A 57,062-nucleotide genomic window follows, 5' to 3' on the forward strand; every position below is an offset into this window, starting at 1 on the left:
CACCCTCAACGAGGAACTCATCCTCAAGGGCGAGGACCCCGTCGCCTTCGACCACGACTGCCGCGAGGGCATCTGCGGCGCCTGCAGCCTGGTCATCAACGGCGACGCCCACGGACCCGAGCGCACCACCACCTGCCAGCTGCACATGCGGTCCTTCCAGGACGGCGACACCATCGACGTCGAGCCCTGGCGCGCCTCCGCCTTCCCGGTCGTCAAGGACCTCGTGGTGGACCGCTCGGCCTTCGACCGGATCATCCAGGCCGGCGGGTACATCACCGCCCCCACCGGAGCCGCGCCCGAGGCCCACGCGACGCCCGTGCCGAAACCGGACGCCGACTTCGCGTTCGAGCACGCTGAGTGCATCGGCTGCGGCGCGTGTGTGGCCGCCTGCCCCAACGGGGCCGCGATGCTCTTCACCTCGGCCAAGATCAACCATCTGAACGTGCTGCCCCAGGGGGCGCCCGAGCGGGAGACGCGGGTGCTGGACATGGTGGCGCAGATGGACGAGGAGGGGTTCGGGGGGTGCACGCTGGCCGGGGAGTGCGCCACCGCTTGCCCGAAGGGGATTCCGTTGGTCTCGATCACCGGGATGAACAAGGAGTGGCTGCGGGCTGCGCGTAAAGCGGGGAAGCGGTAAGGCAGGGTTTCGGCTGCGGGCCGTGGGGGCTGGGCGCGCAGTTCCCCGCGCCCCTTGAGGGGCGCTCTTGCCGGCCCCGATTGTTAGGTAGACGTTCGCCGGATCTGTGCGGACGGGCGGGGCCGGGAGTGGTGCTCATCCCCGGTCCCGTCTCGCATTCGGGGAAATCTCCTGGCATTCAACATCCCCACATCCTGGCTCCTGGCACAGGTCACGCGCAGGCCAACCGGCATCGGAAGAACAGGAGCGCGCGGGCCGTACCGAACCGGTCTGCCGCCGCTGTGCCGAACCGGCCCGTGACCAGGAGAGTGCCATGACCGGCGTTTCCACCCTCGACAGCCCCCCGCAGCCCCTGGCCCCCACCCGTTACACCGTCTCCCTCGCCCGTTCCGAGGCCGACGTCCGGGCCGCGCAGCAGCTGCGGCACGACGTCTTCGCCGGGGAGATGGGCGCCCTGCTGACCACGCCGCAGCCGGGCCTCGACATCGACGCCTTCGACGCCTACTGCGATCACCTGCTGGTCCGTGACACGCTGACCGACCAGGTCGTCGGCACCTACCGCCTGCTGCCCCCGGAGCGCGCCGCGATCGCCGGCCGGCTCTACTCGGAGGGCGAGTTCGACGTGACCCCGCTCGACGCGATCCGCCCGGGACTCGTCGAGGTCGGGCGCTCCTGCGTGCACCCCGACCACCGCGACGGCGCCGTCATCGGCCTCATCTGGGCCGGGATAGCGCGTTACATGGTCGAGGGCGGCCACGAGTGGCTCGCGGGCTGCTGCTCGATCCCGCTCGCCGACGGCGGCGAGCTCGCGGCCGGAACCTGGGACCGGGTGCAGGCCAAGCACCTGGCACCCGAGGAGTACCGGGTACGACCGCTGCTGCCCTGGACCGCGGAGGGTGTCACCCCTCTGCCCCGCACCGAACTGCCCCCGCTCCTGCGCGGCTATCTCCGGCTCGGCGCCTGGGTCTGCGCCGCACCCGCGCACGACCCGGACTTCGGGGTCGCGGACCTGTTCGTGCTGCTGTCGATGCGCCGGGTCAACCCGCGCTATCTGCGGCACTTCCTCTCGCTCGTCCCGGCGTGATGAGCGTCTGGCTGCCCAGCGCGCCCTGCACCCCCAGGGCGTGCGTCGAGGCGACGGGGTCCGCCACGGCCGTACCGCGTGCCGTGCTGCGACTCGCGGCGGTCCTGGTCGTGGTCGCCACCGGGGTCGTGCTGTTGCCGCTCGGCGGGCGGATCCCCGCCGAGCCGGTACGGCGCTGGTGCCGGGCGATCGTGCGGGCCGCGGGCGTCCGCGTCCGGATCACCGGCCCCGCCGTCCCCACCGGCGGGCTGCTGATCGTCGCCAACCACATCTCGTGGCTGGACATCCCGCTCCTCGCCGCCGTCCGGCCGGCCAGGATGCTCGCCAAGTCCGAGATCCGGCAGTGGCCGGTGGCGGGACCACTGGCCGCGCGCGGCGGCGTCCTGTTCATCGAACGCGACCGGCTGCGCGCGCTGCCGGACACGGTGGCGCGGATCGCCGGGCTGCTGCGCGACGGGGCGGCCGTCGTGGCCTTCCCGGAGGGCAGCACCTGGTGCGGCAGGGCGCAGGGCCACTTCCGGCGGGCCGTCTTCCAGGCCGCCCTCGACGCGGGGGTGCCGGTCCAGCCGGTGCACATCCACTACCGGCTCGCCGGGGGAGTGGCGAGCACCGCGCCCGCCTTCGTCGGGAACGACTCGCTGCTCGCCTCCCTGTGGCGGGTGGCCTCGGCCCGCGGGCTGGTGGCGGAGGTCGAGGTACGGCCCACGCTCGCGCCGGGCAGTCACCCGGATCGACGGGAGCTGGCCCGCGCGGCGCAAGGGGGGTTGCACTCCCAGGGCGCACGCGCGTCGGCCCTCGCCCATCGCTGACGTGTCAGGACGAGGCGACCCGAAAGGACAGGGGCCGGTGGCCGGCGGTCGGGGGCTACCGGCCCCGAGCGAGTGCCCGGGTGAGGTACGGAGCCGTCGTGCTGCCCTCCGCCCGCGCCACCTCGGCCGGGGGACCCGCGGCCACGATCCGGCCGCCCGCGTCCCCGCCGCCAGGACCCAGGTCGATCACCCAGTCCGCGCCCGCGACCACCGCCATGTCGTGCTCGACGACCACGACGGTGTGTCCCGCGTCGACCAGGCCGTGCAACTGGCGCATCAGCACCTCGACATCGGCGGGGTGCAGCCCGGTCGTCGGCTCGTCGAGGACGTAGAGGGTGTGCCCCCGGCGGACCCGCTGCAACTCGCCCGCCAGCTTGATGCGTTGGGCCTCGCCGCCGGACAACTCCGTGGCGGGCTGGCCGAGTCGCAGATAGCCCAGACCCACGTCGAGGAGCGTGGCGAGGCTGCGGGCGACGGGCGCGGTATCGGCGAAGAACTCCGCCGCGGCCTCCACCGTCATGTCCAGGACCTGCGCGATGTTCCGACCGCGGTACGTCACCTCGAGCGTCTCGGGGTTGTAGCGCGCCCCATCGCAGTCCGGACAGGGAGCGTAGGTGCTCGGCAGGAACAGCAGCTCCACGCTCACGAACCCCTCGCCCTGACAGGTCTCGCAGCGCCCGCCCGCGACGTTGAAGGAGAAGCGCCCCACCCCGTAGCCGCGCCTTCGCGCCTCCTCCGCCCCGGCGAAGACCTTGCGCACCACATCGAAGAGGCCCGTGTATGTGGCGAGATTCGAGCGCGGGGTACGGCCGATGGGCCTCTGGTCGACGGAGACGAGCCGTCCCACCCCCTCCAGCTCCTCGGTCACCTCGCCGATGAGGGTGGACTTGCCCGAGCCGGAGACACCCGTGACGGCGGTGAGCACACCGAGAGGGAACGCGGCGCGCACCCCGCGCAGGTTGTGGCGGCTCACCGGCCCCACCTTCAACTGCCCTTGTGGAGTACGGACTTCACGTGCCGGCGCGGGGGAGCGGTCGAAGAGGAAGCGGGCCGTCGCCGACTCCGCCACCCCGGCCAGCTGGGCCACCGGACCGCTGTGCAGCACCCGCCCGCCGTGCTCACCCGCCCGCGGACCGACGTCGACGAGCCAGTCGGCACCCCGCACGACATCCAGATGGTGCTCGACCACGAACACCGAGTTGCCCGCCGCCTTCAGTCGGTCCAGGACCGTGAGCAGGGCCTCCGTGTCCGCCGGGTGCAGACCCGCGGACGGTTCGTCGAGGACGTACACGACACCGAACAGACCGGAGCGCAACTGCGTGGCCAGCCGCAGTCGTTGCAGCTCGCCCGCGGAGAGGGTCGGGGTGGCCCGGTCGAGGCTGAGGTAACCGAGGCCGAGTTCGACGGCGGGGGCGATCCGTGCCCTCAGATCGTCGGTGAGGACGCGGGCCGCCTCTCCCCGGGGCTCCAGGGTCCCGGCCAGCACGGACAGCGGCAGCGCCGCCAGTTCGGCGATCGTGCGGCCCGCGAAGGTCACCGCCAGCGCCTCGGGACGCAGCCGGCTGCCGCCGCACACCGGGCACGGGGCGCTGGTCAGGAACCGCTCGGCCCTGGCCCGCAGCGTCGGGCTCTTCGAATCGGAGAACGTCTTCATGACATAGCGCCGGGCGCTCATGTACGTGCCCTGGTAGGGGCGTTGGATCCGGTCCGCGTCCCGCACCGGATGCACGGTGACGACCGGCTGCTCGTCCGTGAACAGGATCCACTCCCGCTGCTCGGCCGGCAGCTCGCGCCACGGCCGGTCCACGTCGTACCCCAGCGCGTCGAGGACGTCGCGCAGGTTCTTGCCCTGCCAGGCGCCGGGCCACGCGGCGATCGCGCCCGCGCGGATCGACAGCGACGGGTCCGGGACCAGCGACTCCTCGGTCGTACGGTGGACCTGGCCGAGACCGTGACACTCCGGGCAGGCCCCGGCGGCCGTGTTCGGCGAGAAGGCGTCCGAGTCGAGGCGTTCGGCGCCCCGCGGATAGTCGCCCGCGCGGGAGAACAGCATCCGCAGGGAGTTGGAGAGGTTGGTGACCGTGCCCACGGACGAGCGCGAGGTGGGCGCCGAGCGGCGCTGCTGGAGCGAGACCGCGGGCGGCAGCCCGGTGATGTCCCCGACCTTCGGCGCCCCGACCTGGTGGATCAGCCGTCGCGCGTACGGCGCCACCGACTCGAAGTAGCGGCGCTGGGCCTCCGCGTAGATCGTGCCGAACGCCAGCGAGGACTTGCCCGAGCCCGAGACCCCGGTGAAGACCACCAGGACATCGCGCGGGATGTCGACGTCCACACCCTGGAGATTGTGCTCGCGGGCGCCCCGCACACGGACGTACGCGTCGTGGCGGCGGTGCGGGTCGGACATCGACGGGACTCCTGGCGGGGGGCTCGGGGCAAACCCCACGATTCTAGGCCGCGGTCAGTCCCGCGACCCGGGCGAGCCTCCGGAAGGAGTCCAGCAGGGCCCCGCGGTCGTACGTACTGGTCGTGACCAGCACCTCCTGCGCGCCGGTCTCCTCGACCAACATCTCCAGCTCGTGCTCGACCTGTTTCTCGGTGCCCGCGATCTGCCCCGCGAGCGCCGACTCGTAGAAATGCCGCTCCTTGCCGTTCATCGGGAGATCCTCGACCCGCTCGGCGGGCGGCAGCGGCGGGAAGGTGCCGTGCGTGCGGGCGTACGCCATCGACCAGGCCTCGGGGAGGAGCAGCCGCATCGCCTCGTCCGGGGTCTCGGCGACCGCGACGGCGCCGGAGACGACGACGTACGGCTCCGCCGCCCACACGGACGGGCGGAACGTCGCGCGGTAGTGGTCGATCCCGCGCCGCATCTTCTCCCGGTTCCGGATGTCCCCGATGACCAGGGGCAGGCCCGCGCGCGCCGCGATCGTGGCGCCCTCGTTCAGGGCGAGTACGAAGGGCGGCACGGTCAGCCCCTCCGAGGGGCGCGCGTGCACCCCCGCCGACGACGGGCCGTGGAACCAGCCGAGCAGCTCGTCGAGCTGCCCCGCGAAGTCGTCGGCGACGTCCTTGTCCCGCCCCAGCGCCCTGCGGACCCCGTCCGTGAAGCCGACCGAACGCCCGAGCCCCATGTCGATCCGCCCGGGGAACAGGGACTCGAGCACACCGAACTGCTCGGCCACGACCAGGGGCTGGTGGTTGGGCAGCATCACCCCGCCGGTACCGACCCGGATCGTCCGGGTGGCGGCGGCGACCGCGGCGGCCAGCACGGTGGGCGCGGACCCGGCGACCCCGGGCACGCCATGGTGCTCCGAGACCCAGATCCGGTGGTATCCGAGCCCTTCCAGCTCCTGGGCCAGACGCACGGTGTCGCGCAGGGCCTCGGCGGCGTCGTGCCCCTCGCGGGTGCGCGAGCGGTCAAGGACGGAGAAACGCGTCACTCTTCGGATGATACGGACCTCGCCGCACCTGCGGTCACAGGGCCTCGTGGGAAACGGTCAGCAGATAGGTGCCGTAGAAGAGGGAGAAACCGGCCAGGCCGATGAGCAGGACGACGACCGTGCGCCGCTGGGCGCGGGCCAGGGAGAGGGCGAACGGCAGCAACAGGGGGAAGGCGGGCAGCAGCAGTCGGGGTCGGCTCGTGAAGAAGTGGGCGTCGCCGAGGGCGATGACGAGGAGAATCCCCGAGTACACGAGAAGCGGCAGCGGCTGTCGGTCCAGGACGCCGAGGACGAACAGCAGGACGCAGCCGAGGACGATTCCGGCGGAGAGATAGACGACCAGGGTGTCGTGCCCGACGATCAGGTGCTTGAACATGTGCGCGGTGTAGTGACCGAAGTCGAACTGTGAGCCCCACAGACTCTGCACCCGGAAGTATCCGGTCAGGTCGTGAGTGCGCAGCCCCACCCAGGCGACGTACCCGAGCCACCCGACGGGCGCCAGGAGCATGGCCACCCAGGCGCGCGGGACGGTGGGTCTCCCTTCGCGGCGGCGCTGCCAGAGGTGGGCGGCGGCGGCCGTGACGACGGCGGCGGCCACGGTGAAACCGTTGGGGCGGCACAGCCCGGCCAGCGCGGCCAGTGTCCCGGCGGTCAGCCAGCGGTGGGTCAGCGCCGCGTAGAGCGCCCAGGCGGCGAAGGCCGTCATGAGGGACTCGGTGTACGCCATGGTCAGCACGACGGCATGCGGCAGCAGCGCCCACAGTGCCGCGAGCGCCAGCCCGACCCGCCGTCCGTGCAGCAGCTCGCCGACCGCGTACACGCCCCAGGCGGCCACGGCGGCGGCGATCCAGGAGATGACGAGCGCCGCGTTGACCGGGCCGATCGGCAGGACCGTGTTCAGGCCACGGATCAGTCCGGGAAAGAGCGGGAAGAACGCCAGGTCGTTGTAGATGACCCCGTGGCCGGACTTGGCGGCGACGATCGTGCCGTAGCCGTACCGGGCGATGTGCCAGTACCAGCCGCCGTCCCATTCCAGACCGAGCACATTGCGCGGGTGCCGGCCCAGGTGCAGCGACCAGGCGGTCACCATGACCACGCCCGTCAGCCGCGCGGCGGCGAACAGCCACAGCGCCGGCAGCGCCCGCTTCAGTTCGCCCCGCCATCGCCACACCTCGGGCGAGGTGGCAGGCGACGCGGGCACGAACTGCCGCGTGGGTCTGCCGCTCACCGTCTGGGGGCCGTCTTCCATGCCGACCTCCTCGTCGCCCTGCTAGAGGGAATGGCCGGGGACGGGGTTCCACCGGTGGGTGGGAAGATCCTGACTTCATGGGACACGACGGTCCCGGGCGGCGCATCCCGGCCCGGCACGGAAGGGTGATGAGATCGCCGGGTTCGAACCGCTCGAGCGGCTCGCTCAGTCTTTGAAGTAGTGGCCTGCTTCGAGATCCGGGACGAGTGCGGGGTGCTCGGGGCGCCAGCCGAGCAGCTTCCGGGTCAGGACGCTCGAGGTCGGGTTGTCGAGGGGCACGGCGGCGGCGAGAAAGCCGAAGTGCCGGCTCGCGTCCTCGGTGGTGATCCCGGCGACCGGCAGCTTCAACCGGCGGCCGATGAGCTCGGCGACGTCACGCAAGGGCACGCCCTCTTCGGCGGCCCCGTGCAGGATCGAGCCGGCCGGGGCGGCTTCCACCGCCAGCCGGAACAGGTGCGCCGCATCGAGCCGGTGCACGGCGGGCCAGCGGTTCGATCCGTCGCCGACGAAGGCCGACACGCCGGTCTCGCGGGCGATGTCGATCAGGCTCGGGACGAAGCCCTTGTCGCCCTCGCCGTGCACGGTCGGTGAAAGCCGCACGACGGAAGCGCGCACCCCGCGCGCGGCCAGCGCCATGGCCGCGCTCTCCGATGCGATCCGGGGTGCCTCCGACCCGGGATCGGGCGCGATCTCCTCGGTCCCGAGGCGACCCGGCGCCATCATGGTGAGCATCAAGGTCCCCGAGGTCACCACGAGGGGCTTGCCGGTTCCTTCGAGCGCCGCTCCCAGAGCCTCGACGGCACGCAGGTCCAGCTTGCCGGAGGCGACGTAGTCCGAGAAGTCGTGGTTGAAGGCCAGATGGATGACGCCGTCCGCCGCCGCGGCACCCTCGTGCAGGCTGTCCGGATCGTCGAGGGAGCCGCGGTGCGCCTCGGCGCCGACGGCCGTCAGCGCCGCGGCGGCGGTGTCCGAGCGGGCGAGGCCGACGACCTGGTGCCCCGCTTCGAGGAGTTCACGGACGACGGCGGAACCGATGAATCCGGTCGCGCCGGTGACGAATACGCGCATGGTGCATTCCTTCGACAGGACGAACAGGGTCCACCCCGGTGCGGCACCGGGGCGGTGATTCCACCCTGCGCGCGGGAGGTGTTCCGGGTCCAAGACCTGTTTCGCATCCGGCGATACGCCTGAGGCATCACCACAGCTCAGATCGTGGCACGCACCCCTGCCGCCGCGCAGTCCACCCGCGCCCGCCGGCCGTCGTACGAACTCCTCGGCGGCAAGTACTGCGCCGCGCCCTCGCGACTAAGCGAACGGCGATCGGGAATGGCTTTCCCGGAGCTCTTGTCGGCGGCTCGCCGCGGCCGGGTCGGCGGGAGCCCTTCCACCCCCACGGAAAGCAGGAGTGAACATGCAGTACGTGAAGCTCGGTTCGACGGGCCTGGACGTGTCCCGGATCTGCCTGGGCTGCATGAGTTTCGGGCTGCCTGACCGAGGGCCCCACGAGTGGACGCTCGACGACGAGGGTGCCCGCCCCCTGATCCGCCGCGCGCTGGACGCCGGGATCACCTTCTTCGACACGGCGAACGTGTACTCCGACGGCACGAGCGAGGAGATCGTCGGCCGCGCGCTGGCGGAGCTCGCGCGCCGCGACGAGATCGTCATCGCCACCAAGGTGAACGGCGCGATGCACGACGGCCCCAATGGGCGTGGCCTGTCCCGCAAGGCCGTCATGACGGAGATCGACAACAGCCTGCGCCGCCTGGGCACCGACTACGTGGACCTGTACCAGATCCACCGCTTCGACCCCGCCACTCCTGTCGAGGAGACGATGGAGGCCCTCCACGACGTGGTGAAGGCGGGCAAGGCCCGTTACATCGGGGCGAGTTCGATGTACGCGTGGCAGTTCTCCAAGGCCCAGTACACGGCCCGGCTGAACGGCTGGACGCGGTTCGTGTCCATGCAGAACCACTACAACCTCCTCTATCGCGAGGAGGAGCGCGAGATGCTGCCGCTCTGCGCGGACCAGGGCGTCGGCGTACTGCCCTGGAGCCCGCTCGCCCGCGGTCGGCTCACCCGTGACTGGGACGTCAGCACCGAGCGCAGCCGCACCGACGAGTACGGCAAGAGGCTCTACCAGCCGGGCGACCGCGAGATCGTCGACGCCGTCGCCCGGATCGCCGCCGAGCGTGACATCCCGCGTGCCCGGATCGCCCTCGCCTGGCTGCTGCGCCGGAGCACCGTGACCGCGCCCATCATCGGTGCCACCAAGGTGGGGCACGTCGACGACGCGGTGGCCGCCCTCGACGTGGAGCTCTCGGAGAAGGAGATCGAGCAGCTGGAGGAGCCGTACACGCCTCGCGCGATCAGCGGGCACTGACGCGCGGCGCGCGGCCCACCGGACCCGTGGTCAGCGCCTGTACGTCCGGCACGTCCGAGCCGAAGAAGGCGTCCGACTCGGCTTCCGCGTCGGCCAGTGGCGGGCGGGGAGCGTGCTCAGCCGAGGCGCTCCGGGAGGCCGCCCGCGCAGTCGTCCTCGGCGGCGTAGGCGGCCAGCCATGCCAGCGGCGCGTTCCAGTTGATGGCCACCTCGTTCGTCGAGTACGAGCCGATGTCGTCGATGTAGCAGGCCTGGGGCGCGCAGCCGGGCAGGTGCTCCTGCGCGACCGGGTCCTGCAGCCCGCTGTTGGGCCCGCCCGCGAGGGAGCCCGCCGGCGGGTGCGGCAGCGAGGGGTCGTACTGGTGCGCCCAGAAGCGGTGGTGCTGGTTGTCGGAGTACCGCTCCCCGTATCCGGTCACGTACGACTGGCCCAGGGCGTTGCGGCCCAGCAGGTAGTCCATCGACTCCAGCACTCCGGCGCGGTAGCGCGGGTCCCCGGTCAGTTCCTGGGCCGTGGCCATGACGATCGCGTTGTCGGTGACCGCGCTGTTGGAGCCCCAGACGTACCCGGTGGCGGGGATCGGGACGGCGTATCCCTGCCCGGCCATGGTGGACAGATAGCCGTCCGCGGCGACGGTCACAGAGGCGCGCACCCGCCGGAGGTCGGCCGAGGGCAGCGCGGTGCGTACGGTCGCCAGCGTCAGCCTGCCCAGCGCGGCGGTGTCGGCCCAGCTGAAGCCGCCGGACGTGAAGGCGTTCGCGGCGGTGTGCCAGGGCGAGGAGGTCACCGCGTCCCGGTAGACGCGCTCGCCGGTCGTGGCGTACAACTCGGCGGCCGCCCAGTAGAACTCGTCGGTGACCTGGGTGTCGCCATAGGCCCCACCGCCGGTGCTGTCCGAATCCGGCGCGTACATCGCCGGGTTGGCCCGCGCCGCCGTCCAGGCCTTGCGGGCGGCGGTCAGGCAACGGTTCGCGAACGCGGTGTCGTAGGGCCGGAAGACACGGGCGCACTGGGCCGCCGTCGCCGCCAGGTTGAGGGTGGCGGCGGTGGACGGCGGGTGGAGCTCACGCGGCTGGGCGTCCTGCTCGGGCCGGGTCGGCAGCCCGGTCCAGGCGGCGTCGTGGACTTTGTGGAACGCCATTCCCGCGTACGGTCTGCCGTCCGGCACCTGCATCCGCATCAGGAAGTCGAGCTCCCAGCGCGCCTCGTCCAGGATGTCGGGGACGCCGTTGCCGCGCTCGGGAACGCGCAGCGTCGAGTCGCCGAGCGCGGACGCGGTGCCCGCTCTCTTCGCCCGTTCGAAGGAATTGACGAGCAGCCAGGTGGAAATGCCGCCGTTCACGACGTATTTGCCCTGGTCGCCCGCGTCGTACCAACCGCCCCTGACGTCCTGCGTGTAGTCGCACACCCCGGACTGACAGGGCACGTTCGTGTCGCCCTGATTGGGTGCGACTCCGAGATGCCCGGCGGGCCGCGCATAGGCGGAACCCACCAGGGCGGCTTCGATCGGTATACCGCTGCGCTGGTGATAGAAGAAGGCCAGCGCGTCGGAGCGCAGCCCGTCGTAGAGATCCGCGCGAATGTCGAAGGGATCACTGACCGTTCCGTCGACCGTCAGGACGTAACCCGAACCGGTCCGTCCGTACGAGGAGAAGTCGGCGACCTGGGTCGGCTGCCCGGAGGCCGCGTCCGTGCCCCGGCCGACGGTCGGCCCCGAGGCGACCACCCTGCCCGAGGCGGTGCGCAGCCGCCAGGTGAGCGGCCCCGCGGCGGAGGTGACCACGGTCGCGCGCTTGGGACCGTCCGGCAGATAGCCGACTTGGTTGACCCGTACGGCGGTTGTCGCCGTGGCGGCGGTGGCAAGCCCCGTCGCGGAGGGGGCGGTGGCGAGGCCGCCGACGAGTAATGACCCCGCCAGCAAGGCGGCCGCCAGGTGTCTTTGGCGGCGGCGGGGCAACGGGAAAGCGGACATGAGCGCTCCCAGCGGTGAGGTGAATCCTGTGCCGCGGCCACGCGAGGTGGACGACGGAGAATGGGAGCGCTCCCAAAAGGGAGCATTGCATGGGCATGCCAGGCCGTCAACGGGTCGGTGAAGGCCTTTCCACTCTTCGGAGGCCTGGTCGGGGGCTTGCGTATGACCGCTCGCCGATGGTTGTGGGGGATTCCGAATTTCTTTTGTGGAGACGTCGGCTGACGTTCGGTCAATCCGGCCGCGGGCGACGGAAAGGGGAAGGTGACGAGATCTCTTGTTTCGGCTCGGCGCACTGTGCAAAGGTGTGCCTTGTTGGCGTGCAGACAATTCGCTTCCTTCTGTACGCGCACGGTGTGCCCGCGCGCCCCTCGCTTCAAAAGAGCTGTCGGAGAGGGCGATTGCGGTAACAACCCCCCATGGGTAGTCCCTCCGCTTCGGCGGGCGGGCTACATACCCATTGGTATGGACTAATTCCTGCGTTACCTTTGGGAGGAAAGCGGACGTGAATGACGCAGCGGTGTCTCATTCCCCCACGCCCGGTCGCTTGTTCGAGGTTTCGGATGAGCGGCTCGCGGCGGACCTGAAGAAGAGCTCGGGGAACACGCCCGCGCACCATCCCGTCGGGGAACTCCTCGACCGCCACTGGGAAGCGGTCTTCGCCTACGCGCGCCTGTGCACCAACGGTGTGCGTCCCGCCGGAATGCTCACCACGGCCGCTTTCACCCGGCTCTTCGGTGAATCGCTGCGGCAGACCGGGCCGACGGCCGCCTGGCGGCCGCAGTTGCTGGTCACCGTACGGCGTATGACCGCCGAATGGCTCGGAGACCAACGGCGGGAGACGCTTCATCCCGAATTGCTGGCCGATTCCGACAGCCGTGACCGGGTCATGGCGCGGCTTCTGCCGCCGGAGAACAGACGGCAGTTGTCCCGCGCGTTCCAGCGGCTTCCCGAGCCCGCCCGCTGTCTGCTGTGGCACACCGAGGTCGAGGCCGAGCAACTCACCGTACCCGCAGGGCTGTTGGGCATCGGCGACGACGACGCCCTGGTGGAACTGCGGCGGGCCCGGGAACGCCTGCGCGAGGGCTGCCTGGAAATCCACCGCGAACTGGCCCCGGAGGAGGAGTGCCGCCGCTTCCACCGGATGCTCGATGTGTCCCTGCGCCGCGGCGGCCTCGACCTCGACGCCGATCTGAGCAGGCACATGGGCCGGTGCCGGCACTGCCGTCACACCGCCGACCAGTTGAGCCGGTTCAACGGCGACCTCGCGCTGCCCCTGGCCGAGGCCCTGCTCGGCTGGGGCGCCGCGGCCTACCTCGACTCCCGCCCCGGACGCGTCGACGCGATCGTGGAAGTGACGGAAGTCCCGGACACCGTCCCGGCCGCGCACAGAATCCCTCCCCTTCCCAGCCACGCGCCCCTCGTTCCGGGCGAGCCCCCGCGCCCCGCGCCGCGCAGCCGCGCTTCCGGTGACTCCCGCCCGCCGACGCACAAGGCGCCCCGGCGCTCCTCCCGCCGCGCCCCGCGTCGCAACAACATCGCGCTGGCCGCGCTGACCGTGAGCGGAATGATCCTGGTCCCGCTGGTCCTGTGGGTCACCCAGAGCTCGGACGGCGCGCCCGGCATGGCCGACGGCGCCGGACCCTCGGGCACGCCCAGTTCGGGCCCGGCCAAGGCGCCCGGATCGAACCCGTCCTGGATAGGCACGGGCGACACGTCGAAGGGCGGCGTGCGCGGCCGGCTGCGCAACACCGAGACCGGGCTGTGCATCGGCATCGTGGGCAAGAAGCCGGCGAAGGGCGTGGAGACCGCGCTCACGCCGTGCTCCTCGGCGGCGAGCCAGGAATGGTCGTACGAGGACGACGGGCTGCTGCGCGACCTGGCCGCCCCCGACCTCTGCCTCGACTCCCACCTCGGCTACTCGGTCCAACTCGCGCCCTGTACCGGTGAGTCGCAACCGGGCACCAAGAACGTGCGCTACGACTTCACCCTCCAGGGCACGGTGGTGCCCCGCTGGAACCAGGACCTGGCCCTCACCCCCGCCTCCACCAAGGGCGAGGCGTCCGTGGTCCTCAAGGTCCGGGAGGAGGAGTCCGACCAGCACTGGACGATGGACACCTCGTCGCCCTCGCTCCAGATGGAGGCTGTCAACTGGGACTCCGCCGGGCAGACGAAGACGTCGGGGCAGGCCTCTCCCCAGCCGTCGAAGTCACCGTCGCCGACCGTGCCCAAGTCGTCGCCCCGGCCCTCGGCCGAGTCCTCGACACCCGCGCCCTCGTCACCCGCCCACAGCTGCTCCCCGTACTACTACTGCGCGCCACCGAGCGGACAGTACGGCGCACCCGGGTACGGCTACGGAGATGGCTACGGCGGCTACGGCGGTTATGGGTACGGCGGTTACGGCGGTTACGGCGGTTACGGGGGTTACGGGGGTTACGGACACGGCGACAGCCAGGGTGGCCATCGCTGACCCGTCCTGTACGTCACACCGACCGCGGCCGGGCCACGCGCGCCTGGGCCGCGGTCGTGTTCGTAGTGGTGGTCGGCGTCGGAGTCGTCAGGAACTCGCCGTGGCCGACTGCGAGGCCGCCGTACCCAGGAACTCCGACCAGCCGCCGAGGGGCGACTGTCCCGGGTTGAGGGTGCGCAGCTTGCGCAGTACGGCCGGGTCCTGGGCCTCCAGCCACTGGACGAGCTGGCGGAAGGAGACCAGGCGCACGTCGTCGTGCCCGGCGATCTGCTCGATGGCCTGCTCGACCGCGTCCATGTATATCCCCCCGTTCCAGCGTTCGAAGTGGTTGCCGATGAAGAAGGGGGCTCGGTTGCTCTCGTAGGCGCGGCGGAAGCCGGCGAGGTAGCTGTCGCGGGCCTGGGCGCGCCAGGCGTCGTACATGGACTTGTCCCCGAGCGGGTTGGCGTGGGACTGGTTGGCCATCAGGTTGTAGTCCATCGACAGGACCTGGAAGGAGTGGCCGGGGAAGGGTATGGACTGCAGCGGGAAGTCCCAGATCTTGCCGCCCTGGACCTTGCCGGGCCACATCTGCAGGCCGCCGGGGCTGCTGGCGTCGTACTTCCAGCCGAGCGCGGCGGCGGTCGGCAGCAGGTTGGACTGGCCCTCAAGACACGGGGCTCGGCCGCCGATCAGCTCCTTCTCGTAGTCGAAGGGGAACGGTTCGAGGTCCGTGAAGCCGGTGTTGGTCTTCCACTCGGTGACGAACTTCTTCGCCTGCGCGATCTCGCTGCGCCACTCGGCGGGGGACCAGCGGCGTACCCCGTCCGCGCCGCAGAAGTGGCCGTTGAAGTGGGTGCCGATCTCGTGGCCCTCCAGCCAGGCGGACCGGATCTGCTGGATCGTGGAGTGGATGTGCCGGTCGGAGAGGTAGCCGATCGCGGAGGCGCCCACGGGGTGCTGCGGCGGGCTGTACAGGTGCTTCTTCGACTCGGGCAGTGTGTAGATGCCGCTGAGGAAGAACGTCATCGAGGCGCCGTGGTCGGCGGCGACCTTGCGGAAGCGGGAGAACAGCTTGTTGCTGAGCTCGCCCGCGCCGTCCCAGGAGAAGACCACGAACTGCGGCGGGCGCTCGCCCGACTTCAGCCGTTCGGCCTTCGGCTGCTTGGGCTGGGCCCCGGTGTCGGCGGTGGAGCCGTCGCCGATCAGCTTCGGCTTGGGGGACTTGCCGCTCGTGTCCCCCTCGGCGCCGCTGCCCACGGACCAGTCGTTCGCCGAGCAGGCGGTGAGCGCGCCCAGGCCGCCCAGCGCGCCCGCCGATGCCGTCGCGGTCAGCAGACGCCTGCGTGAGATGCCGGTCATGATGAACCCCCGAAGTTTCTCGATCCGGCTCCCGCCCGCGGGCGGGAGCTTCCGTTCCTGTGACGCGCCGCTCTGCGGGGTGCGTCAAACGGTGTGATGCGTGGATCGTCGGGAAAGGTCGCCGGGATCGGCACGTGTTGCTGTTCCGTGACAAACCCCGCCGATTCGCGGGGCGGACGGCGGGGCGGGGGAGCGGGGTCGGTGACGCCGGCCGAGGTCAGGCGCCGTTGCCGGCGCGGACGACGGTCAGGGATACGGAAGAGGCGTTCCCCGACACGGGTACCTCGCCCCCCTTCCACGCCACCTTGAGCGGGTCCCGCTCGTCGGGCGGCGTGACGATCAGCGAGGCGGGCGTCGCCGTCTTCGCCCCGCTGATGCCGGGATTGGAGAACGTCAGCCCCGCCCACGCGCTCCGCCCCGGCGTCAGCGTGACCGTCGTCGGTGTATCGGGGGAGCGCCTCGGGTCGGGCCCGAGCTGCTTGCCCGACGCGTCGACGAACGCCGCCCCGGGGAAGCCGCGCAGGGTGCAGGTGCGGTGGGAGATGTTGGTGAGGACGACGGGGAAGTTCTCCTGACCGGCGCCCGGATCGTTGGCGCCGACCGTCGCGCGCAGCTCCGAGGTGTGGCATCGGGTACCGCCGGACGAGCCGCTCCCGGTCGAGGACGAGTTCGAGCTCGACGACGAGTTCGAGGCCGCTGCCGATGGTGCGAGGGAACCGGTCGGGGCGGCGCCCGTACCGGTGGTGTCCGTGGTCTTGTCGCCGGAGGCCGGCTCGGCCGTGCCGGAGAGCTTCTGCGGAGGACTGGCGGCGCCGTGGTCGGTGCCGCAGGCCGTGAGCAGGCCGAGCAGCGCGACACCCGCGACCAGCGCTGCCCTGTGCGTGGGGGAGGACGGGCGGCGGACGGGAACCGCGTCGCCGGGCCGGAAGGTCGCCATGTCAACACTCCTTGGAATTCACCGCACGCGCCCTGACTCGGCGTGCGAACGGCGCTCTGTGCTCCGTCACCAGTGTCCGATGCTCGGGCACGCGAAAAGGTTCGCGGACCGGACGCGCGATTTCCGCGATTCCCGGAACGGGGACCGTGATCCGAGCCTCGCGGGCCTCGGCGCCGCTCGTCAGCCTCCGGCTCGTCAGTCTCTCGCTGGTCGGCTTCCGGATCGTCAGTCTCCGGCCCGTATGGAGCCGAGTACGCGGTCGGTCGTCGCGGAGCTGCCGGAGGCCTGGCGGATCTGGACGTACAGCTGTGGCTGCTGGTTCCCGCCCGCCGAGGTGAGCCCCGCCTCCGTGAGTGAGCCATGGCTGCCCGGACAGGCGTTCCAGGTGCGGATCAGCCCGTGCCAGCGCGTGCCCGCATAGGTGCGGCTGCCCTCGTAGTGGCAGTCGGTGTGGGCGATCGCCCCGACCCTGCCGCGCACGTCGCCGTGTTCGCTCAGGCCGACGAAGACCCCGTCCACGCCCGAGCGCAGGTTCTGCCACTTCGCCAGGTCGTCCGCGACGGCGAGACCCGGTTCGTGCGTGTCCGACAGGCCCACGGTCCGCGGATTCCACCCGGAGTCGCGCAGTTGGCGCCCCCACCCGTCCGGAACCTCGACCGAGACCTGTCCGGAGGCGTCCTCGACCGTCACGGACGGGGCGTCGGACCCTCGGGTCACGAGCGCGGTGGTCACACCGGCCGCGCCGATCACGACCGCGGCGGCCACGGCCACCAGCACGGTCCGCCGACGGCGCCGGGGCACGCGGACCGCCCCCATCGACACCTGTTCGGCCAGCCGTTCCAACTCCACGGCCAGGCTCAGCGCCGTGGGCCAGCGCCGGTCGCGATCGGGTTCCATGGCGCGCAGCAGCGCCCGCTGCACGTCCGGGGCCAGATCCGTACGCAGCCGTTCGGGTCGTACGACCTTGCCGGGCGGCCCGGGGACCGACCCCGTGACCAGGTGGTAGCCCAGAGCGCCGAGGCTGTACACGTCGGCCCGCGCGTCGATGCCCGAACCGGGCTGGGCCTGCTCGGGCGGGGTGTAGCCCGCGGAACCGGCCGCCATCGTCAGTCCGGAGGCCTGCGCCAGGCTCTTCGCGAGCCCGAGGTCGGCGAGCAGGACGCGGTCGGCGCCGCCGGAGGAGGTGCGCAGCAGTACGTTGGACGGCTTGATGTCGCGGTGCACGATCCCGGCCTCGTGCAGCGCGGCCGCGGCCCGTGCCGCGAGGGCCGTCAGGCGCAGTGCCTCGGCGATGGGCAGCGGCCCGGCCTCGATCCGGTCGTCGAGGGTGCCTCCGTCGGCGTACTCCATGACGAAGTAGGGCCTGCCGTCGGGTAGTTCACCGATGTCGTAGACCTGGACGACCCGGTTCGAGTCGGCCTTGCGCAGTAGCCGGGCCTCGGAGAGGAAACGTTCGCGGACGTCGAAGTGGTCGGCCCAGTTGTCGGACAGTACCTTCAGGGCGACGACGGCTTCGAGTACCTCGTCGTGGGCCAGCCACACCACGCCGAAGCCACCCGCGCCGAGACGCCGGTCCAGACGGTAGCGACCGATCCGATCGAGGGGACCCCTCAACATGGACAACCCGTCGCAAAGCCCGTGAGCCGGTGGGTTCGACCACGGTCGAGACGGCCTGGCATCTGTTCACCAGCGGGCATTTGCTCTCCAGGGCGGGGCGGATGCCACGAGCGCGGCGCTGTGTCCGCTGTCCCTAGAGGGGTTGCTGCTCCTGGCAACGGTCGGGCTGTTGAAGCCTACCGGTCACGTCGGCCGCCGAGCACGCGGCACCATGTGGAGGGCGTTCTTCCTCGGTATCCCATGTGTCGTCGCAGATGGAGGCTCTATGACGGACTTCGTAAGCACCCGGCGCAGGCTCCCAGGAGGAGACCTGTCCCCGGCGACCGCGCTGACGCTCGACCGGGTGCGGCTCGGCGCGGGTGGACCGCTCGTCCGCCTGCGGGTGGCTGGCGGCAGAGTCACCCATGTCGTCGCGGAGGAGGGCACCGGCGGGCGGGTGAGGCCGGCAGGTGGTGAGCGTGCCCTCGATCTGGACCCAGGAGGCGATCGTGGTCAACCTCCCGCGGCTGTACGCGCTGCAGCCCGGGGAGTCCGAACCGCCCCGGGGCTGACGCAGAACGCCCAGGCCCCGAAGGAGCAGCCCGCGTTCGACGAACCGGCGATGGGCGTGTGGGGCGGCGCGACCAGGACCGCGTCCGGGCCCATCGTCTCCACGGTGATCCCGTGACCACCGGCAGAAGACGCTGTCGGCCTTCCGGAGCGAGCTAGCTCGCCGTCCGTTCCGGTACCACCGGCGCCAGCACGTCCGGCCACGCGCGGTCCTCCAGCGGAGTACGGCGGTGGCGGACCGCCGCGTCGCGCAGCCCGGCCATGGCCTCCTCCCGGTAGCGGCTGCCGGCGAGGAGCCGTTCCGCGTCGGCGCGCACGTCCTCGTCGCGTCGACGGGCAGCCGCGATGTCGAGCGTCTTCTGCAGCATCGACAGCGGACCTTCCGACAGACCGGAGACGAGAGTCTGCCACTGCGCGCGGTCGGCGGTGAGCGACAGGCGGACGAGCGGCTTCTGCCAGAGCCAGCCGAGCCTGGTGACGTGATGGGGGTCGGCGGCGTCGGGACGGGCCGCGTGGCGGGCGACGTGCAGGACCAGCTCGACGGCCTGGGCAGGGTCGACCCCGCAGAGGCGTTCGGCCAGGAAGCCCACCCCGGAGTCGTGGATGCCGGCGGAGTCGGGAGCGGAGTCGATCCGTGCCTGGGCGGCGGCCAGGGCGCTCTGGACGTACGCGGTGGAGGTCAGGGGAGCGAAGCGGCAGTGCAGAAAGCACCGGAGCAGGCCGACGGACGTCTCGCCCCGAGCGGACTTTTCCACGGACGCGAGGACGGTGTCCATGTCCTCCCACGCGGCCTCCCCGGCGGGCCCGGGAAGGGACGCGACCTCTGGGCTGTTCCAATGCCGCAGGACCGAGAGGGCCCCAGCCCACTGAGGCGCGCCGAACGACGCCGCCAGGCCGGCCTGCTCGGCGAGGGATGGACGCTCGGCCGCACCCAGCCGCACGAGATCGCCCCACAGCCTGAGTGCCGCCAGTTTCACGTCCGGGTCCGGGCACGGCGCGCCCGCCCACAACTCCGCACACCACCGGGCGAGTTCCGAACCGTACCGGGCCAACGTGGCACGTGCCGCGTCGTTGGTGACGGACGCCGGCTGTTCGGCCGTCTGCTTCGCCAGCGCGGCGATCCAGGGAACGTCCGCGCTCGGGATCCGTTCGCTCACCGCGGCGGCCAGCAGCTGATGCCGGTGCGGTGCGTGGTCCACCAGACTCCGCTGGATCAGCTCGTTCAGCTTGTTGCGGCGCGCCTTGTGCCAACGCTCGCCGTCGCAGAAGGTGGGCCAGTCGTTCGAGCCCTTCGCGGCCTGGTGAAACCTCCCGCCCTCCAGCTCTACGCGCCATCGCCTGAGCGTGGACACACCCCTGCTGTGGCCGGCCGCCGCCAGGGGCACGAGAAGCGCCGAGGCACTGTCGGAGGTGAAGAAGACCGTGTCCTTCTTCCGCTCCGGCCACGCTCCCTTCACGGGCCAGGGCACGATCTGCGTGATCCGCTCCAGGGGCAGCCGGCTGACACCGGCGGCGGCGAATCGCGCGCCGCGAGCGGTCCCGGCCGGGACCGGGGTCCGCGCGCCGAGCGCGCCGAGGCGATCGGTGCACCACCGCGCCGCGGCATCCGTGCCCGGTTCGTCGTACGGCGGGGCCAGCAGCGGCGCGAGGAGGTGGCGGGCCACCTGATCGATCTTGTCGCTGCGCGAACAGAGCCGTACGGTCTCCTCCAGGAGCTCCGCGACTCCCGCGGCGCGAGTTCTCAGCTTCCGGCCGACCTGGGCGAGGACGGCGTGCAGCCGCTGCGGCGGCACGTCGAAGAACGTGGGGCCCTCACCGGCGAGTTCGCGGATGATCTCGTCGGGCGGCGTGCCGCTGGACGTCGAGAACCAGTGCGCCTCGAGTACCTGTTGCGCCTGCTCTGCCTCCTCGGCGAGCGAGACGGCCTCCCACTGCCTCTGGGGGAATCCCGCCGTCGGCTCGCGCCGGGCGGCACGGGCCGGATTGCCGCCCAGCCGCTCCGCCACCCGGGCCGCCGCGTCGAGCAGTCCCGCCCAGTCCGCCTGGTCGGCGCGGCGGTGGATCGGCAGTACGCACTGCCACACCTGACGCCTTGCCCCGTGCTGCTCGGCGAGCGCGATGAGCTCGGCCATACGGTCGGCGGCCCAGCGCCCGTGATGTTCGGCCAGGGCGTCGACCAGTCGTACGGCGTGGTTGCCGTGGCTGCCCGCGTCTTTGGAGTCCAGACGGACGAGCCACGACCACAGACAGTGCGATGTCCCGCACCCGGCGGCACCGTCGTCGTCGGCGTCCCTCCGGCGCAGGAAGCACCGGTCACGGTTGCCGCACAGCTCGTAGAGCATCGACCAGACGGCATCGGCCGCTGACCGGTCGACCCGCCCGAAGCGGCACAGCAGGTCGAGTGCGCGCCTCTGCATGCCGTCGTGGTGGCGCAGTACCACCTTCAGGTCGCGTGCGACCCTGACGGGCTGACGGTGCTTCACGGACGGCAGGATGGCGAGCAGTTCCTCCACCATGGACTGCGGCGCGTTCGGCAGATACGTGTGCATGCACTGCTGGGCGTAGTCGTAGAGTTCGGGCAGCAGTGCGTACGCGCGCACCGCGATGACCTGCAGGTCGACGTCTTCGCTGTCCAGCAGGCGCACGAGCAGGTCGGTGGCGTTGTTCTTCGCCGGACCCCCGGAGCGCACACCCTGGACCAGTGCCTGCTCGGCCACCACGGCCCGCAGGAAGTCATCGGGGTGGGCCTGTAGATGGTCGCCCAGCTTCTCGTAGTACGAGTGCCGGTGGTCGGCGAGGTCGCGCAGGCAGCGCCCCGCCGCGTACTCGTACAGCGTCTGGTGGAAGAACTGCGTGGAGCGGTGCCCGAGCGCGTCGATTCCGTGGACCACGCCGCGCCGCTCCAACGCGGCCAACTGGCTCATCGCCAGGTCGGCCTCGGTGGGCGGGAGAACCGCGTGCGGAAGCCGGTCGGGCAGGCCCGCGCCCGGCAGCGAGACGACTCCGTCGGCCAGCATCAACCGTGCCAGGCCCTGTGCGGGCCAGGACAGGTCGGGAGAGCCCTCAGAGCTGTGGGAGGGCGAGCCCTGGCGTGCGTCGGTGATGACCTTCTTGGCCCAGTACGCGTCATACAGGCCGCCCGCATCGATCTCGGGCTTGGGGGAGTCGGGCGCGTACACCTCGAAGAGCATGCGCAGGGTCAGCGGACGGGCGACGACCTCGCGGACGGGCAGGCCGCGCACCGCCGCGCGCATCAGGGCCCCGGCTGTCTCCGCCCGGTTCCGGGGCGACTGCTCAGACAGATAGTGCGCGCAGTAGGCGGCGATGGCGCGCTCGAGTTCACCGGCCCTGAACCCCTCGATCTGCGTTCCCACGTTGCACGGTGTGGTGCCCAGCAGATCCTTCAGCGCGCCCCTGTCCCGGGTCCTGCACGTGACGACCAGGGGCAGCTGCCGCTTCTGGCACACGTCGACGACGCGGCTGAGCGTCCGGCGACCGTCGGCGGAGTGCAGCAGAACGTCGGCACTGTCCATCAGCACCACGCGTCCGTGACCCGTGGTGCTCTTGCTGGTGGTGTCGAGCAGCGTCACCAGGTCCTGCTCCTCCGTGCGCGTGAGGAGTTCCTCGCTCCGCAGCAGGACCGGCCGCAGGACTGTCCCCTTGACCGGTTCCGGCGAGGTCGCGCGGCCTTCGAGGAGTCCGGCGAGGTACCACAGCATGCTCGTCTTGCCGGTTCCCGCGTCCCCCAGGACGACGTGCACGGGTTGCCCCGGCCGCCGGTCGCGGATCTGCCGGCCCAGTGTGCGGGCCAGAGGTTCCTCGTGTCCCCGGGCGATGTAGAGATCGGAGAGGGAGATCCCCTGGTCCAGCAGCGCGATCTCGTCGAGCGCCCGCTCGCTGACAGCGTGCAGGAATTCGTTCTTCGACTTCCCGCCGTCGCCGCTCGCCCTGCTGACCCGCCACAGGTCGCGTACGACCACGCGTAGCTGTCCCACGAGCTCGGGGGGCAGTCGGTGGGGGAGCGCAAGATGGATCGTGGCTTCCACGATCCGCTGCTGGTCGAAGCCGATGCCCTTGCCCGCCCGAAGGCCGGCGAGGAGCGAGACGAAGGTGTCCCGGTGGAACTGAGGAACGCGGTCCGGCGCCCTGCTCAGTCCCTTGTCCCGGTCCATGACCATCTGACGGCGCACCAGCCGGTGCACCTCGCTCCACACCGCCTCGTCCGTGCGGCTTGCCTCACCGCCCCGGCGCCCCGCCGTCTGCCGTCGCAGTTGCTCAAGGCAACGGTCATAGAGCAGTTCCAGGGCCGTCAGCAGGAGCTGTGCCGCCGTGCGGGCCACCTCGGAGTCCAGTCCCAGCCGGTCCCCTCCCGGCCCTGACGTTTCCGCTCCTGCCACCGCCCCAACTCCCCGTCGAGATTGCTGGATTGCCGGTCGCCCAGAGTAAGGGACAGGTCGGGCCCTTCCGGGCCGGCACCGCGAACGAGACCTCGCGGCAAATACCACCCCAACGGGATCCGACCTGCGGATTCGCAACGGCGAAAGTCCATGACCTCGCCGTAGTTCGTGCCCCGATCAGGTACGCGGGACCTTGAGAACTCACGCCGGCACAGTCCGGGGTGCGGGCCCGCACCTCACCACTTCGAACTGGTGAGGTCCACATGAATCGTACCTTCAACTCCCTTTTCCCCGCCGTCCCTTCCTGCCTCAACACTGTCCACACGCAAGTGACCGCGCTTGCCGAGACGACGGCGCACTTCGCCGAGCGCACACTTGCATGGCATCCGGACCCCGCGGTGGGCCTGGTCGCTCACGTCCTGGGAGACCTGGTACGCGACGAGGGCGTCCGACTGTACTTCCGGATCACACTCCGTGTGGCATGGGCACGGACGACTGCCCTGCTGAACCGGGGCAGTCAGGGCTGAACTCCCGGTCTGCCCGCTCTCAGGGCCGTTGGGCAAGGAAGCCTCCCGTGCCGCCCAAGAGCAGGCCGAGGCAGTCCACGCAGCTATGATGCCTGGCCTCTGATCGACACCGAGGGGAGCACCCAGTGCAGGACGCGGCGGCGACCGAGGAGCTCGCGCTGCGCGCGGCCTCGGGTGATCCGGCAGCCCTTGACCTGCTGCTCCAGGGGATCCGCCCGGAGGTCGTGCGGCGCTGCGGGCGCTTCCTGCCCTGCCGCGAGGACGCCGAGGAGGCTGCGCAGGACGTCCTCCTCCAGGTGGCGCGGAAGATCACCTCATTCGAGGGGCGCAGCCGGTTCAGCACCTGGCTCTACACGGTCGTCGCCAACTGCGCCCGGCAGAAGTACCGCGAGCTGAAGCGGAGGGCCGCCGAGCAGCCGGACGTCATCGACGCCTCGCAGCACGTCGACCCGCGCACCACGAGCGTGATCGCCGGTTCCCGCATCGACCTCCTGGAGGCGCTGGAACGCCTGGAGCGCGAACACCCTCATCTGGTCGCGCCGTTGGTCTACCGGGACATCTGCCAGCTGGAGTACGCCGAGGTCGCCGAGCGCGTCGGCATTCCGCTCGGCACGCTCAAGTCCCGGCTGCACGAGGCGCGCAGGCAGGTCAGGCCCTGGCTGGTCGACGCGTCCTGACGGATCGACGGCCGCCTGTCGCGGTCAATCATCGCGCGAGCCGTCAACTGGCGTGAATCCCGCGCCGGTTGTGGCGCAAGGTAAGAGGTTGATGATAAGTCGCGGCAGGGTCTCCCGGCGGCCTTGATCATGTCTGTACTGTCCACCGTTGTGTCGAACGGCAGTCGTTCAACGGCCGTTCTACGCGCGCAGATCGGCGCCCCGCACCGCCTCTTCCCCCGCCCCCACCCATGGAGGAATGCCGGATGCTCACCCCCACAAGGCCCCGCCACAGACTCGCCGTCGCCCTCACCGCGCTCGGCGTGCTGCTCACGGGAGCCGCGCTCCAGACGACCACCGCCGCCCCCGCGCACGCGGCCACCACCCATCGCGTCCTGTTCGACAACGGCCACGCGGAGACGGCGGGCAATGCCGACTGGATCATCTCCACCAGTCAGCCGAACCCGCTGAGCGAGGACTCCTCGCCGTCCTCCGAGACCGACTGGACCGGCGCGCTCTCCTCGTGGGGCGTGGCCCTGCAGAAGACCGGCGACTACAGCCTGGACACGCTGCCTTCGGGCTCCAAGCTGACGTACGGCGGTACCTCGGCCACCGACCTGTCGAACTTCGACACGCTGGTGCTGCCCGAGCCCAACACGCTCTTCACCACGGCCGAGAAGACCGCGATCATGACGTTCGTGAAGAACGGCGGCGGTCTGTTCATGATCTCCGACCACACCGGGGCCGACCGCAACAGCGACGGCTACGACGCGGTGAAGATCCTGAACGACCTGATGACCAACAACAGCGTCGACTCCACAGACCCGTTCGGCTTCTCCATCGACTCGCTGAACATCAGCTCGGGCTACCCCGCGGCGATCAGTGACAGCACCAACGCCGTCCTGCACGGCTCGTTCGGCACCGTCACCAAGAGCCTCATCGCCAACGGTACGACGGCCACGCTGAAGCCCGCCGACAACTCGGCAGTCAAGGGCCTGCTCTACCGCTCCGGCTACTCGGGCAATACAGGGGCCTTCTTCGCCACCAGCACCTTCGGCAGCGGCAAGGTCGCCTTCTGGGGCGACAGTTCGCCGATCGACGACGGCACCGGTCAGTCCGGCAACACGCTCTACGACGGCTGGAACGACACCGGCGCCACGAACGCCGCCCTCGCCCTGAACGCCACCGAGTGGCTTTCCTCGTGAGTGAGCCGAGCCTCGTGACTGAGCAAGTGAGCAAGTGAGCCCGTGGCCCCTGGTGTGCGCACACCAGGGGCCACGGGCTCGGTCGTGTCCGGTCAGCGCTGGGTGTAGATGAAGCCGATCTTGTCGACCTCGTCGCCCGTGCGGCCGTGGAACCCGGCGATCTGCCAGCCCGACGGCGCCGTGCGGGTCACGCAGTCCGAGGTCGTCGTACCGCCGGCCAGGCTGTTGCCGAGGTTGGTGGTGAACTTGGCGTAGAAGATCCGGGTGTTGCCGTCCTTCACGCCCTGGCACAGCTGCGCCGAGGTGACGTACTCGCCGCTGCCGAGCGTGAGCGACGAGGCGGTGCCGCCCGTGCCGCCGTGGGTCAGCGTCGTGCCGTTGCTCAGCGTCAGGCCCATCTGGTCGACGCGCGAGCCGCTGCGCAGGGTGAGGGTGGTCGCCCTGGCCCCGGCCGGCACGCTGTCGATGTCGTTGAAGTAGTCCCCGTGCGGGCCGCCGAACTGGTCGCTCAGCTGGAAGGAGGGGTTGCGCGACCAGGTGAACTTGGCGGTGATCGGGTCGTGGTCGGAGAGCATCAGCCCGTCCGAGGTCAGGAAGCTCGCGTGCTCGTTGTTGTAGCTCGTGGCGTTGAGCGTGACCAGCTTGCTGCCGCGGTAGAGGATCTTGTCTACGACCTCGCAGGTGTTGGGCACGGTGGCACCGGTCTGGTCGCAGACCAGCGCGTCGCTGCCCTTGGCGGGCGGGGTGCCGCCGCGGATGAGCTTGACCCAGGCGTCGGTCAGGCCGTTGGCCGCGCCGAACTCGGCGATCGTGTCACCGGTGCGCGTGTAGCGGGTGTTGGTGTCACCCATGACCACCACGGCGTTGCCCTTGGAGTGGCTCTGGATGAAGGCCGTGAGCTGGTTGAGGTTGTCCGCCCGCGAGGCCAGGTCGCCGTCGTTCGTGCCCGCGTTGGTGTGCAGGTTGTAGAAGTCGACGTAGACGCCCTCGGCCAGCCGTTCCCGCATGAACGTGAAGCCCTTGGGGGTCAGGCAGTCGCCCGAGTCGATCTGGCAGGAGTTCCAGTGCACCCGCTCGAAGTCGTCGGTGTCGTAGGAGATCTTCGACAGGGTGTTGAGCCCGCTGCCGATCCCGGCGCCACCGCTGGTGGGTGTGCGGTAGGCATGTGTGGTGTCGCCCGCGTAGAGATAGGCGTGGTAGTTGAAGTCCTCCTCCACGTGGACGATGTCGTACGGGCCGAGCCGCTGGCCTATCGCCGTGGTGCTGGTGTCGCGCGGGGTCGAGGCGCTGGAGAGGGCCTCGGGGAGTCCGGCGACGTTGTAGCTGAGCACGTTGAAGGTGCCCGAGTCGGCGGCCGCCGCGGCGGGGGCGGTCGCCGTGAGTCCGCCGAGGGCCGCGGCTGCCGCGGCCAGTGTGGCGAGGACTCTTCGGAGAGGTGACATGGGGGTGTCTCCTGGGGACTGGGTACTGAGTGATGACGGGGCGTCAGTAGCCGACCGAGAACGTGGCGTCGGCCTTTTCGGTGCTGGTGGAGATGGGATCGATGCGCAGGACGTAGTTTGCGTGGCGGATGTGACGGTCCGGATAGTTGAAGGAGCGGAAAGATGACCAGGAGGTGTCGGCCAGGCCCGCGGTCCGGTAGAACGTGGCGTCCTGCGCGAACGTCGTCGTGCTGTCGTTGACGTCCAGTTGTAGCTGGTAGTTGTAGTGCCTCAGATAGCGCGTGGGATAGCTGACGGACTGGAAGGACACCCCGGAGCTGTCGGCGAGCCCCGGCACGAGCTTCCACTCCGCGTCGGTGTACGGGTCGAACGGGTAGGCGTCGATACGGCCGACGTAGTTGGCGTGACGGACGTAACGGTCCGGGTAGTTGTAGGACTTGATGCGACTCCAGCCAGGCTTGCCGTACGCCGCCACGAGGTTGTCGTACTCGGTGGTGGTGATCGGCTGGATGGTGCCGTGCTTGGAGTTGACCGGCTGGGTGTAGAGCCGCTGGTCGACCGCGGTCCAGGTGCCGGCGGCGAGGTCGGTGGACTGCCAGGCGTAGAAAACGCCGTTCGGGGTGTAGGTGTCTCCCCAGAGGTACCAGGTGCTCGACGTCTGGGACTTGACGAGGATCGGGGCCTCGGTGCCGCCGTGCGCGACGGGTGTGCTGAACACGGTGAAGCTGCCCGGGTCCAGGGAGGTCGACTTGGCGCCGACCAGCGTCTGGTCCTTCTTGAAGTAGAGGTAGTTGACCCCGCCGACGCCCACGGCCAGGTCGCCGTCGATGATGTCGTAGCCGGGGTCGAAGAAGACCTGCGCCGTCGACGCGGTCACGAAATCAGTGGTGTAGTTCACCATGATGACGTTGTGGCCCGTGGAGTTGACGGCCGAGTAGATGATCCCGTACTGGCCGCGTCCCGCGTCCCAGTACGCCTCCGGAGCCCAGCTGTGGGTGGCCATGTCGTGCAGCTTCAGCCGCCGGTAGCCGGTGAAGGAGCGCAGGTCGGCGGAGTCCCAGACATGGATGTACTGGCTCTGCAGGCTCCAGTCGGTGCCCTTGAGGTCAGTGGCGAGCACGACGAACGTGCCGTCCTGCTTGCAGAGGATGAACGGGTCGCGCAGGCCGCCGGTGCCCCCGGTCGGGGTCACGACCGGGTTGTTCTGGTTCAGCGGCATCCACTGGAGCGAGTCGGTGCTGACGGCGAGGTGAAGGCCGTAGTCGTCACCGAGGCCGTTCGGGGACTCGGTGAAGTAGCCCATCACGTAGGCGGATCCGGTCGCGGCGCGGGCGGACGGGGCGCCGATCGCGAAAGAGGTGGTGAGGGCGGCCATCGCCCCCAGCACGGTGCGGCGGGACGGCTGAAGGGGGCTGGGGCTGTCGCTCATCAGGTTCATCTCCCTCTCTTCCTCGGCTGAGACTGAAGCCGTGGATGTGACTGTGGAAGTTGATGCGGCTGCGGCTGCGGCGCTCATGCCCAGGCCGTCACGGGTACGAAGGAGCTGTCCTGGCGGAAGAGATCGGTGCCGTCCGACACGTCCACACGGAGCTGGTAGTTGTAGTGGCGCAGGTAGTAGCCCGGGTAGTTGTACGACTCGAAGCGGACGGCGCCGTCGGGGGTGCCGGTGCGGATGACGAACGTGGCGTCCTTGGCGAACGTCGACGTACCGTCGTTGGCGTCGAAGCGGCCCCGGAAGTCCCAGTGGCGCAGGTAGTTGCCGGCCGCGTCCCGGAAGGAGTAGGCGTTCGCGTCGGCGAGGCCCGGCACCACGGTGAAGGTGGACGCCTGCTTCTCGGCGGTGGTGCTGGAGCTGCTGACCACGGGCAGGTTGAGCAGCGCGGACTGCTCCTGCCAGTAGCGGGTGGAGTAGTTGCCCGACCGGAAGGAACGGGTCACGCCCGTGGCCAGGTCGACACCGCCGGACACCGTCTCCTTGATCACGGTGAAGTGGCGGGCCGTTCCGGAGATGCCCGGCAGCTTCTTCGGGGCGGTCCAGGTCGCGAAGGTGTCGTAGCTGTCGCTGTAGTAGTAACTGCCGTCGCCGTAGCCGTCGAAGAAGATCCGCCAGGCGCCGTTGTCGAGCTGGATCACCGAGGGACCCTCACGGGTGCCGCCCCAGCCGGCCCAGTCGCCGGTGCGGGTGATGGTGTACGGCCCGGTCAGGCTGGAGGCGGTGGCGTACTCGATGTACTTCGTCGTCTCGTTCTTCGGGAACGCGTGGTACGTGGAGCCGATCTTCACGATGAACGTGTCGATGTGGTTGGCGCCGATGCCGGACAGAGCCACAGGTGAACTCCACGCGGTGAGCGCGGAGTTGGTGGCCTTCATGACATATGGCGTGAAGATCCACTCGTCGTCGGTCGTCGAGCAGGACACGATGACGCTCACGCTGCCGTCGCTGTCGACGAACCACTCGGGCGCCCACGCGCGGGACAGACCGGTGATCGGGACCGTGTAGTCGTACAGGAAGGTCCAGTTGGCCCGGTCGGAGCTGCGGGCGAAGCCGATGGTGGTGCTGACGTCCTGCCAGGTGTGTGTGGTGTAGGTGATGTAGTAGTAGCCGTCGGTGTGCTTGAACACGCTGGCGTCGCGGATGCGGTTGCTGGGCGGGGTGTAGGCGGAGGACTTGACGAGCCGGAAGTCGGTGGCGTCGTCGGACTGGTACACGTTCACGGTGCCGTCGTCGCTGTTGAGGAACGGCACGATGGTGTAGCGGGTGGCCGAGCCGTGGGCGGGGGCCGCCGCGGTGGCCGAGCCGAGCAGGCCGGGCAGTTCGCCCAGCACGAGTGCGGTGGCGGGTATCGCGACCATCGCGCGCAGCAGACTGCGGCGGGACGGGTCGAGCGGCGTCGAGGACGCGTTCCGGTCGGGGATGATCATTTTTGCGGCTCTCCTTGTTTCTGTTGATCCGGGTGAGGGCGCGGCGGCTCCGCGTCCCCACCCGTCCTGCGCACACGTCGAGGTGGCGTCGCCTAGGCCTGGGCCAGGGCGGCGACTTCCTCGGCCGTGAGGGTCTTGCCGTACACACGGAAGTCGTCGACCGCACCCCTCAAGAAGGGGTCGGCGTACTGCGACCTGCCGAGGTACCCGGCACGGATGTGATTGCCGAAGTAGCGCGGATCCACCGTGACCTGGGTGTTCCGTCCGACCTCCTGTCCGTCCACGTAGAGGACGGCGGTCCCGCCGCCGTACGTCACCGCCACATGCACCCAGCGGTCGGTGGGCAGAGGCGCGGCGTCGATGCGTTGCTCGGCGCCCGCGCCCGCGGCGGTGATGGCGTAGCGGAGGGTGCCGTCGCCGCTGAGCGGGGTGAGGAACATGTTGGCCGTGACGCCGGTGCCGAGGTCGAACACCCGGCTCCAGACGCCGGGTTGGCCGTCCAGCCGCACCCAGGTGGCCAGCGTGTAGAGGGCGGCGCCCGCGAGGAGGTCGTCGGCCAGGCGTACGTATCCGTCCGTGCCGTCGAGCGCCACCGCGCCACCGTCGGCGGCGGCCGCCGTCCAGGCGGCACCGCCGACGAGCTGGGCCGCCTTCCCGTTCCCGGTGGCGTCGGCGGCCGTGCTCCCGGAGGTCTCGTCGAAACGGTGCCAGGCGGCGAACTCCGGTGGCGGGGGCGGCGGTTCACCGGTCTGCCAGTACACGGAGTAGTGCTGGTGGTGCACCCGGGAGATCGGCATCAGTGAGACGTCCTCGCCGTCGGCGCGGGCGGTGAACCGCAGTGGCTCCTGCGACTCCTGCCGCACGGATCCGGTGTCCAGGCGCGGCAGCCACGGCGTCGCCCGGTCCCCGTACGCCCCTGCCAGGACCACAGGGCCGTGCAGTACCGCCTGTACGTCGGGGTCGTCGGGCGTGGGCTCGATGACCGTGCGCATGGGCAGCGACACCTCGACCCGGTCCCCGGCTCGCCACTCCCGGTCGAGGGTCAGCCGGCTGCCGGGCTCCGGACGGTCGGGCAGGGCGCGGCCGTTGAGTGTCGCGCGGGCGTCCGCGGCCCAGGACGGGATGCGGACGAGCAGCTGGTGCGCGGCCCGTCCGGCGGTGACGGTCAGCACGGTCGACGACCGGTCGGGGAAGGAGGTGGTCTGCCGCCAAGTGATATTCCTGTCACGCCAGTTGACCTGCGACGGGATGAACAGGTTCACCAGCAGCCGGTGCCGGTCGTGCGAGTAGACCGTGTCGGCGAACTTCGCCTGTGTCTCCATGCCGGTGCCGTGGTCGCAGGAGAAGTTGTCGTAGTCGGTCGAGTAGGCGTCCGGGTCGGTGCCCATGAAGGACGGCTGCTGCTTGAAGGCGCCGGGGCCCAGACCCGTGTAGTAGATGTTGAAGCCGTGCGCCGAGTCCGGGTCCTGCTCACCGAGCATCTGGTTGAACAGGGTGCGCTCGTAGTAGTCGAGCAGATCGGTGCGCCGGGGTGTGCGGAAGTGCAGCAGCCGGGTCAGCTTCAGCATGTTGTAGCTGTTGCAGTTCTCGCAGGTGTTGTTGGACAACTGGCCCGCGATGGCGTCCGGTTCGTGAAAACCCTCGCCGTTGCTGTTCCCGCCGATCACGTAGGTGTGGTGGTCGGTGACGATCTGCCAGAAGTTCTCGGCGATCGTGCGGTAGCGGTCGGGCAGACCCTCCTCCCACAGGCGCAGGGCGCCGACCATCTTGGGGATCTGGGTGTTGGCGTGCAGCCCCGCGAGCTTGTCCTCGTTCCTGGCCAGCGGGTCGAAGACGCGGGCGTGCGTGAAGCGTTCGGCGACGGCGAGCCACTTGGCGTCGCCGGTGAGGGCGTGCAGATCGGCGAACACGTCGTTCATGCCGCCGAACTCCGTCTCCAGCACCCGCTGCATCTGCTCGTACGACAACGGCTCGGTGCGCCGGTCGACCCACTCGGCCTGGCGCAGCACGACGTCGAGGGCCTGACCGCTGCCGGTCAGCCGGTGCTGCTCGACCAGCCCGGCCATGATCTTGTGGATCGTGTAGTACGGCGCCCATACGCCGGTCCCGGCTTCGAGGCGGTCGAAGAAGCTCTCGGGGAACGCGGACAGATAGCCCGCGCCGAAGCCCGCGGAGGGGGAGGCGGCCTGGCACTCGGCGAGCGCCGCGACGAGCCGGTGGCCCTTGTCGCGCAGGGCCCGCTCCCCGGTGTTGGCGTAGGCGAGGGCGAGCCCGGAGAGCAGATGGCCGGTCGAATGGCCGCGCAACTCGACGCTCGGGCCCTCCCAGCCACCGCACGGCTGGGCGCTGCTGGGCAGGCCGACGTTCCTACGGAAGGTGTGGAGCAGCCGGTCGATGTCCACGAAGCGCAGATAGGCGGAGTTGCGCTGCTGGTTGGCCCGGAAGGCGCTGTCGAGGAGGGTCACCGAGCCGAGGGGGAACGGCTGGACGGGTGTGGCGGCGTCGTGGGCGACCGGGGCGCCCGAGGTGTTGGCCCCGGTCGAGGCGTGGGCCGTGCCGCCGTCGGCCGTGGCCAGGGTCATGGCGGCCGTGGACGTGCCGGTGACGGCGAGGAAGTGACGTCTGTCGAGTGGGGGGTTCACGAAGACCTCCGCATGCCGAAGAACCGGGCGGCGGCGTCCCTTCACCGCCCTGCTCTCGTTCGAAATACCGAATGTTGTGCGACATGCTGTGCAACATGCAGTGCGAGGCATCACGGTAAGGGCTTGCTGGGTGATGTGAATAGTGCTTGTGGTGAAGGAAGTTGGCGCGAGAGGGCCGCGGGTTCACAGGGGCGGCCGGCGGCTGTGGTGTGCCGGGTGTCGGCGGCGCTGTTTAGGGTGGTCCGCGTGACGGAGAAGACCAGCAGACCACTCGCCGTGTTCGACCTCGACGGCACGCTCGCGGACAGCGCGCACCGGCAGCGGTTCCTGGAGCGCAAGCCGCGGGACTGGGACGCGTTCTTCGCGGCCGCGCCGCAGGATCCGCCGCTCGCGGAGGGGGTGGCCCTGGCGTTGCGCAGCACGGAGGAGTGCGAGGTGGTCTATCTGACCGGCCGTCCCGAGCGCTGCCGCCGCGACACCGTCGAGTGGCTGGCCGCGCAGGGGTTGCCCGCAGGGCGCGTCTGGATGCGACGCAACGACGACCGCAGGCCCGCCCGTCACACCAAACTGGACGTCCTGCGCCGGCTCGCGCGCGACCGCGAGATCCACGTCCTGGTCGACGACGACGAACTCGTCTGCGACGAGGCGGAACGGGCCGGCTTCAGGGTCGTCCGAGCCCGCTGGGCCACGGCGTCCGCGGCACTGAAGGACGCACAGGAGCGGGAGGGACGGACCTAGGGGTCCGTCGGGGGAGTTGAGGGGGCGCTCAGGAGTTGCCCCACGGTGGGCGGGCCGGGCCCGGTCCTCCTCCTCGGAGAGGAGAGGGAGCGGTTGACACGGCTCGGCGAAGCCGAGGGCTCCCGGTCCGGGCCGCGCACGGCTTGGCCGACTACTCCGGCCGAGGCTTCGGCGTGCGGTGGCGCCGCCGTTGGGGGGCATCGAATGCCGGCCAGGTTCGGCCCGTCCGGTGACGCAGACTGGTCGGCCCGAGACACCGCTTCCCCAACGGGCCGCCCTGCCCAGGCCCTGTCGTCACATTCCCGTCTGCCCCGCGACGCCAATGTGACGACAGGACCCAGGGCCCCGCTTTCGAGGGGCCCTGGGTGAGGTGGCCACGGGCCTCCCGGACTTCAGAAGGCTCCGGGGCTCAGGCGCCGTCCTCCAGGCGGAAGCCGACCTTCAGGCCGACCTGGTAGTGCTCGACCTCCCCGTCCACGATCTGCCCCCTGACCTGGGTGATCTCGAACCAGTCCAGGTTGCGCAGGGTCTGCGAGGCCCGGGAGATCCCGTTGCGGATGGCCTGGTCGACGCCCTCGTGGGAGGTGCCGACGATCTCGGTGACCCGATACGTGTGGTCGGACATGCGGGTGCTCCTCTCCGCCGTGGCGGGTGCGCCACGCGTCACTCCACGGTGCCTCACGGAGCGGCGGTGCGCGAGATGTCGGGGCACCGTGGGTGAACCCAGGGCCTGTCGACCTGATCCGAACGACAGGCCCTCACCCGGGTGGCCCGCCGTCGAGGTCGGCCACCCGGGCCGGTGTCAGCGGACCACGCTCAGCGACAGGGCGAAACGGCCCTCCCGATCCGTCCACCAGTGGGCCAGGTCGAGCCCGGCGGTGGCGAGTTCGCGACGTACCCCCTCCTCGCGGAACTTCGCCGAGATCTCGGTGCGCAGTTCCTCGCCGTCGGCGAATTCGACCGCGAGGTCGAGCGCGGGGATCTTCACCGTCTGGTCGGTCAGCGACCGCAGCCGCATCTCGATCCACTCGTGCTCGTCGTCCCAGAGGGCGACATGGGCGAACGCGTCGGGGTCGAAATCGGCGCCGAGCTCGCGGTTGACGACGTGCAGCACGTTCTTGTTGAACTCCGCCGTCACCCCCGCCGCGTCGTCGTACGCGGCGACCAGCACCGACTCGTCCTTGACGAGGTCCGTACCGAGCAGCAGCGTGTCGCCGGGGGAGAGGAGCGCCCGTACGGACGCCAGGAACGTCGCCCGCTCGGCGGGCAGCAGATTGCCGATGGTGCCGCCGAGGAACGCCACCAGTCGCGGCCCCGGCGTTCCCGGCAGCGCGAGGCCGCCCGTGAAGTCGGCGATCAACGCGTGCACGCCGAGCCCCGGATGCTCGGCGATCAGCCCCTGCCCGGCCTGGGTGAGGGCACTCTCGCTGACGTCGACCGGCACGTACGTGTGCAGCCCCGGCAGCGCGTCGAGCAGATGGCGGGTCTTCTCGGACGAACCGGACCCCAGCTCGACGAGGGTGCGCGCACCGGTCGTCGCGGCGATCTCGGGGGCCCGGGCGATGAGGATCTCGCGCTCCGCCCGGGTGGGGTAGTACTCGGGCAGCTCGGTGATCTGGTCGAACAGCTCGCTGCCGTGGGCGTCGTAGAACCACTTCGGCGGCAGCGTCTTGGGGGTGTGGGTGAGGCCGTGCAGGACGTCGGCGCGCAGCGCGGCGTCCGTGGCGTCCTCGGGCAGGGTGCGGGTGAGAAGGAACGGGCTCACGTGCTGGGCTCCTTGGTGCGTGCGGATGCCAAGGGGTCGTGCGCGCCTTCCTGCGCGTGCGGGTCCTTGAGCGGGGTGAGCAGGACGTCGGTGCGGCTCGCCGCGAGCAGCGTGCGGTCCGGCACCTCCTGCCAGTGGGGGTCGTCGTCGTACGGCTCGGACGCCACGACGGTGCGGCGGCCGGGCTCGGCGAGGTACCAGAGGGTGTCGCCCCAGGCCGTCGCGGTGATCGTGTCGCCGTTCGTGAGAAGTAGGTTCAGCCGGGACCCGGGGGCCGCCTCGGCGACCTCCAGGACGGTGTCGGCCAGCGCCTGGCCCTCGTTGTCACCGGCGCGCAGCCGGTGCAGGAGCAGCGCCCAGACGAGCGCGGAGTCGCAGCGGGCCTCCAGGGACAGCAGTTCGGCCGGGGGCAGGCTTGTCACCAGCGGGGCGAGGGAGCCCGGCCAGCCCCGTACGGCGCCGTTGTGGCTGAACAGCCAGCGGTCCGCGGCGAACGGCGCCGCCGCGGCCTCCCCGTCCGCTCCCGCCACGGTGGCGTCCCGTACGGCGCCGAGCAGCGCCGTGCTCCTGACGACCCGGGCCAGATCCGCGAACGACTGGTCGCCCCAGATCGGCCCGGGGCGCCGGTACCGCGCGGGCACCGGATCCCCTTCGGCGTACCAACCCACCCCGAAACCATCGGCGTTGACCGTCCCGTGCCGCTGCCGGCGCGGCGCCCACGACTGCCGGAACAGACTGTGCGGCGGTTCCACGAGGAGTCGCCCGAGCGGCTCCGGCGGTCCCAGGTAGGCCAGGTGACGGCACATCAGGCGGTCCCGTCGCGGGCCGTGCGGAACCCGGAGAAGATCTGCCGCCGGATCGGATAGTCCCAGTTGCGGAACGTCCCCCGGCAGGCCACCTGGTCCACGGCGAACGAACCGCCGCGCAGCACCTTGTACTCCGGACCGAAGAACACCTCCGAGTACTCCTTGTACGGGAACGCCGCGAACCCGGGATAGGGGTGCAGGTCGCTCGACGTCCATTCCCACACGTCACCGATCAACTGCCGTACGCCGAGCGGTGACGCCCCCGCCGGATAGCTGCCCGCCGGGGCCGGACGCAGATGGCGTTGGCCGAGGTTGGCGTGCTCGGAGGTGGGGTCGGCGTCGCCCCACGGGTAGCGCGTGGAGCGGTCGGCCGCCGGGTCGTGGCGGGCCGCCTTCTCCCACTCGGCCTCGGTGGGCAGCCGACGCCCCGCCCAGCGGGCGTACGCGTCGGCCTCGTACCAGCTGACGTGCAGCACGGGTTCGTCGGGCGGTACGACCTCGGTGACGCCGAAGTGACGCCGCAGCCACTGTCCGCCCTCGCGGCGCCAGAACAGCGGCGCCTCGATGCCGTGCGAGCGGACGTGGGACCAGCCCTCCGGGCTCCACCAGCGTTCGGTGTCGTAGCCGCCGTCCTCGATGAAGGCCTGGTAGGCGGCGTTCGTCACCGGAGTGGTGTCGATGAAGTAGGGCGGGACCTCGCGTCGGTGGGCGGGGCGCTCGTTGTCCAGGGCCCACGGTTCGGTGGACGTGCCCATCGTGAACGGGCCGCCGGGGACCAGGACTTCGGCGGGTCCCGTGAACGGCGGCGCGGGAGCGGGGTCCGGCGCCGTGAGGGCGGCGGGCCCCTGGCGGAGCTGATGGGTGATCAGCATAGTCTCGTCGTGCTGCTGTTCATGCTGAGCGATCATCCCGAACGCGAAGCCGGCCTCGGTCAGCGGCGTGCCCCGGAACGCGGTGCTCTCCAGGACGTCCAGCGCCCGTCCGCGTACCTCGGCGGCGTACTGACGGGCCTCGGCGGGCGGCAGCAGCGGCAACGAGGGCCGCTCGGCCCGCGGATGCTCGAACGCGTCGTACAGCCCGTCTATCTCGGGCCGCATCGCGTCCCGCCCGGCGACCGCGCGCAGCAGCCACAGCTCCTCCTGGTTGCCGATGTGTGCCAGGTCCCAGACCAGAGGGGACATCAACGGCGAGTGCTGCGCGGTCAGTTCGGGCTCCTCCACGCAGGAGGTCAGGAGCGCCGTGCGGTCGCGGGCCGTGGTCAGCGCGTCGAGCGCGCGCTCCCGGAGCGACTCCGGGTCCGTGGGTGATGCGGGGGCGGTCATGTGCGGATGTCCTTCCCGTCGAGCTGACCGTGGGACCGGCCGTGGTGACCATCGGCCTGCTCATGGCCCTGATCGTCATCGGCCTGATCATGGGTCTGACCATGGAATCGGCTGTGGAAGCGGCTCAGCAGATCGTCGGCGGGGCAGCGGCCCCGGGCCACATAGCGGTCCGTGAACTCCGCGACGGCCTCCCGCACCTCGGCGGTGGCGCCCAGGCGCGGCAACGCCTCGGCGGCGGCCGCGAAACAGGTGACGGCGGCCTCACGCAACTCGGGGTCGGTCAGGCCGTACCGCGCGGCGTCGTTCCACAGCGGGTTGTGCGGAGCGGGCCGTGCCTCGGCGCGTTCCGCGAGGGGTTTGACGGTCCGGTAGGCGACCTCCGCGGCCTCCGGGTCGTCGAACAGCGCCGCCGTCACCGCCAGCGGCACGATCCACCCGTCGTCGCCGGGCTGCGCGTCGATCATGCGCAGTTCCAGATGTCCGCGCGGGCGGACCGGCGGGAACAGCGTCGTCAGGTGGTAGTCGAGATCCGCCCGGTCGGGCGGTGTCTCGGACCTGGTCCACGCCCGGAAGGTCAGGCCCTCCGGTACCTCCCAGGGGCCGTCCGGCGCCCGGACGCACATCACCGGCGCGTCCAGGACGCGCCGGGCCCAGGCGGCGCGCGGATCGCCGCCCAGCGGGGGCGCGGCGGACCGTCCCGGGTCCATGGCCGCCCACAGGGACTGCCGCGTGGAGCGCCAGCCCGTGTACCGGCCACTGGCCACCGGTGAGTGCGCGAACGCGGCCACCAGGACCGCGCCCAGCTGGTGCGCCAGCCACCAGCGGCGCCCGTGCCCCAGGGGGCCGGGCTCCTCGTACCCGGCGTCCAGGCACACCTGGACGGAGGCGGAGGAGCACATCATGGCCCGCCCCTCCGGGCCCGCCCGGTCGAGGTACCGCTCCATGGCGTCGTAGCGCGGCTCATGGAGAAAGCGGCTCGGGGGGTTCCAGGGATCGTGGCCGTACCCGCTGAGGCCGAGATCCGCCTCGCGCAGTACCGCGCGTACCGCTTCGAGGTCGGCCGAGACGGACCCGATGCACTCCATCAGGGAGGCGGCGGGAAGGGAGCTCAGCTCCAGCTGTCCGCCGGGTTCGACGGTGAGCGCCGAACGCAGGGGCAGGGTCCGCAGTGCGGCGTACGCCGCTTGGAGTCGTTCGGGTGATGCCGGGAGCTGCGGCTGCCGCAGCTCGTGGACGAGCCATTCCACTTCGACACCGAGGGTACGAGGCGGTCCGGTCTTGAAGCAGATGCCTCGGACCAGCGCCTCCACCTCGGCCTCGGTGACGGCGGAGCGGCGCTCCGTACAGTCACTCACCGAATCGGACATGTCGGGATCCTCCTGAGATTCCACCATGCCGCCGGCCCGACGTCTGTGGTGCCGGACCGGCATCGCTCGTCCCACCCAAGACCCTCTTGGCGGTTCGCACAAGGGTGCAAATCGTCGCTCGCGGGTTCCGGAGGCGCTGTTTGCCGGGCCGCGAGACGCTGTTTACGAGGCTGGGAAATTCCGTTGCGCCGTAGGACCAGCATCGCTCACGATGCGTTCATGGGCACGACGGGGGAGATCGCGAGGGGCGTCCTCGTGGCGCGTACGGGGGTCGCGCCATGAGTGCGCGCCTGCGCGCGCTCGCGCAGCAGACGCAGGAGATCGTCGCGGCGGGCGGCTACCGCGCGTCCGACGGACGCGCGGTGTCGATCGCCGCGGCCGTCGAGGCCGCGGAGGCGGGAACGCGCATGTACGGCCCCGGACCGGTCGGGGCACCGGCCGCCGGCCCCGCGAGCGCACCGCGCGAGAGCACGCTGTTCGAGGTGACGGGCGAGAGCAGTCTGGAGGCCGCCCGACGGCTCGTGCGCGAGGACGCGGGGCGCCCGGCCGACCCGGTGGCCGTACTGAACTTCGCCTCGGCGCGCAACCCGGGCGGCGGCTTCCTGAACGGCGCGCAGGCCCAGGAGGAGGCCCTGTGCCGGGCCTCCGCGCTGTACACGTGCCTGCTGCGGGCCCGGGAGTTCTACGACCACCACCGCGCCCACCGGGATCCGTTCTACACGGACCGTGTCATCCACTCACCCGCCGTGCCCGTCTTCCGCGACGACCGCGGAGGTCTGCTCGACGAGCCGTACACGGCCGGATTCCTGACCGCCGCGGCCCCCAACGCCGGAGTCGTCCTGCGCACGGCCCCGGAGCGCGCGCCCGAACTGGGACCCGCCCTGGCCGTACGCGCCGAGCGCGTCCTGGAGACCGCCGCGGCCCACGGCTACCGCCGGCTGGTGCTGGGCGCGTGGGGCTGCGGCGTCTTCCGGAACGATCCGGCGCAGGTGGCGGGCGCGTTCCACGACTTGCTGGTCGGGGGCCGCTTCGAGGGTGCTTTCGACCATGTCGTGTTCGGGGTCCTGGACCGCACGAGGGATCAGGCGACGCGAGGCTCCTTCGAGCAGGCGTTCGCCCACGTACGAGCCCTCAACGCCAGCCGTACCGCTCCTGCAAGCGGCGCACGACCGAATTGAACCGCATCCGATCCAGCGCACAGGCCTCCCGGCGCATCCCGTCCTCGTGCAGCCGCAGCACCCGGTCCACATCCACCCACGAGTCCCGCCCCGACCGGTCCCACGGCCCGCTCCCGATCGGCACCCACTCCCGGTCCCCGTCGTGGCGCTTGCTCGACAACTGGACGGCGAGCAGTGTGCCGGCGTCCTCGCGGGCGACGACGAGCACCGGACGGTCCTTGCCCCGCCCGTCGTTCTCCTCGAACGGCACCCATGTCCAGACGATCTCGCCGGGATCGGGGTCGCCGTCGTGCGCGGGCGCGTACTCCGTCCGCACCCGCCCCACCTCGCGGGGTTCGGCCTCGGTGGTCGCGGAAGGGCCGTAACGGCCGGGAACGTCTTCGGCGGTGTCATCGGTAAAGGCAGTCACGCGGCTCACGTTAGAGCCTGCCCTGTCCAACCCGCCGAGCGGGTGGCCGAGATGGCGGACTACCAGGTCCGGGCCGCGTGTTGGAGGCGGTCGCGGACCCGTACGACGTCCGGGTTGGCGTCGGCGCCGGGGCGCTGGACGAGGAAGAGGGTGTTGAGGGGCGGTTCGACCGGCTCGTGGAGCAACGCGAGGCGTCCGTCGGCGAGGTGCTCCTCGCACAGGGAGCGGGGCAGCACGCTGTAGCCGGCGCCCGCGGTGACCGCGGAGACGACGGCGTACAGGTTGGGCACGGTGACCGCGGCCCGGGCCGAGAGCTGTTTGCCGAAGACATTGCGCCAGTACCGGCGCACGATGGGCAGATCCTCGGCGTAGGTGACCAGGGGAACATCCCGGACCGCGGTGCAGATGTCCTCGGCCGACGGGTGCTCCTCGACGTGCCGCGCCCAGCTCGGAGCGGCGACCAGGAGGTATTCCTCGTCCGCCAGCGGCAGTGCCGCGAGGCGCCCGCGCGGACGCCTGGTCGCGATCAGCAGATCGTGGTGGCCCGCGCGCAGCTCGTCCATGAGGGGTTCGGGCAACCCCTGTGTGACGCGCAGCTGTACGCCCTCGGCGACGAGCGGCGCGAGCGCGGGCAGCACCCGGGTGCACAACAACTCCGAAGGCCCGGCGAGATGCACCGGCGCGGCCTGTCCGCCGAGTACGTCGCCGCGGCCTTCGAGGGCGGCGAGCGCGTCGAGAGGGCCCACCACCTGGTCGGCCAGGTCGTGGGCGAGGGGCGTGGGTTCCACGCCGCGCGGGAGGCGCGTGAACAGCTCGCGTCCGGTCTGCTGCTCCAGGGTGCGGATCTGGGCGGTCACGGTCGGCTGGGAGAGGCCGAGCAGCGGGGCGGCGCCGGTGAACGAGCCGGAGCGGTAGACGGCGAGGAAGGTTCGCAGCAGGTTCAGATCGACATGCGGCGTGATCCTTTCCCGGCCGGAGAGGGACACGGTCTCCTCGGGAGTCGCGTTCTTCATGCCGACCAGCCTAACCCCGGCTCCCATCGGAATGCCGATGGAATGGATCGGCTCTCCTATTGGCCATCGAATGGTGACCGAGCCTAACGTCGGAACGTCGCCACCCCCGCGACGTCCGTCCGGCACCCGCGCCGAACACCCCCCGGCCCCCCGAACACCCCCCCGAACAACCCTCGTCGTACATCCTGAAGGGACCTGCCATGACCACCCAGAACGCGATCACCTGGCCCGAGCGCTACCTGCCGGGCACCGGGGACAACTTCGTCTCCAACGAGGTCGTCGTGGCGGGCCTGAGCGCCGCCGACGTCTGGCGCCACCTCGTCGACACCTCGCGGTGGGAGTCGTACTACGACAACGTCGCCGACATCGGCTTTCCCCAGGGCGGTGGCCCCGTGCTGACGAACGGCATCCACTTCGGCTTCGGCACCTTCGGCTTCCCGCCGCTGGACGCGCACGTCGTGGAGTTCCAGGCGCCCGCCGAAGACACCCCGGGCCGTCTGTCCTGGACGGCGAAGCAGGACGGCACGCCCGAGGAGCGGCTCGACGTCCTGCACGCCTGGCTCGTGGAGGACCTGCCCGGCGACCGGGTCCGCGTCCTCACCCAGGAGACCCAGATCGGTCGGCCCGCCGCCGCGCTGGCCACCGAGCGGCCGAATCCGATGCTCAACGGCCACCAGGCCTGGCTCGACGGCCTGATCGGCGCCGCGGCCGAGTAGGCAGGTAGGCCGAGCAGTCGGGGCGGAGGGTCGAACCGCCCGCGCAGAGCGGGCGACGAGGGACTGGAACACCCTCGTCGCCCCGCCGGGGTCAGTCCCCGGCGTTCTCCTTCGGCGTCACTGCTTGCCGTCCCCCTCCACCGGCACCTTCTCCGTGCGCGGCGGCACGGTCCCGTTGAGCCCGGCGGCGCCGTTGCTCCCCGTACCGTTGCCGGCCGTCCCGTCCTGGTTCATCGACGAGAGCAGCTGACGGGCGAGACCGAGGCCCGTGCCGCCCATGGTGAGCGCCTTGGCGAACAGGTCCGACATACCGTCGGCGCCGTTGAGCAGCACCATGTGGTCGACGTTCCCGAACGCGCTGGCGCCCGCCTGGACGATCTCCGGCCAGTTCTCGGCGAGCTGCTGGGCGACCACCGCCTCCTGGTTCTCGGCGAGGGCCGCGGCCCGCGCCTTGATGGTCTCCGCCTCCGCGAGACCCTGCGCCCGGGTCGCCTCGGCCGCCGCGAGACCCTTGGCCTGAGCCGCTGCGGCCTCGGCCTCACCCGTGGCCCTGGTCGCCGTCGCGGCGGCCGCACCCCGGGCCTTCGTCGCCTCGGCCTCCGCGTTGGCGGCCGTCTTGACCCGGTTCGCCTCCGCCGCGGCCGCGAGCTCGGTCTCCTTGGCCTTGGCCTCAGCCGCCGAGATACGCGCGTCACGCTCGGCCTCGGCGCGGGCCCGCGTCTCGTACGCCTGGGCGTCCGCCGGCTTGCGGACGTCCGCCTGGAGCTGCTGCTCACGACGCAGGGCGTCGAGCTCGGCGATCCGGGTCTCCTGCACGACGACGTCCTGCCGGGCCGCGGCGTCCGCGAGCGGTCCGGCCTGCCGCGCCTTCGCCGCCGCCTTGTCGCGCTCGGCCTGGTAGCCGGCCTGGAGGATCTCGCTGTCCCGGGTCGCCTCCGACATCCGGGCCGCGGCCTTCTGTTCGGCCTCGGTGGCCAGACGATTCGCCTCCGCCTGCGCGATGCGCGCGTCCCGCTGTACGGCGGCGGCGTGCGGCATCGCGAGGTTCTTGATGTACCCGGTCGGGTCCTCGATCTCGTGGATCTGCAGCGAGTCGACGATCAGACCGAGCTTCTCCATCTCCGTACCGCACGCGGCCCGGGTCTGGCCGGTCAGCTTCTCCCGGTCGCGGATCATGTCCTCGACGGTCAACCCGCCGACGATCGAGCGCAGATGACCGGCGAACACGTTGTGCACCCGCTCCGACATCATCTTCTGCTGGTCGAGGAAGCGACGTCCCGCGTTGGCGATCGACACGAAGTCGTCGCCCACCTTGAAGATGACCACGCCCCGCACCTTCAGCGGAATGCCCTGGGTGGTCACGCAGTCCACGTGCAGCTCGGTCTCGTTGAGGTCGAGCGAGATCTTCCGTACCGCTTGCACACCCGGCAGCACCAGCGTGCCGCGCCCCGTCACGATGCGGAATCCCATGCCCTCTTCAAGGCCTTCGGTCCGATGCTTCGAACCGGAGATGATCAGTGCTTCGTTGGGCTCCGCGACACGCCACATGAGCTTGAAGACCACAACGATGAAGATCAGTGCGAGGACAACCGCCCCCGCCACGACGCCGACAACCATCGGCATACGCCCCCTTTGGATGGTGCCCTATCGGCACCGAACGAAGGGAGTGTGCTCCTGTGCAAGACCGGGGTACAGACGCTGACGGATCCTTGTTGCAATCTTGACGCACACCGCTCTCACCTGGGGCGGAGCGTGCACAGACGAGCCGTCAACTGTCGTACGCGGCCGATACGTACACCGTGCGCGGCGGCAGGTACTCGACCACCATCACCACCGTGCCGCGCTCGATCCGCTCCTTCGAGGCTGCCGGGTACGCGAGGAAATGCTCGGCGCCGCCGCGGACCCGGACGATCACCTCACCGACGAGCCCGGGTCCGACCGTGCCGGTCACCCGCCCCATCAACCCGACCATCGACGCATCGTCCATGGGCCCAGCGTACGGCCGGAATCCCCTGGTCAGTGCCTTCGCGGCGAACTCGCTCACCGGCACGCGCCCGGAACGCGCCCACCGGCACGTGCGGTCAACTCGTCTACACCGCGGGGGAGTCCGCGGGCGCCCCGTGCGGCGGCCAGTGTTCGTGCCAGCGCTGGTCGGCCTCCAACTGGGCGGCCAGGGAGACGAGCAGCGGTTCGCTGTTCGCCGGACCGAGGAGCTGGGCGCCGACCGGCAGGCCGCCGTCGACGAACCCCGCGGGGACGTTCACCCCCGGCCAGCCCAGGATGTTCCACGGCCAGGCGTAGGGGCAGGCGGCGATCATGGCCCGGTCGGTGCCGAAGCCGTTCAGGTTCATCATCGAGCCGATGCGCGGCGGGGGAGCGGCCGTCGTCGGCGCGAGCAGGACGTCGTACGTGTCGAAGAGTGCGCCGATCCGCCGGTGCAGGGTCGCCTCGGCGCGCCGGGCCACGCGCAGGGGCGCGCCGTCGAGCAGTCGGCCGAGCCGGGCCGCGCCCAGGGTCCGCCGGTCGAGGAGGTGCGGGTGCGGCAGGTCGCGCACCCGCTCGGCGATCCCGGCCGTCGCGCGCGGAATGAAGGTGAGCCCGATCTGCCCGTACCGCGGCTCGGCCTCCTCCACCGTGTGGCCGAGCGCCGCGAGCCGCTCCGCGAGCGCGACCACCCGCGCCCGTACGACGGGGTCCAGGCGCGCGGGCAGCGCCGTGAACGGCGGCTTCAGCGACAGCGCGATCCGCAGCCGGCCCGGCTCGCGGCCCGCCGCCTCGGACACCCGCAGCGCCGGCGGGCGGTGCAGATCGCCGTCGTGGTTGCCGCTCGCCGCGTCCAGGAGCAGGGCCGCGTCCGCGACCGTACGGGCGAGGGTGCCGTTGACCGTGATGCCCTGGAAGGACTCCGCGCGCGGCCAGGTCGAGATCCGGCCGCGCTGCGGCTTGATGCCGATGAGGTGGGTCCAGGAGGCCGGGATGCGGACCGAGCCCGCGCCGTCCGAGCCCAGCGCCGCCGGGACGAGGCCCGCCGCGACCGCCGCCGCCGAGCCGCCGGACGAGCCGCCCGGGGTGTGCTCGGCGTGCCAGGGGTTGCGGGTGGCGCCGAAGGCGGGCCCCTCGGTGAACGGCCACTGGCCGAGCTCACAGGTGTTGGTCTTGCCGATGACGATCGCGCCGGCCGCGCGCAGCCGCCGTACCGCCTCCCCGTCCTCGGCCTCGGGCGGGAACACACCCCGGCAGCCGAACGCGGTCGGCTCGCCCGCCACGTCCATGTCGTCCTTCACCGCCACCGGCACCCCGAGCAGCGGCCTGCGCACTCCGGCGGCGAGTTCCCTGTCCGCCGCGTCGGCCTCGGCGAGCGCCGCTTCGGCGCGCACTACCCGGAAGGCGTTCAGGGAGTGCTGCGTCGCCTCGATACGGGTCAGCGCCCGCTCGACCAGCTCGCGTGCGCTCACCTCCCCGTGGGCGAGGGCGCGCGCACACTCCGCCAGACCTGCGGCACGGTCGTGAGTCATACGTGACCACCTCCGGAGCACGTCGTCTACCGCACGGTAACCGCACCACGGGCCATCCCGCACGAGATGCGGAAGTTCCCTCACGGAAGCGGGTGTTCCGGCATGACGGGCCCACGAGGTTCCCCCGGCGCGAAGGAACGCCCGGGGTTTCTGCAAGGATGCGAGACGTCATGGTGCAGATACCGAAGCAGCCCGTCCCGCCGACGCCCGCACAACGACCCGTGCCGACGAGTGCCGATGTGGCACGCCTGGCGGGCGTCTCCCGGGCCACCGTCTCGTACGTACTGAACAACACCAGCGCCGTCCGGATCAGCGAGGCCACCCGCCGCCGCGTCCACGAGGCGGCCAAGGAACTCGGGTACGTTCCGCACGCCGCCGCCCGCTCCCTGCGCGCCGGACACAGCCGTATGGTCCTGATGCCCACGCCGAGCGTGCCCGTGGGACCGCTCTACAGCCAGTTCCTCAACGAACTTCAGTGGGCGCTGGGCCGTCTGGATTACACGGTCGTGCAGTACGGCAGTGTCGGCCTGCACGGCGACGAGGCCGCCCGCGCCTGGGCGGAGCTGCGACCGGTCGCCGTGCTGGTGCCCGGCAGCGACCTCGGCCCGCAGGGCGTGGCCGTCCTCAAGCGCTCCGGCGCCCGGGCCGTCGTCACGCTCGGCCCCGAGCGCGTCGAGGGCGCCCACGCGCTGCTCATGGACCACGACAAGGTCGGTCACAGCGCGGGCGTCCACCTGCTGGCCCGCGGCCGCCGCCGGATCGGCGTCGTGGTGCCCGAGGAACCCGGCCTGGAGATCTTCTCCAAGTCCCGGCTCGACGGCGTACGCCGGTCCCTGGCCGGCACCGACGCCACGGCGACCGCGCTGCCACTCGCGTACGAGGAGGGAGCCGCCGCCCGGCTGGCGGCGCGCTGGCGCTCGCTCGGCCTGGACGCCGTGTTCGCCTACAACGACGAGTACGCCATGCTGCTGATGCGCGCCCTCCAGGAGGAGGGCGTCGGCATCCCGGACGAGACGGCCGTCATCGGCGCCGACGACCTCATGCTCGGGCGACTGCTGCGGCCCCGCCTCAGCACCGTCCACATCGAACTGCCGTCCGGGCGCGACCTCGCGGAACTGGTCGACCGGGTGGTGCGCGAACCGGGCGCGGCGCCCGAGAGCCACGAGGTACTGGGCGCGCGGGTGGTGCACCGCGACTCGACCTGAGAGAGGCTGTAGCTGGTCCCCGGCCGCATCCGACCCGCTCGGACCGGATGCGGCCCGATCAGGTACGGGAGGCGCGCCATGCGGACCACGGTCGGCATCATCGGCGGCGGCCCCGCCGGGCTCCTGCTGGCCCGGCTGCTGCACCGCGAGGGCATCGACTGCGCCGTGCTGGAGAGCAGGTCGCGCGCCCACGTCGAGCACCGCCAGCGCGCCGGGATGCTGGAGCAGGGCACGGTCGACGCCCTGCGCGCGTGCGGAGCCGCCGACCGGCTGGACGCCGAGGGCCTGATCCACCACGGCATCGAGCTGCGCTTCGACCGCGAGCGCCACCACATCGACTTTCCCGCCCTCACCGGTGGCCGTACCGTCACGATCTATGCCCAGACGGAGATCGTGAGGGACCTGATCGCCCTCCAACTCGCCGCCGGGCCACCGCTGTTGTTCGAGGCCGAGGCCCTCGCGGTCGAGCGCCCGGAGAGCGACGCGCCGGTCGTGCGCTTTGTGCACGAGGGCCGTGAACAGGCCCTGAGCTGTGCCTACGTGGTGGGCTGCGACGGGTACCACGGCATCTCCCGGAACGCCTTCCCCGCCGACCGGAGCCGCACCTACGCGCACGACTACCCGTACTCCTGGCTCGGGATCCTCGCCGATGTGCCGGCCTCGGGCCAGGAGTTGATCTACGCGCGCGGTGTCGGCGGCTTCGCTCTGCACAGCATGCGCTCGCCGACCGTGTCCCGGCTGTACTTACAGGTCCCGAACGGTACCGACGTCGCCGACTGGCCCGACGAGCGCATCTGGGACGAACTCGCCGCGCGCTTCGCGGTCGACGGCGACTGGCGCCTGGGACGCGGCCCCGTCACCTCCAAGTCGGTCACGCCGATGCGGAGTTACGTCCACGAGCCGATGAGCCACGGCCGGCTCTTCCTCGCGGGGGACGCCGCGCACATCGTGCCGCCGACCGGGGCCAAGGGTCTCAACCTCGCCGTCTCCGACGTACGGGTGCTGGCCCGCGGACTCATCGAGTCGCATCGCACGGGATCGACCCAACTCCTCGACCGCTACTCGGACTTGTGTCTCGAGCGGGTATGGCAGGCCATCCGCTTCTCGTACGACATGACTAGGATGTTGCACGCTCAACCAAATGGGGATGTCTTCGACCACCGGATCCAGCTCGCCCGGCTGCGCCGGATCACGGCATCCCGCCACGCGGCCGCCGAACTGGCCGCGAACTACACGGGACTGCCGCTGGGACCGTGAGTCCCGGTGGTGAACAGTGAACGATCGGAGAGCCGACATGCCGCTGCTCGACCCCAAGACCTGGCAGTCCCGCACCCTGGCGGGCGGTGAGTACGCCGTCACCGAACCCGCCACCGGCGAGACGCTGGCCACGGTCACGCTCGCCGCCGCCGAGGACGTCGCCACGGCCGCGCGGGACGCCCGTGCCGCCCAGGCGGAGTGGGCGAAGGCACCGCACTTCGTGCGTGCCGCCGTACTGCGCAGGGCCGGCGACCTGTTCGCCGCGCACGCCGACGAACTGCGCGAATGGATCGTGCGCGAGTCCGGCTCGATCCCGGGCAAGGCCGACTTCGAACTGCACGTCGCGGCCCAGGAGTGCTACGAGGCCGCCGCTCTCGCCTCCCGCCCCAGCGGCCAGGTCCTCCCCTCCGAGGCGCCGCGCCTGTCCTACACCCGACGCGTCCCGGTCGGTGTGGTGGGCGTGATCTCGCCCTTCAACGCCCCGCTGATCCTCTCGATCCGCTCGGTGGCCCCGGCGCTCGCGCTCGGCAACGCCGTCGTCCTGAAGCCGGACCCGCGCACCGCCGTCTGCGGCGGTCTCGCGCTCGCCGCCGTCTTCGCCGAGGCAGGGCTCCCGGAGGGCCTGCTGCAGGTTCTGCCCGGCGGTCCGGAGGCGGGCCAGGCGCTGGTCGCCGACCCGAACGTACCGGTGATCTCCTTCACCGGCTCGACCGCCGCCGGACGCGCGGTGGGCGAGGCGGCGGGCCGCCTCCTCAAGCGCGCCCACCTGGAGTTGGGTGGCAACTCGGCGCTGATCGTCCTGGAGGACGCCGACATCGACGCGGTGATCTCCACGGCCGCGTGGGGCTCGTTCTTCCACCAGGGCCAGATCTGCATGACGACGGGCCGACACCTCGTCCACGCCTCCCTCTACGAGGAGTACGTCGAGCGGCTCGCCGCCAAGGCCGACTCGCTCGCCGTCGGCGACCCGCACCGTGAGCAGGTGCACCTCGGGCCCATCATCGACAGCGCCCAACTCGCCAAGATCCAGGGGCTGGTGGAGTCCAGCACGGCGCGCGGCGCGAAGCTCGCGGCCGGCGGCACGCACGAGAGGCTCTTCTACCGTCCGACGGTCCTCGCGGGAGTCGACGACGCGACGCCCGCGTACGCCGAGGAGGTCTTCGGCCCGGTGGCGCCCGTACGGTCGTTCGCGGACGCCGACGAGGCCGCGGCCCTCGCCGCCGCCGGACCCTACGGCCTCGCACTGGGCATCGTCACCCGGGACACCGCGCGCGGCCTGGACCTGGCCGAGCGCATCCCGACCGGGATCGCCCACATCAACGACCAGACCGTCAACGACGAGGCCGTGGCTCCCTTCGGCGGGATCGCCGCCTCCGGCACCGGCGCCCGCTTCGGCGGTGAGGCCAACCTGGAGGCCTTCACCGACGTGCGCTGGACGACGGTGCGCGGAGATGTGGCGCCGTACCCGTTCTGACGGAAGGGTGGTGCGGGGCTTGCTCGCCCGCGGCCCGGTGGACCTGTTCGCCCTGCGGCCCGGTGGACCTACTCGCCCTGCGGAGCCTGCTTGGCCTGCTGCTCCGCGATGGACTTGCGGACCTCGTCCATGTCCAGCTTCCGGGCCTGTCCGATGACGTCCGTCAGGGCGGCCTCGGGCAGTGCCCCGGGCTGGGCGAAGATCGCGACTTGGTCGCGGACGATCATCAGCGTCGGGATCGACTGGATGTCGAAGGCGGCGGCCAGCTCGGGCTGCGCCTCCGTGTCGACCTTCGCGAACACCAGGTCCGGGTTGGCCTCCGCGGCCTTCTCGTAGACCGGGGCGAACTGACGGCACGGCCCGCACCAGGAGGCCCAGAAGTCGATCAGGACGAACTCGTTGTCCGTGACCGTCTGGTCGAAGTTCTCCTTGGTCAGCTCCATCGTGCTGCTCATGGCGTGACTACCTCTTCCTGATGTCGGGCCTCGGGCCTCGGGGCGAAGCCGGTGTGCACAACGCCACCCCTGGGCGGCGTATTCCGCGCACGTACCCGTGTGGCCTCCGAGCACACCAACAACCAGACTGGGCCCATGACGGAAACGGAATCCATCGCGTACGACGTCGTGGTGCTCGGGGCCGGGCCCGTGGGGGAGAACGTCGCCGACCGCGCCCGCGCGGCCGGCCTCTCCACCGCGGTCGTGGAGAGCGAACTGGTCGGCGGCGAGTGCTCGTACTGGGCCTGCATGCCCAGCAAGGCTCTCCTGCGCCCGGTCATCGCCCGCGCCGACGCCCGCCACGTGCCCGGCCTCAGCCAGGCGGTGCAGGGCCCCCTCGACGTCCCCGCGGTCCTCGCCCACCGCGACTACTACACCTCCCAATGGAAGGACGACGGACAGGTCGGCTGGCTGGACGGCATCGGCGCCGACCTGTATCGCGGACACGGGCGCCTCGCCGGGCCGCGCAAGGTGACCGTCGACGGGCCCGACGGCGAGCGGCAGGTGCTCACGGCCCGGCACGCGGTCGCCGTCTGCACCGGCACCCGCGCCCTGCTCCCCGACCTGCCGGGGCTCGACCAGGTCCGGCCCTGGACCAGCCGTGAGGCCACCAGCGCGCACGAGGTGCCGGCCCGGCTCATCGTGGTGGGGGGCGGTGTCGTCGCCGTCGAGATGGCCACGGCCTGGCAGGCGTTCGGCTCCCAGGTCACCGTCCTCGTCCGCGGCAAGGGACTGCTGCCCCGCATGGAACCCTTCGCCGGTGAGCTGGTCGCCGAGTCGCTGAAGGAGGCAGGCGCGGACGTCCGCACCGGCACCTCGGTGACCGCGGTGACGCGCGAGGGCTCGACCGTGGTGGCCCTCACCGACACCGGCGACCGCATCGAGGCCGACGAGATCCTCTTCGCCACCGGGCGTGTGCCCCGCACCGACGACCTCGGGCTCGACACGATCGGCCTCGAGCCGGGCTCCTGGCTCGACGTCGACGACAGCCTGCGGGTCACCGGAAGTAGCTGGCTGTACGCGGTTGGTGATGTGAACCACCGCGCGCTCCTCACCCACCAGGGCAAGTACCAGGCCCGGATCGCGGGCTCCGCCATCGCCGCCCGTGCCGCCGGGGTGCCCCTCCTGGAGACCGATCCCTGGGGCGCGCACTCGGCGACCGCCGACCACGGGGCCGTCCCCCAGGTCGTCTTCACCGACCCGGAGGCCGCGGCCGTCGGCCTGTCCCTCGCCGAGGCCGAGCGCGCGGGCCTGCGCGTCCGCGCCGTCGACGTCGACATGTCCTCCGTGGCGGGCGCGGGGCTGTACGCGGACGGCTACCGTGGCAAGGCCCGCATGGTCGTCGACGTCAACCGCGAGATCCTGGTGGGCCTCACCCTGGTCGGCCCCGGCGTGGGCGAACTGATCCACTCGGCGACCATCGCCATCGCCGGCGAGGTCCCGATCAGCCGCCTGTGGCACGCGGTCCCGTCGTACCCGACGGTGAGCGAGGTGTGGCTGCGGCTGCTGGAGATGTACCGGGACGCGTAGCCGACGCCGGTCGTTTTCGGGTACGTCCGCTGGAGATCGAGGGGCCAGGACCGGCCGCTCGGACGCTGGTGGCCTGAGCGCCGAGGGCGCGGGTTCGGCCCTTCGGAACTGGACGGCCGGGTTCACCCGTTCGGCGTCCGCTGCTCGGGTCCCGGTGGCCTTGGGGTTCGGCCGTCCGGGATCGACGGGCTGGGCCTTGTCGTTGGGTGGCGGGGGTTTGGCGGGGTCTGGGTCCCCGGCGGGTTCGGGTTCGGCCGGCTCGGATCGACCGGCAGGGGCCGGTCGTTCGGGCGTCGACGGCTTTCCCCCGGGGGGTCTCGGATCCGGGGAATTGATGGGCCGTCGGCGGTCGTCTGGACTTCGGTGGGTCCGGGCCGGGCCGTCCGAGGCGGCGCGGCCGAGCCCGACGGGTCCGGCGGTTCGGGCTCAGCGTCGGTTGGGACCGTGGCTTTCCGGGGCCGCCCGCCCCCGGCCCCGTCGGCGGGTTCAGCCGGGTCCGGCTGCTGGTCCTACCGGCGGGTTCAGCCGGGCGCGGCCCCTGGTCCTGCCGGCTGGTTGAGCCGGGTCCGGCCCCCGGCGCCGGGCCCGGAGGGCGTCCCGTTCTCAGCCGGCTCGGTCGTGACCGGACCGCCGGGCCGCCCGCATGGCGCGGCATCGCGTCGCCCTCGCTGCCGCACAGCCGTCGCCGGAGGCGCCCGCGGCGCGCACCCTCAGTCGGGCAGGGCGAAGCCCAGTGCGGCGGCGGCCTCCGCAGGCGTCGGCTGCGTCCAGCGCTCCGCCATCGCCTGGTTGGAAGACAGCGAGCGCAACTCGGCACGGTCGAGGTAGAGCATGCCGTCCAGGTGATCCGTCTCGTGCTGGACGATCCGCGCGGGCCACCCCGTGAACACCTCGTCGATCGCCCGGCCCCGCTCGTCCAGAGCCGTCAGCCGCACCTCGGCGTGCCGGGCCACCACGGCCTGCCACCCCGGCACGCTCAGACACCCCTCGAAGAACACGGCCCGGCCCGCGCCCACCCCCTCGTACGACGGATTCACCAGCGCGCGGAACGGCTGCGGCACCCGCCCGCGCACCACCCGCACCTCCTCGGAGACCGGCGCCGGATCCTCGATGACCGCGATCCGCAGGGGCACGCCGACCTGGGGTGCCGCGAGGCCGACGCCCGGCGCCGCGTGCATGGTGGCGCGCAGGGCGGCGACGAAGCGGGTCAGGAGCCCCGGGTCGAGCTGGCCGGCGAAGGGCTCGGCGGGGCGGCGCAGCACCGGGTCCCCGGCGGCGACGATGGGCAACGGGCCTTCATGGTCGAGGAGTTCCTCGACCAGCTCGCTCAGGGGGCGGGAGGCGCTGGGGTCACGTTCGGATGCCATCGCGCCAGGATGCCAAGACCCATCGCGCCAAGCGAGGCGGCGCCAGGGGCGGCTGCCGGGTCCCCACGCGCCTGTATGTGTGACTCAGACCACATGGAGCCCCGGGAACTCCACGCCACTGCGCCCCGACTTCTGGACCACCACGGACCACTCCGGGCCGAGAGTCCAACTCCCCGGCCCACGACCCGAGTCCATCCCTGTCCAGTCCCCGTCCCCGCCCGCGTATCCGTCCCTGCCCCGTCCCTGTCCCCGCTTCTGTCCGCATTCCCCTCACCGTCCGACCGGAGAAGCCCGCCCATGTCCACCGCTCCCACGACCACGACGGACGAGTCCCCCAAACCCGTCGCCCCGGCCCCCACCAGAAAGGCACCGCTGCGCCCCCTGATCCTGCGCCTGCACTTCTACGCGGGAATACTCGTCGCCCCGTTCCTGCTGGTCGCGGCCCTGACCGGCTTCCTGTACGCCGCCTCGTACCAGGCCGAGAAGATCGTGTACGCGCATGAGCTGACCGTCCCGGTCGGCGACGAGAAGCTGCCGCTGTCCGAGCAGGTGGCCGCCGCCCGCAAGGCCCACCCGCAGGGCGTGGTCTCCGCCGTACGACCGTCGCCGGAGGCGGACGCGACGACCAGGGTGCTGCTCTCCGGCGTCCCCGGCGTCGGCGAGGGCCACACGCTCGCGGTGTTCGTCGACCCGTACACCGCGAAGGTGCGCGGATCGCTGGAGCAGTACGGCTCCACCGGCGCGCTCCCGCTGCGCACCTGGATCGACGAGCTCCACCGTGACCTGCACCTCGGCGAGAACGGCCGGCTCTACAGCGAACTCGCCGCGAGCTGGCTGTGGGTCATCGCGGCCGGCGGGCTGGTGCTGTGGTTCGGCCGGCGCCGAGCCCAGCGCAAGGTGCGGGGCACGTCCGGGCGCCGTCGCACCCTCGGGCTGCACGGCACCGTCGGTGTGTGGGCGGCGGCCGGGTTCTTCTTCCTGTCGGCGACCGGACTCACATGGTCGACCTACGCCGGCGCCAACATCGACGAACTCAGGACCTCGCTCGGCCAGGCGACCCCCTCGGTGTCCGCGTCGGTGGCGGCCGGCGGCGAGCACGCGGGCCACACCGGCACGGGGTCCGGCGGCACCACGGCCTCGACCACGCCCCAGGATCTCGACAAGATCCTCGCGGCCGCCCGCGCCGAGGGTCTCGGCGACCCCGTCGAGATCGTCGTACCCGCCGACGCCTCCACCGCGTACGTGGTCAAGCAGGTCCAGCGCAGCTGGCCCGAGAAGCAGGACTCCGTCGCCGTGGACCCGACGACGGGCACGGTCACCGACGAACTCCGCTTCGCCGACTACCCGCTGCTCGCCAAACTGACGCGCTGGGGCATCGACGCCCACAGCGGCGTCCTCTTCGGCCTCGTCAACCAGATCGCCCTGATGGCCCTCGCGCTCTGCCTGGTCCTGCTGATCGTGTGGGGCTACCGCATGTGGTGGCAGCGCGGCCGTGCCTCCGCGTTCGGCCGCCCCATCCCGCGCGGCGCCTGGCAGCAGGTCCCGCCGCAGATCCTCGTCCCGCTCATGGCGGCCGTCGCCGTGCTCGGCTACTTCGTCCCGCTGCTCGGCATCCCGCTCGCGGTGTTCGTCGCCGTGGACGTCGTCCTCGGCGAGATCGCGTACCGCCGTGGCAAGCGCACCCAGGGAGGCCAGGTAGCGTGATCGGGTAGGGGAACGCCGGAGGGAGACGGACATGGCGCAGCGCGACCGCGAGGACCCGCACCGGCCTTCCAGGCGCCGCGGGCAGGGCGAGTTGGAGAGCCAGGTGCTCGGTGCGCTGCGCGAGGCGGAGGCCCCGGTGACCGCCGCCTGGGTGCAGGAGCGGCTCGGCGGCGACCTCGCCTACACCACCGTCGTCACCATCCTGACCCGGCTGCTCGCCAAGGACGCGGTGGCCCGCGAACGACGCGGACGCTCCTTCGTGTGGCGGCCCACCGCCGACGTCGCGGGCCTGGCCGCCCTCAAGATGCGCCGGCTTCTCGACGGCGAGAGCGACCGCGAGGCCGTCCTCGCCAGCTTCGTCACCGCGCTGCCGCCGGACGACGAACAGGTCCTGCGCGCGCTCCTGGAGACGGCCCACGCGACGGGCGAGGCCGAGGCGACGGGCGGGGCCGATGTCGTGGGTGGGGCCGACGGGGTGCCCGACGATACGGAAGACTGACGTCTCATGGGGGTCTTCGTCTTTCTGCCGCTCGTCCTGCCATTCAGTGCCTGGCCGGTGGCACGCCTCGCCGAACTGCATCTGCATCCGCGTACGGCCACCTGGCTGCTGACGGCGGTCGCCACCGTCATGGCCCTGTGCAGCACACTCTGCCTGGCCCTGCTGATGGTCGTCGGGACCGCGCAGTTGCCCGGCAACCCCCTCCCGGACGGCTGGTCCGACGCGGAGGTCCGTGCGGCCGTCCCGCACGACGAGATCGCGGGCAAGGCGGCGATCCCGGCCCTGGTCCTGGTCCTCGCGGTCTGCGCGCGCACCCTGTGGCGCCACCGCCGGGTCGCCCAGCGCGCGCGGCGGGCGCTCGCCGCGCTGCCCAGCCGTTCCGTGGTCGTACTGCCCGAGGAGAAACCGTACGCCTACGCTCTCCCCGGCGGACGCCGCGACCGCGTGGTGGTCACCACGGCCCTGCTGCGCGGCCTCACCTCGCCCGAGCGCCGTGCCCTGTTCGCGCACGAGCGGGCCCACCTGACGGCCGCTCACCACCGCCACCTGCTCGCCGTACGACTCGCGGCGCGCGCCAATCCGTTCCTGCGGCCGCTGCGTACGACCGTCGTCTACACCACGGAGCGGTGGGCGGACGAGGACGCGGCCCGGTCGGTCGGCAACCGCACGGTGGTGGCGCGGGCGATCGGCAAGGCGGCCCTGCTGTCGGGCGGGGGCCCGGTGCCGGCGTTCGCCACGTTCACCGGCTTCGCCGGATTCGCGTCCGCGGGTCCTGTGCCGCGCCGGGTCGCCGCCCTGCTGCGCCCCGCGCCGACGGCCCGCAGCTGGCCGTCCGTGTTCACGTCCGTGGGGCTGGCAGCCTGGGGCGCCGCGGTCGGCACGCTCGTCTCCGCGATGTCGTCGGCGAACTCGGCCGTGACGATGGTCGTGATCCTGCACGCGGCCACGCCGCTGTAGCTCCGCCGCCAGGTCTCGGGGTTCCTACAGTTGTGTAGAAAGAACATCGGTGGCTGGGAACTCGTTTGCGAACAGAATCGTTTCCCAGGAACAGACCGACTCCAGAGGAGCGCTTCCTTGTCCGCCAGACCGACGGACCCCCCGGGACACAGTCCCGAACCACCCCGCCTGATTTCTCTTGATCGCGGCACACAGCGGGGTGGTGTTCGATGAGTGCCGCACTCGGCCTGCTGGCCGTCCTCGTCCTGACCGCCGGCACCGGCTATTTCGTAGCCCAGGAGTTCGCGTACGTCGCCGCCGACCGCCTCGCGCTCGCGCGGGAAGCGGCAGCGGGCGACCGACGGGCCACCCGCGCCCTGAAGGTGCTGGAGCGGCTGTCCTTCATGCTGTCGGGCGCCCAGCTCGGGATCACCGTGACCGGTCTGGTCGTCGGTTTCCTCGCCGAGCCGTCCGTGTCCGCCCTGCTCAAGCCCGTCCTCACCGGGATCGGCATCCCGGACGGCGCGGTCACCGGCATCTCGGTGGTGCTGGCCTTCGTGTTCGCGACCGTGCTCCAGATGGTGCTGGGCGAACTGGCCCCCAAGAACCTGGCCCTGGCCGTCCCGGAGCGCCTCGCGAAGGCTCTGGCGAGCTCCACGCTCGCGTATCTGAAGGTCGTCGGCCCGGTCGTACGGCTTTTCGACGGCGCCGCCAACAAGTTGCTGCGCAAGGTCGGCATCGAGCCCGTCGAGGAACTCCACCATGGCGCGACCCTCGAGGAACTCGGCCACCTCATCGGCGAGTCGCACCAGCACGGGCAGCTGCCGCGCGAGACCGCCGATCTCCTCGACCATGCCCTGGAGTTCTCCGACCGCACCCTCGACGAGGTGATGGTGCCGCGCGCCGACGCCGTCTTCGTCCGCAGGGACGCGACGGCCACGGAGGCCGTCCAGCTGATCGCCAAGCACGGACACTCGAACTACCCCGTCCTCGGCGACCACCCGGACGACATCACCGCCGTCCTGGGCGTACGCGAACTGATGCGGCTGCCCGCCGACCGGTTCACCCGCACGACGGCCGGCGCGCTCGGCCGCGGACCGCTGCTCCTGCCCGACACCCTGCCGCTGCCCGAGGCCGTGGCACAGATGCGGGCCTACGACGACGAGTTCGCCGTCGTCCTCGACGAGCACGGGGGCGTGGCCGGCGTCGTCACCTACGAGGACATCGCCGAGGAACTCGTCGGCGACATCGCGGACGAGACCGACACCGTCAAGGAGATCGCGGTATCCGACGGCGAGGGCTGGCTCGTCGACGCCGGCCGCCGACTGGACGAGGTCGCCGAGGCGACCGGCATCGACCTGCCCGAGGAGGACGACTACGACACGGTGGCGGGGCTGATCGTCGACCGCCTCGGCCGCTTCCCCGCCATCGCGGACCGCGTCATCGTCGAACTGTCCGACGGAGGCCGCGTCTCGATCGACGTACAGGCCCTGGAC

The 57,062-nt window shown here is 71.4% G+C and carries 45 protein-coding genes and 1 pseudogene (2 of these 46 running past the window's edge); 21 read left to right on the top strand and 25 right to left on the bottom strand.

Annotation, left to right across the window (positions count from 1 at the left end; genetic code table 11):
• From KVT44_RS17415 to KVT44_RS17425, 3 genes are all read left to right on the top strand, one after another.
• Positions 1-637, top strand: the 3' portion of a protein-coding gene (locus KVT44_RS17415) for a succinate dehydrogenase/fumarate reductase iron-sulfur subunit (protein WP_217567705.1). 113 nt of this gene lie to the left of the window's left edge; the window shows 637 of its 750 coding nt (coding positions 114-750); its start codon lies beyond the left edge, outside the window; it ends in the stop codon at positions 635-637.
• A 313-nt stretch (positions 638-950) separates the two neighbouring features.
• The gene (locus KVT44_RS17420; RefSeq protein WP_217567706.1) at positions 951-1,721 is read left to right on the top strand and encodes a GNAT family N-acetyltransferase; all 771 of its coding nucleotides are present in this window, start codon (positions 951-953) and stop codon (positions 1,719-1,721) included.
• Positions 1,721-2,530 (top strand): 1-acyl-sn-glycerol-3-phosphate acyltransferase, encoded by an 810-nt coding sequence (locus KVT44_RS17425; RefSeq protein WP_054227934.1) that lies wholly within the window; start codon positions 1,721-1,723, stop codon positions 2,528-2,530. Before KVT44_RS17420 ends, KVT44_RS17425 begins: the two co-directional genes overlap by 1 nt.
• Positions 2,531-2,585: 55 nt before the next feature.
• Here the strand turns inward: KVT44_RS17425 and KVT44_RS17430 are convergent, their stop codons facing one another.
• The 4 genes from KVT44_RS17430 to KVT44_RS17445 all read right to left on the bottom strand — a co-directional run bounded on the left by KVT44_RS17430 (position 2,586) and on the right by KVT44_RS17445 (position 8,284).
• The gene (locus KVT44_RS17430; RefSeq protein WP_217567707.1) at positions 2,586-4,934 is read right to left on the bottom strand and encodes an excinuclease ABC subunit UvrA; all 2,349 of its coding nucleotides are present in this window, start codon (positions 4,932-4,934) and stop codon (positions 2,586-2,588) included.
• A gap of 43 nt (positions 4,935-4,977) precedes the next feature.
• Positions 4,978-5,979 carry an LLM class flavin-dependent oxidoreductase gene (locus tag KVT44_RS17435; protein WP_217567756.1) on the bottom strand — a complete coding sequence of 334 codons (1,002 nt, stop codon included), beginning with the start codon at positions 5,977-5,979 and terminating at the stop codon, positions 4,978-4,980.
• Positions 5,980-6,001: 22 nt separating this feature from the next.
• Positions 6,002-7,216: a glycosyltransferase family 39 protein gene (locus KVT44_RS17440; RefSeq protein ID WP_217567708.1), complete on the bottom strand. Its 1,215-nt coding sequence runs from the start codon at positions 7,214-7,216 to the stop codon at positions 6,002-6,004.
• A 165-nt stretch (positions 7,217-7,381) separates the two neighbouring features.
• Positions 7,382-8,284 (bottom strand): SDR family oxidoreductase, encoded by a 903-nt coding sequence (locus tag KVT44_RS17445; protein WP_217567709.1) that lies wholly within the window; start codon positions 8,282-8,284, stop codon positions 7,382-7,384.
• A 343-nt stretch (positions 8,285-8,627) separates the two neighbouring features.
• On the opposite strand from KVT44_RS17445, the gene KVT44_RS17450 reads away from it, so the two are divergent.
• Positions 8,628-9,596, top strand: a complete 969-nt coding sequence (locus KVT44_RS17450; protein WP_217567710.1) for an aldo/keto reductase — start codon at positions 8,628-8,630, stop codon at positions 9,594-9,596.
• Between the two features lie 116 nt (positions 9,597-9,712).
• Here KVT44_RS17450 and KVT44_RS17455 read toward each other — a convergent pair whose 3' ends face one another.
• Entirely contained in the window at positions 9,713-11,569 is a 1,857-nt protein-coding gene (locus KVT44_RS17455; protein WP_217567711.1) for a glycoside hydrolase family 9 protein, read from the bottom strand.
• A gap of 544 nt (positions 11,570-12,113) precedes the next feature.
• On the opposite strand from KVT44_RS17455, the gene KVT44_RS17460 reads away from it, so the two are divergent.
• The gene (locus tag KVT44_RS17460; RefSeq protein ID WP_308314033.1) at positions 12,114-14,036 is read left to right on the top strand and encodes a ricin-type beta-trefoil lectin domain protein; all 1,923 of its coding nucleotides are present in this window, start codon (positions 12,114-12,116) and stop codon (positions 14,034-14,036) included.
• Between the two features lie 87 nt (positions 14,037-14,123).
• Here KVT44_RS17460 and KVT44_RS17465 read toward each other — a convergent pair whose 3' ends face one another.
• The 3 genes from KVT44_RS17465 to KVT44_RS17475 form a co-directional block, all read right to left on the bottom strand.
• On the bottom strand, positions 14,124-15,377 hold the full coding sequence (locus tag KVT44_RS17465; RefSeq protein WP_217567713.1) for a hypothetical protein: 1,254 nt from the start codon (positions 15,375-15,377) through the stop codon (positions 14,124-14,126).
• A 217-nt stretch (positions 15,378-15,594) separates the two neighbouring features.
• A complete protein-coding gene (locus KVT44_RS17470; protein ID WP_190168431.1) occupies positions 15,595-16,314 on the bottom strand; it encodes a DUF4232 domain-containing protein in 720 nt (239 codons plus the stop codon).
• Positions 16,315-16,539: 225 nt separating this feature from the next.
• On the bottom strand, positions 16,540-17,931 hold the full coding sequence (locus tag KVT44_RS17475; protein ID WP_217567714.1) for a serine/threonine-protein kinase: 1,392 nt from the start codon (positions 17,929-17,931) through the stop codon (positions 16,540-16,542).
• Positions 17,932-17,986: 55 nt separating this feature from the next.
• Between KVT44_RS17475 and KVT44_RS60030 the strand changes: the two are divergent.
• Together KVT44_RS60030 and KVT44_RS58110 are read left to right on the top strand one after the other, a co-directional pair.
• Positions 17,987-18,157: pseudogene (locus KVT44_RS60030) on the top strand (DUF2637 domain-containing protein); the annotation flags it as partial.
• 39 nt (positions 18,158-18,196) lie between these two features.
• A complete protein-coding gene (locus tag KVT44_RS58110) occupies positions 18,197-18,598 on the top strand; it encodes a hypothetical protein (RefSeq protein WP_254649510.1) in 402 nt (133 codons plus the stop codon).
• A gap of 37 nt (positions 18,599-18,635) precedes the next feature.
• Here KVT44_RS58110 and KVT44_RS17490 read toward each other — a convergent pair whose 3' ends face one another.
• Positions 18,636-22,877, bottom strand: coding sequence for a hypothetical protein (locus tag KVT44_RS17490; protein ID WP_217567715.1), 4,242 nt, complete (start codon positions 22,875-22,877; stop codon positions 18,636-18,638).
• A gap of 329 nt (positions 22,878-23,206) precedes the next feature.
• On the opposite strand from KVT44_RS17490, the gene KVT44_RS17495 reads away from it, so the two are divergent.
• The 3 genes from KVT44_RS17495 to KVT44_RS17505 all read left to right on the top strand — a co-directional run bounded on the left by KVT44_RS17495 (position 23,207) and on the right by KVT44_RS17505 (position 25,265).
• Positions 23,207-23,404, top strand: a complete 198-nt coding sequence (locus tag KVT44_RS17495; protein WP_190168434.1) for a hypothetical protein — start codon at positions 23,207-23,209, stop codon at positions 23,402-23,404.
• Positions 23,405-23,529: 125 nt separating this feature from the next.
• On the top strand, positions 23,530-24,081 hold the full coding sequence (locus KVT44_RS17500; RefSeq protein WP_054231249.1) for an RNA polymerase sigma factor: 552 nt from the start codon (positions 23,530-23,532) through the stop codon (positions 24,079-24,081).
• A 245-nt stretch (positions 24,082-24,326) separates the two neighbouring features.
• A complete protein-coding gene (locus KVT44_RS17505; RefSeq protein WP_099919319.1) occupies positions 24,327-25,265 on the top strand; it encodes a hydrolase in 939 nt (312 codons plus the stop codon).
• A 92-nt stretch (positions 25,266-25,357) separates the two neighbouring features.
• Here KVT44_RS17505 and KVT44_RS17510 read toward each other — a convergent pair whose 3' ends face one another.
• The 4 genes from KVT44_RS17510 to KVT44_RS17525 form a co-directional block, all read right to left on the bottom strand.
• Positions 25,358-26,707, bottom strand: a complete 1,350-nt coding sequence (locus tag KVT44_RS17510; RefSeq protein ID WP_190168436.1) for a jacalin-like lectin — start codon at positions 26,705-26,707, stop codon at positions 25,358-25,360.
• Positions 26,708-26,750: 43 nt separating this feature from the next.
• The gene (locus KVT44_RS17515) at positions 26,751-28,136 is read right to left on the bottom strand and encodes a glycoside hydrolase family 43 protein (RefSeq protein ID WP_217567716.1); all 1,386 of its coding nucleotides are present in this window, start codon (positions 28,134-28,136) and stop codon (positions 26,751-26,753) included.
• Between the two features lie 83 nt (positions 28,137-28,219).
• Positions 28,220-29,629 (bottom strand): glycoside hydrolase family 43 protein, encoded by a 1,410-nt coding sequence (locus KVT44_RS17520; RefSeq protein ID WP_217567717.1) that lies wholly within the window; start codon positions 29,627-29,629, stop codon positions 28,220-28,222.
• 92 nt (positions 29,630-29,721) lie between these two features.
• Positions 29,722-32,271 (bottom strand): beta-L-arabinofuranosidase domain-containing protein, encoded by a 2,550-nt coding sequence (locus KVT44_RS17525; protein WP_217567718.1) that lies wholly within the window; start codon positions 32,269-32,271, stop codon positions 29,722-29,724.
• Positions 32,272-32,517: 246 nt separating this feature from the next.
• Here KVT44_RS17525 and KVT44_RS17530 point away from each other — a divergent pair, with 246 nt between their 5' ends.
• Positions 32,518-33,009 (top strand): hypothetical protein, encoded by a 492-nt coding sequence (locus tag KVT44_RS17530; protein WP_099919316.1) that lies wholly within the window; start codon positions 32,518-32,520, stop codon positions 33,007-33,009.
• 409 nt (positions 33,010-33,418) lie between these two features.
• Here KVT44_RS17530 and KVT44_RS17535 read toward each other — a convergent pair whose 3' ends face one another.
• The 5 genes from KVT44_RS17535 to egtA all read right to left on the bottom strand — a co-directional run bounded on the left by KVT44_RS17535 (position 33,419) and on the right by egtA (position 38,269).
• The gene (locus KVT44_RS17535; protein WP_054231621.1) at positions 33,419-33,634 is read right to left on the bottom strand and encodes a dodecin; all 216 of its coding nucleotides are present in this window, start codon (positions 33,632-33,634) and stop codon (positions 33,419-33,421) included.
• Between the two features lie 177 nt (positions 33,635-33,811).
• Positions 33,812-34,774 (bottom strand): L-histidine N(alpha)-methyltransferase, encoded by a 963-nt coding sequence (egtD, locus tag KVT44_RS17540; protein ID WP_217567719.1) that lies wholly within the window; start codon positions 34,772-34,774, stop codon positions 33,812-33,814.
• Complete coding sequence (egtC, locus tag KVT44_RS17545; RefSeq protein ID WP_060895516.1) at positions 34,771-35,580, bottom strand: ergothioneine biosynthesis protein EgtC; 810 nt, start codon at positions 35,578-35,580, stop codon at positions 34,771-34,773. The genes egtD and egtC overlap by 4 nt, the downstream gene beginning before the upstream one ends.
• Entirely contained in the window at positions 35,580-36,902 is a 1,323-nt protein-coding gene (gene egtB, locus KVT44_RS17550) for an ergothioneine biosynthesis protein EgtB (protein WP_217567720.1), read from the bottom strand. The genes egtC and egtB overlap by 1 nt, the downstream gene beginning before the upstream one ends.
• Positions 36,899-38,269 carry an ergothioneine biosynthesis glutamate--cysteine ligase EgtA gene (gene egtA / locus KVT44_RS17555; protein WP_190168444.1) on the bottom strand — a complete coding sequence of 457 codons (1,371 nt, stop codon included), beginning with the start codon at positions 38,267-38,269 and terminating at the stop codon, positions 36,899-36,901. Before egtA ends, egtB begins: the two co-directional genes overlap by 4 nt.
• Positions 38,270-38,547: 278 nt before the next feature.
• On the opposite strand from egtA, the gene KVT44_RS17560 reads away from it, so the two are divergent.
• On the top strand, positions 38,548-39,447 hold the full coding sequence (locus KVT44_RS17560; protein WP_217567721.1) for a TIGR02452 family protein: 900 nt from the start codon (positions 38,548-38,550) through the stop codon (positions 39,445-39,447).
• Here KVT44_RS17560 and KVT44_RS17565 read toward each other — a convergent pair.
• Both KVT44_RS17565 and KVT44_RS17570 read right to left on the bottom strand, forming a co-directional pair.
• Positions 39,401-39,856, bottom strand: coding sequence for a type II toxin-antitoxin system PemK/MazF family toxin (locus KVT44_RS17565; protein ID WP_095851156.1), 456 nt, complete (start codon positions 39,854-39,856; stop codon positions 39,401-39,403). The two genes, KVT44_RS17560 and KVT44_RS17565, sit on opposite strands and share 47 nt — an antisense overlap.
• A 59-nt stretch (positions 39,857-39,915) precedes the next feature.
• Positions 39,916-40,869: a LysR family transcriptional regulator gene (locus KVT44_RS17570; RefSeq protein ID WP_217567722.1), complete on the bottom strand. Its 954-nt coding sequence runs from the start codon at positions 40,867-40,869 to the stop codon at positions 39,916-39,918.
• A 200-nt stretch (positions 40,870-41,069) separates the two neighbouring features.
• Here KVT44_RS17570 and KVT44_RS17575 point away from each other — a divergent pair, with 200 nt between their 5' ends.
• Complete coding sequence (locus KVT44_RS17575) at positions 41,070-41,585, top strand: SRPBCC domain-containing protein (RefSeq protein WP_217567723.1); 516 nt, start codon at positions 41,070-41,072, stop codon at positions 41,583-41,585.
• A 117-nt stretch (positions 41,586-41,702) separates the two neighbouring features.
• On the opposite strand, the gene KVT44_RS17580 is transcribed toward KVT44_RS17575, so the two are convergent.
• From KVT44_RS17580 to KVT44_RS17590, 3 genes are all read right to left on the bottom strand, one after another.
• Positions 41,703-43,208, bottom strand: a complete 1,506-nt coding sequence (locus tag KVT44_RS17580; RefSeq protein ID WP_099919309.1) for a flotillin family protein — start codon at positions 43,206-43,208, stop codon at positions 41,703-41,705.
• Positions 43,209-43,353: 145 nt separating this feature from the next.
• Positions 43,354-43,572, bottom strand: a complete 219-nt coding sequence (locus KVT44_RS17585) for a hypothetical protein (RefSeq protein ID WP_060900915.1) — start codon at positions 43,570-43,572, stop codon at positions 43,354-43,356.
• A 103-nt stretch (positions 43,573-43,675) separates the two neighbouring features.
• Positions 43,676-45,100 carry an amidase gene (locus KVT44_RS17590; protein ID WP_099919308.1) on the bottom strand — a complete coding sequence of 475 codons (1,425 nt, stop codon included), beginning with the start codon at positions 45,098-45,100 and terminating at the stop codon, positions 43,676-43,678.
• Between the two features lie 170 nt (positions 45,101-45,270).
• On the opposite strand from KVT44_RS17590, the gene KVT44_RS17595 reads away from it, so the two are divergent.
• From KVT44_RS17595 to KVT44_RS17605, 3 genes are all read left to right on the top strand, one after another.
• Complete coding sequence (locus tag KVT44_RS17595; protein WP_217567724.1) at positions 45,271-46,305, top strand: LacI family DNA-binding transcriptional regulator; 1,035 nt, start codon at positions 45,271-45,273, stop codon at positions 46,303-46,305.
• Between the two features lie 78 nt (positions 46,306-46,383).
• Positions 46,384-47,562 (top strand): 4-hydroxybenzoate 3-monooxygenase, encoded by a 1,179-nt coding sequence (locus KVT44_RS17600; protein WP_217567725.1) that lies wholly within the window; start codon positions 46,384-46,386, stop codon positions 47,560-47,562.
• Between the two features lie 37 nt (positions 47,563-47,599).
• Positions 47,600-49,036, top strand: a complete 1,437-nt coding sequence (locus KVT44_RS17605) for an aldehyde dehydrogenase family protein (protein WP_217567757.1) — start codon at positions 47,600-47,602, stop codon at positions 49,034-49,036.
• A 68-nt stretch (positions 49,037-49,104) separates the two neighbouring features.
• Here the strand turns inward: KVT44_RS17605 and trxA are convergent, their stop codons facing one another.
• Positions 49,105-49,491: a thioredoxin gene (gene trxA, locus KVT44_RS17610; RefSeq protein ID WP_054231635.1), complete on the bottom strand. Its 387-nt coding sequence runs from the start codon at positions 49,489-49,491 to the stop codon at positions 49,105-49,107.
• Positions 49,492-49,626: 135 nt separating this feature from the next.
• Here trxA and KVT44_RS17615 point away from each other — a divergent pair, with 135 nt between their 5' ends.
• Positions 49,627-51,060 (top strand): NAD(P)/FAD-dependent oxidoreductase, encoded by a 1,434-nt coding sequence (locus KVT44_RS17615; RefSeq protein WP_217567726.1) that lies wholly within the window; start codon positions 49,627-49,629, stop codon positions 51,058-51,060.
• Positions 51,061-51,770: 710 nt separating this feature from the next.
• On the opposite strand, the gene KVT44_RS17620 is transcribed toward KVT44_RS17615, so the two are convergent.
• A complete protein-coding gene (locus KVT44_RS17620) occupies positions 51,771-52,427 on the bottom strand; it encodes a peptide deformylase (protein WP_217567727.1) in 657 nt (218 codons plus the stop codon).
• Between the two features lie 297 nt (positions 52,428-52,724).
• Between KVT44_RS17620 and KVT44_RS17625 the strand changes: the two genes are divergently transcribed.
• The 4 genes from KVT44_RS17625 to KVT44_RS17640 form a co-directional block, all read left to right on the top strand.
• Entirely contained in the window at positions 52,725-54,131 is a 1,407-nt protein-coding gene (locus KVT44_RS17625) for a PepSY domain-containing protein (protein WP_217567728.1), read from the top strand.
• Positions 54,132-54,162: 31 nt separating this feature from the next.
• On the top strand, positions 54,163-54,630 hold the full coding sequence (locus tag KVT44_RS17630; RefSeq protein ID WP_217567729.1) for a BlaI/MecI/CopY family transcriptional regulator: 468 nt from the start codon (positions 54,163-54,165) through the stop codon (positions 54,628-54,630).
• A 6-nt stretch (positions 54,631-54,636) separates the two neighbouring features.
• Positions 54,637-55,587 carry a M56 family metallopeptidase gene (locus KVT44_RS17635; protein ID WP_217567730.1) on the top strand — a complete coding sequence of 317 codons (951 nt, stop codon included), beginning with the start codon at positions 54,637-54,639 and terminating at the stop codon, positions 55,585-55,587.
• Positions 55,588-55,796: 209 nt separating this feature from the next.
• Positions 55,797-57,062 carry the 5' portion of a hemolysin family protein gene (locus tag KVT44_RS17640; RefSeq protein WP_217567731.1) on the top strand. Its footprint extends 150 nt past the window's final position, so only the first 1,266 of its 1,416 coding nucleotides appear in the window; the start codon lies at positions 55,797-55,799; its stop codon lies off the right edge, out of view.

This window comes from Streptomyces sp. GbtcB7, from assembly GCF_019091445.1.
Taxonomy (GTDB): domain Bacteria; phylum Actinomycetota; class Actinomycetes; order Streptomycetales; family Streptomycetaceae; genus Streptomyces; species Streptomyces mirabilis.

Excerpts from the sequence above, each read along its gene's own strand:
- KVT44_RS17420 (WP_217567706.1), top strand. The coding sequence starts at position 951 with ATGACCGGCGTTTCCACCCTCGACAGCCCCCCGCAGCCCCTGGCCCCC.
- KVT44_RS17425 (WP_054227934.1), top strand. The coding sequence starts at position 1,721 with ATGAGCGTCTGGCTGCCCAGCGCGCCCTGCACCCCCAGGGCGTGCGTC.
- KVT44_RS17430 (WP_217567707.1), bottom strand. The coding sequence starts at position 4,934 with ATGTCCGACCCGCACCGCCGCCACGACGCGTACGTCCGTGTGCGGGGC.
- KVT44_RS17440 (WP_217567708.1), bottom strand. The coding sequence starts at position 7,216 with ATGGAAGACGGCCCCCAGACGGTGAGCGGCAGACCCACGCGGCAGTTC.
- KVT44_RS17445 (WP_217567709.1), bottom strand. The coding sequence starts at position 8,284 with ATGCGCGTATTCGTCACCGGCGCGACCGGATTCATCGGTTCCGCCGTC.
- KVT44_RS17450 (WP_217567710.1), top strand. The coding sequence starts at position 8,628 with ATGCAGTACGTGAAGCTCGGTTCGACGGGCCTGGACGTGTCCCGGATC.
- KVT44_RS17455 (WP_217567711.1), bottom strand. The coding sequence starts at position 11,569 with ATGTCCGCTTTCCCGTTGCCCCGCCGCCGCCAAAGACACCTGGCGGCC.
- KVT44_RS17465 (WP_217567713.1), bottom strand. The coding sequence starts at position 15,377 with ATGACCGGCATCTCACGCAGGCGTCTGCTGACCGCGACGGCATCGGCG.
- KVT44_RS17470 (WP_190168431.1), bottom strand. The coding sequence starts at position 16,314 with ATGGCGACCTTCCGGCCCGGCGACGCGGTTCCCGTCCGCCGCCCGTCC.
- KVT44_RS17475 (WP_217567714.1), bottom strand. The coding sequence starts at position 17,931 with ATGTTGAGGGGTCCCCTCGATCGGATCGGTCGCTACCGTCTGGACCGG.
- KVT44_RS58110 (WP_254649510.1), top strand. The coding sequence starts at position 18,197 with ATGACGGACTTCGTAAGCACCCGGCGCAGGCTCCCAGGAGGAGACCTG.
- KVT44_RS17505 (WP_099919319.1), top strand. The coding sequence starts at position 24,327 with ATGCTCACCCCCACAAGGCCCCGCCACAGACTCGCCGTCGCCCTCACC.
- KVT44_RS17510 (WP_190168436.1), bottom strand. The coding sequence starts at position 26,707 with ATGTCACCTCTCCGAAGAGTCCTCGCCACACTGGCCGCGGCAGCCGCG.
- KVT44_RS17515 (WP_217567716.1), bottom strand. The coding sequence starts at position 28,136 with ATGAGCGACAGCCCCAGCCCCCTTCAGCCGTCCCGCCGCACCGTGCTG.
- KVT44_RS17520 (WP_217567717.1), bottom strand. The coding sequence starts at position 29,629 with ATGATCATCCCCGACCGGAACGCGTCCTCGACGCCGCTCGACCCGTCC.
- KVT44_RS17535 (WP_054231621.1), bottom strand. The coding sequence starts at position 33,634 with ATGTCCGACCACACGTATCGGGTCACCGAGATCGTCGGCACCTCCCAC.
- egtC (WP_060895516.1), bottom strand. The coding sequence starts at position 35,580 with ATGTGCCGTCACCTGGCCTACCTGGGACCGCCGGAGCCGCTCGGGCGA.
- egtB (WP_217567720.1), bottom strand. The coding sequence starts at position 36,902 with ATGACCGCCCCCGCATCACCCACGGACCCGGAGTCGCTCCGGGAGCGC.
- egtA (WP_190168444.1), bottom strand. The coding sequence starts at position 38,269 with ATGTCCGATTCGGTGAGTGACTGTACGGAGCGCCGCTCCGCCGTCACC.
- KVT44_RS17560 (WP_217567721.1), top strand. The coding sequence starts at position 38,548 with ATGAGTGCGCGCCTGCGCGCGCTCGCGCAGCAGACGCAGGAGATCGTC.
- KVT44_RS17570 (WP_217567722.1), bottom strand. The coding sequence starts at position 40,869 with ATGAAGAACGCGACTCCCGAGGAGACCGTGTCCCTCTCCGGCCGGGAA.
- KVT44_RS17575 (WP_217567723.1), top strand. The coding sequence starts at position 41,070 with ATGACCACCCAGAACGCGATCACCTGGCCCGAGCGCTACCTGCCGGGC.
- KVT44_RS17580 (WP_099919309.1), bottom strand. The coding sequence starts at position 43,208 with ATGCCGATGGTTGTCGGCGTCGTGGCGGGGGCGGTTGTCCTCGCACTG.
- KVT44_RS17585 (WP_060900915.1), bottom strand. The coding sequence starts at position 43,572 with ATGGACGATGCGTCGATGGTCGGGTTGATGGGGCGGGTGACCGGCACG.
- KVT44_RS17590 (WP_099919308.1), bottom strand. The coding sequence starts at position 45,100 with ATGACTCACGACCGTGCCGCAGGTCTGGCGGAGTGTGCGCGCGCCCTC.
- KVT44_RS17595 (WP_217567724.1), top strand. The coding sequence starts at position 45,271 with ATGGTGCAGATACCGAAGCAGCCCGTCCCGCCGACGCCCGCACAACGA.
- KVT44_RS17600 (WP_217567725.1), top strand. The coding sequence starts at position 46,384 with ATGCGGACCACGGTCGGCATCATCGGCGGCGGCCCCGCCGGGCTCCTG.
- KVT44_RS17605 (WP_217567757.1), top strand. The coding sequence starts at position 47,600 with ATGCCGCTGCTCGACCCCAAGACCTGGCAGTCCCGCACCCTGGCGGGC.
- trxA (WP_054231635.1), bottom strand. The coding sequence starts at position 49,491 with ATGAGCAGCACGATGGAGCTGACCAAGGAGAACTTCGACCAGACGGTC.
- KVT44_RS17615 (WP_217567726.1), top strand. The coding sequence starts at position 49,627 with ATGACGGAAACGGAATCCATCGCGTACGACGTCGTGGTGCTCGGGGCC.
- KVT44_RS17620 (WP_217567727.1), bottom strand. The coding sequence starts at position 52,427 with ATGGCATCCGAACGTGACCCCAGCGCCTCCCGCCCCCTGAGCGAGCTG.
- KVT44_RS17625 (WP_217567728.1), top strand. The coding sequence starts at position 52,725 with ATGTCCACCGCTCCCACGACCACGACGGACGAGTCCCCCAAACCCGTC.
- KVT44_RS17630 (WP_217567729.1), top strand. The coding sequence starts at position 54,163 with ATGGCGCAGCGCGACCGCGAGGACCCGCACCGGCCTTCCAGGCGCCGC.
- KVT44_RS17635 (WP_217567730.1), top strand. The coding sequence starts at position 54,637 with ATGGGGGTCTTCGTCTTTCTGCCGCTCGTCCTGCCATTCAGTGCCTGG.